This is a genomic window from Paenibacillus sp. NRS-1760 (genome assembly GCF_050467785.1).
In the GTDB taxonomy this organism is placed as follows: domain Bacteria; phylum Bacillota; class Bacilli; order Paenibacillales; family Paenibacillaceae; genus Pristimantibacillus.
In genome coordinates, this window is the sequence record NZ_JBITPK010000020.1 from 113,100 (window position 1) to 170,770 (window position 57,671).

Below are 57,671 nucleotides of genomic sequence, written 5' to 3' on the forward strand. Positions count from 1 at the left end.
TTTTAAGTTGCCGTATGCGCTGGCCCGCAAAATCGCCCGAAGTTGTGTCTTGAACATATCCGGTCGATCCAAGCAGATACGAATGGCACGGTAACCAAGGAAAGGGTTGTCTTCTTTAGGCAGGTTGAGGTATGCAATTTCCTTGTCTCCGCCAATATCTATCGTTCGAATGACGATAGGCGCATCGTTTCCAAACGCTTCTGCTGCTTTGCGATAAGCTTCAAACTGTGTATCCTCGGAGGGCAGCCCAGCTGCGCCCATATATAGAAACTCGGTACGAAATAGTCCGATGCCTTCAGCTCCTGCCGCAGCGGCAAGCTCGGCATCCTTAACTAAGCCGATATTTGCTACAAGTTCAACCTGTACGCCATCGCTGCTTACGGAAGGCTGATTTATAAAGGTTTGATAAAATTGCTTGCTCTCAAGCTGCTGCTTCTGCAATTGTGAATATCGAGTTAACGTTTCATTATCGGGGTCCACGTAAATATGCCCATCTGTCCCGTCAATGATGACGGTTTGGCCGTTTTTCACTGCCTGCTCCATGGAGCTGCCGATTCCGACAATGGCAGGAATACCGATAGACCTTGCAATAATGGCAGAGTGGGAAGTACGCCCGCCTGCTTGCGTTGCGAAGCCAATTACTTTGCTTGGATCGAGCTGAGCCGTATCCGAAGGTGTTAAATCTTCTGCAAACAGAATGATAGAACCTGACTCATCATTCAAGGATGTTGATGAAATGCCTTGCAGCTTGTTTAATACACGCCGACTTACGTCACGAATATCGGCTGCTCTTTCCTTCAAGTAGGGATCATCCAGCCCGCCAATCATTTCTGCAATCTCCTCAGAGGTGTTGAAAAAGGCGAATTCAACATTGATCCGTTCGGATCTCACGATCTCTTTCGAGCGGTCGATGAGCTCTTCATCCTCGAGTAGCATCAGATGCGCTTCAAATATTTCTGCCTCATGCTCTTTGTTCTGAGCAATCAGCTTGGCGTGGATGGCTTCAAGCTCTTCATGAGTTGAAGCAATTGCAGCTTCAAAACGTTTAATTTCATCGTCCAATCGATTGTCTTCCAAGTGAACCTTCTCGATCTGGATAGGTTTTGTAGACAATACTTTAGCTATGCCGATCGCATATCCAGGAGATGCGGCAATTCCTTGAAGCATCATCTCTTATTGCCCCTTTTCTGCATGCGCCTCAATAGAGACAAGAATCTCTCCAATAGCAGCTACAACAGCCTCAGCGTGCTCACCCTCAGCAGAAACGGAAATGCTGTCTCCAAGTTTTGCCCCAACGGAAATGACATGAACTAGACTTTTGGCATTGAAGCTTTTGCCATCCTTCTCTAGTGTAACTGTTCCTGTGAATGCCTTTGCTGCTTCAACGATCTTGCGTGCTGGTCTTGCATGTATGCCAAATGGATTTTGTATAACAAAGCTGTTTTTCATCATTTTTCACTCCTAATAGGTTTGTTGTTACATTATTTTTTTAATTTCGTCTTTCAACTGCTCGGACTGCGTGCCGAATATAACTTGCACTGCGCCTTTGCCTAAACGGATAATGCCTGCTGCGCCCATGCCCTTGAGCTGTGTATCATTGACAATCGATTCATCCTTCACGACTAAGCGAAGACGTGTAATACAAGCATCTAGACCGACGATATTTGAAGATCCGCCGAGCGCATGCAGCACATTTTCTGCTTTACTGCCAGGTGCGGCTGCAGTCTTTTCTTTGTTATCGGCTTTGTCCTCGGCCGTCTCATCTTCACGACCTGGCGTCTTAATATTGAATTTGACGATGATAAAGCGAAATAAGAAATAATACACGACGGCAAAGGCAAGACCCACCGGAATAATGAGCAGCGGATTCGTCGCGAGCTGATAATTGATCGCATAATCGATAAAGCCTGCTGAGAAGCCAAACCCATGCCTAACCTCCAGCTGATAGAGGATGAAGCCGGATAACCCCGTTAAGATGGCATGAATGACAAATAGAAACGGTGCTGCGAACATAAAAGCAAATTCAAGCGGTTCTGTGATCCCTGTCAGGAATGAAGCGAATGCCGTACCAATAAATATGGAAGCAACGAGTTTGCGCTTCTCTTTGCGAGCTGTGTGGATAATTGCAAGCGCGCCTGCTGGCAGTGCAAACATCATAATCGGGAAGAAGCCAGTCATAAACATGCCCGCTGTTTTGTCTCCAGCGAAAAAGCGATACAAGTCACCGTGTACTACTTTGCCTGTTGCATCTGTATAGTCACCGATTTGGAACCAAGCAATGGAATTAATAACATGATGCAAGCCGGTAGGAATAAGCAGTCGGTTTGCTGTAAGAAAAACGAAGGAGCCGATTCCGCCAAAACCAACGACCCAGCGGCCAAAAGTATCCAGCGCCATTTGAACAGGACCCCAAACAAGACCGAGTAAGAGAGCAACGATAACCATAACGAGCGAGGTTATGATAGGGACAAATCGTTTGCCGCTGAAGAAGCCAAGCCAGTCGGGCAGCTTGATCGTATGGAATCTTTTATATAAGTACGCTGATATCAAACCAGCAATAATACCGCCAAGGACGCCCATGTTGAGTTCAACATCTTTTCCAACAATGTTGGTAAAGACGAGCGGCACTTTAATTTGAACGGTTACAAGCACTTGGTACGCGATAACGGCAGCCAGTGCGGCAACTGCATCACCAGCAAGTCCGATGGCAACACCGACGGCAAATATGAGCGGTAAGTTATCGAAAATTGCGGCGCCGCCAGCAGCAAGAAACGGTGCGATGTATTGATTAATAAACTCTCCTGCGCTGCCCATGTGAAAGTCTTTCACATAGTCAATATTACCGAAACGAAGCAGGATGGAAGCCGCTGGAAGAGCGGCGACTGGAAGCATTAATGCTTTACCTATTTTTTGTAGGAAGGCTAGCATAGTTATTCGTCCTCTTTTCTTATCCAAGTGTAGGGGTGCTTCTTTAGCCGTTCATAGTTGCCTTAAGCAGAAGCTCCTTGCCAGCTGTAACAGAACCGCTGGTAAGCAAGTGTTCCAATTGCTTCACATCATCCTCGTTTGCGACAACGATAGGTGTGATGGATGGATAACCTGCGGCTTCGATTTTGGCGCGATCAAATGTTATAAGTGCATCACCGGCTTGAAAGGTGTCACCGGAAGCTACATGAGCCTCAAAACCATCGCCATTTAGTGCTACAGTATTGATACCGATGTGAATGAGAAGCTGCAGGCCTGATGCATGCTCAATAATAATGGCATGATTGGTATGAATAAGATGAGATACAGTACCATCGAAAGGTGCGACGATAGTCCCTTCAGACGGCTCAATCGCAAGTCCGTCACCCATATGTTTGCCTGCGAAAGCTTCATCAGGAACAGCGGTTAACGGTACGACCTTTCCTGACAAGGGGGCTGATATTTCAATTGTTTTTTGTTTTGACTTTCCAAAAAGTTTAGATAGCATAATAATATCCTCCTAGTGTTGGTCTGCTTGTTTAATAAGTTGCCCTACCGGTACATTGTGAATTCCAGAATAAACATGAAACGACAAAAAACCTATCTCTTCTTCCGGGATGCCAACGTGGAATTGCTCACTAATCCACTCAGCCAATTTGGCGGCAATTTCGAACTCTAAAGGAAAGCTCTGTTTCGTCTCGTTCAGAAAGGGATTTACAATATCCATGCCATTGTGAAGCCGATAAACAGCAAATTGGATGTGGCTCGGCAGTGTGAAATATAGTTTCGGGTTTACTTCGACACCCGTTTTCTGTTTGATGTAATCGGCAATTCGCTCTGTCATATCAATGATGGTTGGGTCGATTTCTTCAAGATACGTGTGATATTTCTTCATTTGTTCGGAATCATCCAAACGAAATCGTTTTTCTATGCGGTTATCAGTTCGATCAATGATTTGTCCGGCTTTAAGACTGAACCCTAATCCTTTGCCAAAAATGACGTATTCTTTCTCTGTTTGCACATCAATTGTTAATAACACATTGTTGCCGATTGCGCGTTCAACCCGAAAGGCGCGAGCCATACTTGAAATCCCTCCTTTGTCATTAAGGTGCCCATCTGGCAAAAAAAAGAGCCAAGAAAAGAAAACCGTTCTAAAAGGAAATTAGAAGGTAATCTGTTCTTGGCTCATGCCTCTTTTAGTGAGTAACACGCCAATTTCATATGATTGATCGTTTTAATCGATAAAATGATGTTGAACACCATTCATTTGAATATTAACATCATAAGAATGTAAAACGCTTTCGTCAAGAGGGTATTCACTTGAAAAATATCACTTTCATCATTTTCAATAACCGTCAGTGGAGTGACCGAGCTCCTCAGAAAGCTCCATTCCTTCGTTTGCAGGCGTGGTTCCAACGTGTTTTGTGCTCTTGCCGAGCTTATCGTTTGTCTGTAGCCCTTCCTTCACACGTTTGCCATATTCGGGATCTGCTTCTGTGAAATGTTGAATCATTTGATCACGAATAACTGTGCTGCATGTGCTGAGTGCATCTACCAAATTTTCGATGAGCTCATCCTTCTCCCAGTCCTCGAATTTACGATAGGTCTCCCCAGCTTGTTTGAAATTGTTTTGGCGATCGATAGGCTGTTTTACAAGTTTTGCGGAATAGGAGGGCTCATGAGGCTCACCCGGCTTTGGAGCTTCCGTTAATCCGCCCATTGTAGAAGGCTCATAATTGACATGCGGATTTTGGCCGGGTGCAATGTCGATATAGAAAGCCATTTGCCCGTCACGCTGATTGGTGGCGACACGTTTCTTCGGTGCGTTGATCGGCAATTGAAGGTAGTTGGAGCCGACGCGGTGGCGCTGAGTATCGGAATAGGAAAACGTCCGGCCCTGCAGCATCTTATCGTCAGAGAAATCTAGACCATCAACGAGTACGCCTGTGCCAAAGGCCGCTTGCTCGACTTCTGCAAAGTAGTTTTCCGGGTTTTTGTTTAAGACCATCTTCCCAACAGGCAGCATCGGGAATAATTCAGGGTCCCAAAGCTTTGTGTCGTCCAGCGGGTCAAAGTCAAGCTCTTCATGCTCGTCATCGCTCATCCACTGCACTTGTAATTCCCAAGCTGGATATTCACCACGTTCGATGGCTTCATATAAATCTTGGGTTCCGTGATTGAAATTTTTCCCTTGAATTTGCTCTGCTTCGCTTTGTTTTAGGTTGCGAATGCCTTGAAGCGGCTCCCAATGGTATTTGACGAGTACGCCTTCGCCTGCGGCATTAATCCATTTGTATGTATTGACGCCGGAGCCCTGCATTTGCCTATAGTTTGCGGGTATTCCCCAAGGCGAGAACAAAAAGGTAATCATATGGGTAGCTTCCGGCGATTGAGATACAAAATCAAAAAAACGTTCCATACTTTGTACATTGGTGACTGGGTCGGGCTTGAATGCATGAACCATGTCAGGAAATTTCATCGCATCCCGTATGAAAAATATTTTCAGATTGTTGCCGACAAGATCCCAGTTGCCATCTTCAGTATAAAACTTGGTAGCGAACCCGCGCGGATCGCGCAGCGTTTCTGGTGAATGGCCTCCGTGAATAACGCTGGAAAAACGAACGAATACGGGCGTACGCTTGCCCGGCTCTTGAAATAGCTTGGCTCTCGTATATTTTGCAATGGGCTCTTCGCCAAGCTTGCCGTAAGCCTCGAAATAACCGTGCGCACCTGCGCCGCGGCCGTGCACAACACGTTCTGGAATACGTTCTCTGTCAAAATGAGATATTTTCTCTATGAAATGATAGTTCTCCAGTGTCGACGGACCACGATTGCCAACGGTACGAATATTTTGATTGTCTGAGATAGGGTGACCTTGCCGATCAGTTAATGTCGAATCTGGTGTCTCATTCGTCGCCATGATGTTCTCATCCTCCAATTTAATGCAATTGATATTTCTAGCGTGTAGTTTAAGTCATACAAGTTTTTATTATTCATACATTAGATATAGTAATGAAATGCTATTTTTGCTCGAAAAATGTGAAGATTATGGTATGATAGAACCATATTTGTACAATAAATGATGGATTTGCTTACGAATTGAATGTTTAATTACAAAGCGTGCAGGAGGACCATATGTTAAAATTTAGTCTTTTAATATTTTTATTTTGGTTGTTTGGCAATCCGTTTATAGCCATTCTTGTCATGCTTCTCCTGCTGTATGTGCTTGATCGTCGGTTTGTCGGGTTAATGCCAAGCATATTTAAACCACTAAAAAGAATATCAAGAATAAAAAAATTGAAACAGCAAATTGATCGGTCGCCAAATGATGTGTCCTCCAAGCATGAGTTGGCTCGTCTTTTAATTGAGAGAAAGAAGTATAAAGAGGCTTTGACATGGCTTGTCCCGCTGCAGCCAATGCTTGATGAATCAGCTGAATTTTGGGATGACTTAGGGACTAGTTATTTATATACCGGTGATGAGGAAAATGGGGTAGCAAGCATACTTCGGGGGCTAGAGCTTAATCCACGCGTCAAATACGGTGCACCATACTTGAATCTAGCGGCTCATTTCTCGAATGGCCAAACAGAGCAAGCGCTTAAGCATATCCAATCCTTTCAATCGATAAATTCCTCATCTTGCGAGGCATATGATCAACTTACTACGATATATAAGAAATTAGGCAATACGGCTGAAGCTAAAAATGCCATTGAAGAAGGACTTCGTATTTATCGTATGCTTCCTCGTTACAAAAAGCGGCAGGAGCGCAAGTGGGCCGTTCGATTGTTTTTCAAAAAATGGACGGTTTAACCTAGAACGAAATACTAGCGCTTTGGTTGATATTCATGTATTTGTAATCATTTGTTAGTGATTGTCATATTGTCGTTTAGTTTAGGATGATCCATAATGGAAGCTATAATAAATAGAAGGGCAAGATGCTTGAGATGCAACGCAACATTTGGCTTGTGGCGATTAGTATTATCGTCGTTTTAGTTTTATTAAATAATACGGCTTATTATTTTCTCACAAAAAAAACGCTGGAAGATTCCTTTAATGAAGAGCTTCTAACACATGCCAAGCGGCTGGAGATTTCGCTCGAGCAATCCCGCGAAGGCTCGGAACAGTTTCAAAACCAGATTGGCCGTGAACTTCGTGCCGCCTCGATTGCAATTCAATATGCGCTTGATCCCGATATTGAGAAAGTAACGACGGAGCAGCTCATGGAGCTGCGCGATAAGCTGGACCTAAGCCACATTACCCTTCTCAAAAAATTGCCTGATGACATTGTTTTATACAAATCATCCAATGCTAAGCAAACCAATATTAGTACAAAAGAATGGAAGCCATGGTACGAGGTGTTCAACCAGCTATTCGAAAACAAAAATGCATCGGTAAACTGGCTTGGACAATCCCTTCCGAACTTCTGGAGCGGACCTTATGAGGTATCTGCAACAAATGTTGATAAGCTTAACAAATGGGGTTACTACTACGACGGAGCTACAAACTATATTATTGATCCTTATGTAGATTATGAGCGACAACAAAAGTATGAGAATGCGACAGGTGTTCACCGCATGATTGAAAATTCAATTCAAAGCAGCGATTCATTGCTTGAAATTGCTTTTATTAATCCGGAGACATTTCCTGATGGGAAAAATACGATTAATCCGCAAGGCGAGGTTCAAGGCCATAAAGTGCAGGAACCGATCTTTTACGGCACGTATAATATTAAATCAAAGCAGGATACGAATTTAGTCCGCAAAGCTTACTTTTCTAAGAAGACGGTCACCTTAAGAGAGAATATCGGCGGCAAAGAGATTTTCAAAATGTATATTCCGGTATTTGTTAATGAGCATGGTATTAATATTACGGATCGTGACGGTCAGCCTATGAATAGCTATGTGCTAATGATGACCTCTGATTATCACGTCATTCAGGATAAGCTGGACTCTCAGTTTCTGAATTTAGGCATTATCATTTTAATTGTTACCTTTTTCAGTTTGTTGATAGCTGTATTTGCGATGAGATATTATAGGCATTCTCGCGATAAGGTTGTTCGCGTCACGCAGGAAACCTATGTGGAAGAGATTAATCAAATGTTCCAGTCTATTCGAGCGCAGAGGCATGATTTCTTGAATCATGTCCAGACCATTCACTCTCTCGCAGAGCTTAACAAATCGCATGAGCTCGTTGCTTATACGAAGGAGCTGACCGGTGATATTCGATTAATGAACGATATTATCAATATTGGCAATCCGGCCATAGCAGCTTTGGTTCGTTCCAAAATTTCACAAGCGGAAAGCAACAAAATTCAATTCAGCTGCTCCTTTACCGGATTGAATATGCAGGAAATGGGCGTTAGAACGCTTGATGTCAATCGTATGCTTGGCAATTTGATCGATAATGCTTTTGATGAGGTATTGAAATACTCGGAGGATCGACGCCATGTTACACTTATCGGCAAACAAACGGCGGTTATGCTGGAGTTTACGGTAACAAATAATTGTGACGATGCGGAGTTTGCCATTTCGAATCCTATATTTGAAGCGGGTTATTCCACTAAGCAGCAGGATCATCAAGGCTTAGGCTTATCGATTGTAAAAACGATTGCGAAGCAATATAAAGGTGATGTTTATGTGGCTGCAGAGCCGGCTGGGAAATTAACGTTTACTGTGAAGATGCCATTATAATATTGTTTTGTGCCTTGCCGAGCGGAGATCTTCGCCGGCAAGGCTTTTTTTATGCTGTAGCTTATTTCATTTGCAATTGTAATCCAGCTTTTAACGTCAAATGATGGCACCAGCCTTATTGGCTTGGTATAATAGTAAGAATGCAAGTGAACGGAAAGGAAGCGGGTGAATGTCTATGATGCACCTCAATGAAAAGCTGCACGCGCTAATTGAGCAACAACTGAACGTCCATGTTGAGACAACGATTATGAAGCGGGGCTGGCATTATTACATGGAAGGTAAAGTGAACAGCGCGAATGAGGGGAGCCATGATCATCTTTATGGGGTCGTGCAAGGATCGGATCTTTATGCGGTCATCCTTGATGCTGGTCAGCTGCGTTATAGCTCATGTACTTGTCCCTATACAGGATTTTGCAAGCATATGGCTGCTGTTTACTTTCAATATTGCAGTCAGCAGGAAGGGGGACATACACTGGCGGAGCGATCTTATTTTCGCTTGCTGGGGTTGTCTTCCGCGAGTGCGCTGCTCAAAAATACACAGGCTGCAGCACCGCCGCCCGAAGCAGCGCCTGCTTTGCCTCGCGAGCCCGGTGAACAAGCTTCAGCTGAGGAATGGCTGGAATGGATGGAAGCGACACATGGCGACGTTTGGCGGAAATGCCGGCACTCTCTCCATGCCCTTCAACCATTATTGTCCTCATTAAAGGGGCTTGCTAAGGATTGGGAAAAAAGGATGCAGCGTTTGCATTGGTCAACAGCCATCATCTTTGTGCTGGAGCAAGCAGAGCGAGCGATTAATACGGTGGACTCGTTCAGCAGATATTATCATGAAATGTCGTTCATCCGGATGGCAGAGCCTTGGGTGGAGCATTTATATACATTGGTATCCGAGCTAACTCCCGAAGCAATGGAGCTGCGGGAAGAAGCTTGGGCGGATGCATTAATCGCTCGAGTGAAAGTATGGGCATCGAGTACCGAAAAGCAGCTTTTTGACTGGGAGTATATCTATTTAGTTTTATGCGAGAAGCTTTCAGAGAGCCGCAGCTGGTTTGAACGTGAGTTAGCGTCAATGGTTGAGCTGTCGATGAATGAAGATGTCGAAGACGTCAATAAGGCATTTTTGCATACTGCGATTGGCATCATGTATTTTTTTGACAAACAGGATGAGAAGGCAATTGCTCATTTTGCATTAACAAGCTTTGAGCGTTCTCAGAAAGTGATGTATCCTTGCGCCGCACAGCGGATGGAAGAAGGGAAATGGGAGCTTGTAGAGCAGTGGATGAGCTTCTTGTTCGAGCGAATCAATAAATCGAAAAATGGCCGTTCGGTGGGACCGTTCGTTACATTATGCCGAAGAGCAGATCTTGACCGGCCTGAAATGCCGATATGGACCGATTATATGAAGCAATTGCTGCCCCATTCTTATTCAGAATTATCTGACCATTGGCTCGACCAGAAGCGTTATGATGAATGGGCTGATTTGCAAATGCTGATTGGATCAAGCCCTGAGGATGTCGGCGCTCATGCGCTTCGAGAAATTGCTAAGCTTGCGCCTCGCGCGCTAATGCCCATGTATCATCAATTGGTTGAATCGTCCATCCAATCACGGAACCGTCAAGGCTACCGTATTGCGGTTAAGCAGCTTAAGAAGCTGGAGCGGTTATATAAAGCGGATAAAGATGAAGTGAGATGGAATCAATATATTTCTGGACTTGTAAGTAAGCATCAGCGATTGCGAGCATTTCAGGAAGAGCTGTGGAAAGGGAAAATAGTTACATGAGAACTTACATTGGCGCGCGCAAGTTGACGATAGACGGATTTTGGAACGAAGAAGAGGGTACGTCCATTTGGTTAAGCGCTGTCGATCGCAAGGATTCCGCGGATGGCAAGCTGCGATCCTTATTGTTCGCATGGCACAAGGCATCTTGGTATGGAGCGGATGTAGAGGAAGTCAGTGTTGGTGAGCGTAAGATGCTGAAGGTTCCGCCGCTCCTTGCCATTGATTATTTATCCTCGCCTCAGCATGTTCGCCTGCTTCAAGTAGAGTGGACGGAGCGTTTGACGGTCTTGATGCAAATGGCAGAGTTAATAAGAATTGCGCTTCTTAATGGTTGGTATATGCCTGATTGGGAGCGTTGGACGGAAGAGAAGCGAAGCTGGAGAATGGCTATTCCTGAGCAGGATACCGAGCGCAACCAGCAATGGAGTGCTATTGTAGCAGCTGCTAATCAGAACGGCGATAAAGGAATTGAACAGTGGATTAGCGGAGCAATTGAGCAAATGATTGAAGAAAACGAACAGGCTGCACAGGCTTGGAGGGAAATAGGCAATGCTTCTGGAGAAGCGGTGCTGAGGAGAAAAGCAGTTGATGAGGAAGATTGGCTCATTGCCATTGGGCTTATGAAAGATGTCCTCCCATTCCGAATTGCGCTTCAGCTAGTGGAGCCGCAGGAGTCTTCCATTTGGAGGCTTCGACCCGCTCTGCAAAATCGTGATGGTGGACCGTGGCTGCCTATTCGCCAGAATATCAGTGAGGATGGCTGGGAAGCGGATACGGATGATGGACAAATCATTCCGCAAGAATGGCTTCCGCTTCTAGATGGCAAGCTGGCTAAGGAGCAGCAGAAATGGATGAATGCTCTTCCTGATCTAACAGAAGTGGAAAACGACGGCAAGCTAAGATACACCTTATCGGATAATGAAGCATGGAAGTTTCTTGAGCATGCAAGCGTTCAACTGCTGGAGGCAGGTTGTCCGGTCTTATTGCCTAGCTGGTGGGAAGCGGTTCGCAATCGCAAGCTTCGTTTGAAGGCGAAGATGAAATCTTCAGTTGGCTCAGCGGCTCAGCCCATGTTTGGACTTGATCAAATCGTACAATTTGATTGGAAGCTGGCTCTTGGTGATGTGAATTTGACCGAAGCCGAATTTCTACAGTTGGCAGAGCAAAACCGTCGTCTCTTCAATGTCGGCGGCGAATGGGTTCATTTGGACCCACAGGATGTGACGCAAATTAAACAGTGGCTGAAGCGGATGGGTAAGCGCAAAGGACTATCTTTCCGTGATGTGCTGGAAATGCATTTAAGAGGTGGCATCCCGCTCGATGACAGCGGTGAGCTTGATTCGTCTATGGACACGGAAGTTGAGCTGAATGACCATTTAACGGCATGGCTCACGCAGCTGCAGCAAATTAAGGAAATACCGCAGGCGGAAATTCCAGCGACGTTTTTGGGAGAGCTTCGACCATACCAGCATGAAGGCGTATCGTGGCTGCTTTTTCTTAGGAAATTCGGGCTTGGCGGTGTGCTTGCAGATGATATGGGACTCGGAAAAACGATTCAATTTATGGCTTACCTTGTCTATATTAAGGAGAAGAAACTTCAAATGGGAGGGCCTTCGCTGCTTATTTGCCCAACTTCAGTAATAGGCAACTGGGAGAAGGAGCTCGAGCGTTTTGCGCCTTCGCTTAATGTCATGCTGCATTACGGCAACAAACGGGAGAAAGGCGAATCATTCCGCGATTCCGTTTCAGGGGCAGATTTGGTCATAACTTCTTACTCCTTGGCACAGCTGGATGAAGATGATTTGTGTTTAGTGGATTGGGATGCTCTTTGCCTCGACGAAGCGCAAAATATTAAAAACGTATATACAAAACAATCTACAGCAATAAGGAGGATCCCTTCGAATCATCGCCTGGCACTGACAGGAACGCCGATGGAAAATCGATTGACAGAGCTCTGGTCGATCTATGATTTTATAAATCCAGGTTATCTTGGCAATATGACCGAGTTCCGCAAGGAGATCGTTACACCGATAGAGAAAACACGAGATGAGAAGCTTATTGCTGGCCTTCAAAGCTGGGTTAAACCATTCATGCTGCGAAGAATTAAGAAGGACCCTTCGATTCAGCTGTCTTTGCCGGATAAAAATGAAACGAAGCTGTATATGACGTTGACAGCTGAACAAGGCGCGATGTATGAAAATTTAGTCGCAGACCTCCTTGAGAATTTGGATAAACTAGGTCCAATGCAGCGCAGAGGCCTCATTCTTGCAGCTTTAACCAAGCTGAAACAATTATGTGATCATCCTTCCCTGCTTAATCATGAGGATACCGCTGCTTTATGGGAAATAGAACGTTCGAATAAAGTAGCAAGGCTGCTTGAAATGTGCGAGGAAATAGCTGCCGAAGGTGAACGCTGCCTTATCTTTACCCAATATATCGATATGGGGCACCAACTGAAGCAGCTGCTTGAGGAACGAATAGGTTTGCCGGTTCCTTATTTGCATGGCGGCGTGCCTAAGGTGAAGCGGGATCAAATGATTGAGCAGTTTCAAAATGCGGAGGAGCCGTGCTCTGCATTTGTCCTTTCACTAAAAGCAGGGGGAACGGGTCTTAATCTGACCGCTGCAAACCATGTTTTCCATTTTGACCGGTGGTGGAATCCTGCCGTTGAGAACCAAGCGACCGACCGGGCATTCCGAATCGGCCAGACGAAGAAGGTTCAAGTGCATAAGTTTATTACACTCGGAACGCTTGAAGAGAAGATCGACGAGATGATTGAACGAAAGCAGTCGCTTAACGATCAAGTGGTCGGTCAATCGGAGCAGTGGATTACGGAAATGTCTACTGAGGATCTTAGGGAGCTTTTTGCATTGCGAAAAGGCTGGCTAAAGGGATGAGGGATATAATTGTCGGATGGCAGTTTACGTGCAAAGCAAGAAAAATTGCAGCTTGAAGGTCAAAAAATGAATAGTGAAGATAAAATATCACATAATGAAAACAATATTATAGTGGAAAATAACCATATACAAGGTTCTATTCCAGAGTGGCAGCGATTTTATGAGGTTGTTAGAGGGATAACGAAGGATATGCGTTACTAAAACGTAAGATTAATTTACATAGCCCGTCGGGAAAAGTAACCCGACGGGCTATAAGATTTTATCCCTCTTTTGAAAAATGAGAGAATTGTCTCCCTAACTCGTCGTTTTTTTGACCTCCTTTGAATTGGTTCTGCAGGACTATAATAAATGTGCGAGGCAAACAAGCAACACCATAAACGAGGAGGTCTTCCCAATGAAAAAGAGATCTACACTAATTGCCACTACGCTGCTTTCCCTTATGATTGTCGCATCGGCGTGCGGCGGTAACAATGCTGGTAAAGGAAATGAAGGCGCTGCAACAAATGCACCAACGAATGCAGCAACGGATGCTCCAGCAACCGATGCACCAGCAAAGGACGTAACATTGTCCCTTCGCCACACTCAAATTAAAGAAACAAGCAAAACTCGTTTGAAAATTCTTGAAGATGTTGTTGCAAAAACACAAGACGAAAATAAAGGTCTTACTTTCAAGCTTGAAGGTATTGACGAGATCGTTAACCGCGATCAAAAGCTGAAAGCTGAAATGGCTGCTGGCAACCCTCCTGATATTTTTGAAGTATTCGGTGGAGCAGACCTTAACCTTTATGTAAAAGCTAACCGCATGCTTGACTTGACACCAATCATTGCAGAACTTGGTCTGACAGACAAATTTGCAAGCTTGGACGAGTTCACTGTAGATGGCAAAGTATATGGCCTTCCTTTCGGCGGCTATAGCGAAGCGATTTTCTACAACAAGAAAATTTTCTCTGAGCTAGGCTTGGAAATTCCTACAACTTGGACGCAATTGGTTGAAATCTCCGAAAAAATCAAAACAGCTGGCTACACACCACTTGGTTTGGCTGCTAAAGACGGCTGGGTAAACGGTATGCTTTGGAACACAGTTATGGAGCGTAACGTTGGTATCCAAGCATTCAGCGATGTTGTTGCTGGTACTGCAAAATGGACTGATCCTAACTTCGTTAAAGGTCTAGCTTCTTATGCTGAGCTTGTTAACAAAGATTTCTTCACTAAAGGTGCTCTAGGTCTTGCATACGCAGATCAAGGCGCGCAATTGCTTTCCGGTAAAGCAGCAATGGTATTCACAGGAACTTGGGATGCTAACCGCTTCTCAGGCGACGAAGCAGGCGACCTTAAAGGTCAAATCGGTTACTTCGCATTCCCTTCAATCGAAGGCGGCGCTGGCGACCAAACATCAATCAATGCATCATACTCAAACGGCTTTGGTTTCTCTGCTACGCTAACTGAAGATCAAATTGCAGCAGTTAAGAAATTTATCGCTAACTTCTATTCTGAAGAGGTTCAAAAACGTACTTTGGTAGAAGACAAATTGCTTCCTTCTTTGAAACTAAGCGATCTATCTGGTGTTGATCCGCTTACAACTGAAATCTTGACGGTTATGGCTAACGCTTCCAGCTCATGGAAAGCTTATGATGCAATCGTTCAACCAGCAGTAGGCGCTGACATTAACGTTGGTATTCAAGAGCTTATTGGTAAAGTAAGCACACCAGAAAAAGTAGCTGCTAAAATTCAAGCATCGCAAGATAAAGCGAACGCAGCTAAGTAATCGCAACACATTACATTCGATCCTGCTATGCAAGAGGGTGTGCTTCCTTCCTGGAGGGCACCCTCTTTTAACGCTAGGACAAAAGGAGGACATTATGAACAGAGCGCTCAAAAATCCGATTACTTACGTGGCGTTCATTATTCCGACGCTTGCTTTATATGCTTTGTTTTTTGTTTATCCCGTTATCGTATCTTTTTTTTACGGTTTCTTTCGTTGGGATGGCATTACTGAGAAGGTGTTTATCGGATTTGATAACTTTACGAGATTGTGGCAGGATGAAATTTTTAGAAAAGCACTTTTAAACAACTTTTATTTCATGGCGTTTTCCCTAATCGTGAACATTCCGCTCGTCTTCTTGATTTCGATCATTATTAGTAAAGTTAGACGGATGCGTGACTTTTACAAATCGGCCGTGTTTGTGCCGGTTGTTATATCGACGGCTACTGTAGCCATTTTGTTCGGCGTTTTGTACAACTATGATTCAGGAATGATCAATCAATTAATTCGTCTTGTTGCACCAGAAAGCTGGGCGCGCGAATGGTTATCGGATCCCAAGCTTGCAATGCTCTCGATTCTTATCGCGAATGCATGGCAAAATATCGGCTTCTTCATAGTACTTTGTTTGGCAGCAATTCTAAACATTCCGAAAGAAATTATCGAAGCTTCTAAGCTGGATGGCGTAACCGGCTGGCAAGAAACATGGATGATCACATTGCCGCTTGTAAGACCAATCCTATTTGTAATGCTGCTTCTTTCTGTTTCGGGAACGATGAAGGTGCTTGATATCGTACAAATCATGACGTACGGCGGTCCTTTCCAATCCACAGAAGTTATGGCGACTTATATGCTTAAAGTTGGCTTCCGCTCTCTTGAACTTGGATATGGCAGCGCGATCGGTGTTGCGATGTTCATTATTATTTTGATTCTTACGGGTATTTTACAGCGCATCACAAAAAGCGAGGAGGTGCAGTACTAATGGAACGTTCCCGAGGCACACAATGGTGGATGCATACATTTTTAATGGGGTATGTTGCAGTAGTGCTCTTCCCTCTGTTATGGTTATTCATGTCATCATTCAAAACAAACCGTGAAATAACAGTAAATACATGGTCTTTGCCAACTAGCTTTAACTTTGATAACTATATCGCTGCTTGGGAAACGGCTAATATTGGTAAATATGCGCTGAATAGTACAATTGTAACCGTTGCAGCTTGTGTATTGACGCTCCTTTTTGCAGCGATGACCTCATTTGCGATTGCGCGGATGAAATACACGAAGATGAATAAAGCTGTTTATAATTTCATTTTACTTGGCTTAATCGTCCCAGCGGGTGCATTGTTTATCCCGTTGTACCGTTTAATTCAAAAGATCCATTTGTTTGGACAGCCATTATATGATACGCATTGGTCATTAATTTTGGTATACACCACATATGCTTTGCCGATAACCGTGTTTATTATTTATGCATTTATGCTTTCGATTCCAAATGAGCTTGAGGAAGCTGGCATTATGGACGGGCTAGGCGCAAGCGGCCTGTTCTTCAGAATTATTATTCCGATTTCGATGCCGGCACTAGTTACAGTATTTATTTTAAATTTCATAGGCAATTGGAACGAATATATTTTGTCCCAACTATTTATAACATCTGAATCACTCAAAACACTGCCAACGGGTATGGCAACCTTTAATGATGGCTACCGCACAAACTTTGCATCGCTGTCTGCTGCGGTAATCATAAGCATTATTCCGGTCCTGGTTGTGTATGTGTTCTTGCAGCGTCAAATCATTGAAGGTATGACTGCAGGCAGTGTGAAGGGATAAGAAAGAAGGAGCCTCCTAGATGAACTTGAGACCGAAATTGATGCTTGCATTCATATTTCTAATCGTCATTCCGATGATTGGCCTCGGCATATTCTCATTTATTAATTCTGAGACGCTGCTGGAGAAAAAGTATAGCGAGCAAACCGAAATTTCGCTCAGGGCTGTAGGAGGCAATATTCATTATTTCTTTCGAGAGCTTGATCAGCTATCCGATGGTAATTTAACGAGCACAGAGGTGCAGGAAACACTGAAATACAGCTCGTATAATTCCAATGATGCCGGCACGCTCATTCAAATTAACCAAGCAGAGAAAGAAATGAAACGGATTTTGTTCCAACACCCTGCTGTCAGCTTTGTTGTGCTGTATGCGAAGGATGGGACGATGTTCCGCTCTTACCGCAACGATCCGACGACGTTCAAGCCTATTTCCTTTGATATGCTCAAGCAGCATTCCGTCTATAAGGATGTTATGAATCTTGGCGGACGTCCGCTTTGGATTGGACCTTATGAACAGCGTGAGCTGACAGGTGTTGAACCGCCTCTATTTACACAAATTCGTGTTGTTAAGGATATTGAGTCATTTAATGATTTGGGCGTAATGATTACGCAGTACAAAACGGAAGAAATATCGAGCATGCTCAAAACCTTTCAAAACCCGCAATCCAATGCAGCCGAAACAAGATACCTCATTGTCAATAAAGCAGGCCTTATTATGCTAGACAGCAAAAAAAAGATGGATGGTCATAATATAAATGAACAGACCGATTCATTGCCGCAGCACACGAATAACTACAACAGCTCGCGAGAAAAGTTTGAAGGTATAGACAGTCTTGTTTCTTCCTATCAATTGGATCGCAATGGTTGGATCCTTGTGTCCATAAAGCCTTGGGATTCACTTACTAACGAAAATGTTCGGTTTGTCCAGTGGATTGGGATGATTACGGTCCTTGGTTTGCTATCGGCGGTATTGTTCAACGTCTTTTTTGTTAACCGAGTAGCGAAAACGATCATTAAAGTTGTTCGTAAAATGAGATTGGTTGAGCAGGGGTTGCTTGATATTCGAGTAACAGCTCAAGGTAAGGATGAAACCGTTCTACTGGCCAACAGCTTCAATAGTATGGTTGAGCGAATCGGCAATTTGCTTAGTGAAGTGCGCAGAGAGCAGGCACGTAAGCAGCATGCGGAAATGATGCTTATGCAGGCACAGATTAAACCGCATTTCCTATTTAATACGCTCGAATCGATTAATGCTCTTGCAGCACAAAATGAAGGCGCGAAAATTATGTTGATGGTGCGCAGATTAAGCAATTTGCTTCGCACAAGCATGCATCAATCCGAAGAAATAAGGATCAGCCAAGAAATTGAGCATGTCCGCAGTTATTTGGAAATACAGAAATACCGCTTCGAGGAGCTTTTCTCATACGAATTGAATGTCCCGGCAGAAGCACTTGATTTCTCCATACTAAAGCTTTCGCTTCAACCGCTCGTAGAAAATAGCATTCAGCATGGGTTTGATGGTTATGAAGACGGACAAGGCAGGATATCAATTGATGTAACTGCTGAGCCTCATCAGATCGTCATTATGGTTCGTGACAACGGATTAGGCATGAGCTCCAGAGTGCTGACTAAGCTGTCAGCAGAGTCAGACTCTGAAAGCAAGCAGACCGATGCTGCGCAAATGGGTGAGAGAAGAGGACTTGGATTACGAAATGTTGCAGATCGCTTGCGCATACATTATGGTCCTGCGTTCGGTTTGTGGATTTGTAGTCAAGAAGGCAGCGGGACCGTTATTCGCTGTGTAATTCCGAAGAGCAGAGGTGATCAGCTATGACGGGTAAAGTACTCCTAGTTGACGATGAGGCACATATTACGAGAAATTTAGAAAAAGTTATTCCCTGGGAAATGCTAGGGCTTACTGTTGGCGGTACAGCTAAAAATGGTGTTGAAGCGTTAGAGCTTATGGAGCAGCAACACTTTGACTTATTGCTGTGCGATATTCGCATGCCGGTTATGGATGGTTTGGAGCTTGTTCGGCATATCCGTGATAAAGCAATGGCTTGCGATATTATTATGCTGTCGGGATATCAGGATTTCGCTTATACGCGAACAGCAATTCAATTTGGCGTCAATGATTATGTGTTAAAGCCGATACCTTATGATGAATTGACTGGTGTTATTGCTAGAGTAATGTCTACTCAGCGCAGTAAGCAGAAGCTGCAGCAGGAAGAGAAGCAGAAGCTCGGCCGGATGATCGATCTCGCTAGCGAGAAAATTTTGTACGATATTATTATGGATTATACCGATGTTACTGCAGATAATTGGCTCTTGACCGGAGATGAACAGCAGCTCAAGCGGCAGCAGTTCGTCTTAATTGTGCTTGATCTTGATGTAAGCTCGGAGAAGACGAAGGATTGGCGTGACTGGTCCGATAAGGAAAGAAAGCTGTGGAATTTTGCTGTATGTAATGTACTGCGTGAGAAGCTGCAGCAAAATGGGCTGCATCATGCGGTCATTCAAATTCGAGATGGTGAGTGGTGTGTGCTCATTGAAACGGAGAAAACAGCTGAATTTGATATTGCCTTCATTAAAAACTGGGCAGACATGTTATTGTCTGCGATTAAGAGCCATGTAAAGCTGAATTTATTTGCAGGTATTTATCATAAGTTTGCAGCGGTTGCTGACTTATCCCAAGCCTATAAGCTTGTACAGCAAGGGATGCAGCTTACGCCTGTCCATGACATTATCGCTATTTATCCATCCGCTCAGCAAAAATCATCACAAGCAGATCAAGCGTTTTGGGATACCGCGGAGAAATTAATTGGAGCGGTTAAACGCGGGGATACGATAAGCGTAGACAGCGAGCTTCAAAGTATTACGCTGCTCTTGCAGCGAATGAATGAGCCTTCATTAAATCGTGTGAAGCCGCTGCTTCATTTCTTTGTCCTGCATCTTATGCGTGAGATGAAAGAAATGGGCGTATTTACTCGCGAGCAAGAGGATATGCTTTGGCGCAGATTGGATCGCCGCTTTGGCATTAAGGATTTATTATCAGTTATTCGTCAAGTTACGAATACGGTTTCGGAGAAATCTATGGATAAGAAAAAGCAATCGGAACGTTCAATGGCTGAAGCGAAAGCCTTTTTGGACCGCAATCTTTATCGCGATCTAAGTGTTGAAGAAACGGCAACTCATGTCGGTTTAAGCACCTCTTATTTTAGTTTATTGTTCAAGCAGACTTTTGGCGAAACGTTTATCGAATATGTAACGCGGCAACGGATGGAGCGCGCGAAGGCAATGCTTGGGGAATCACTCAAGAGCGTTGCACAAATCGCGAAGGAAGTCGGTTATGCGGAGCGGCGATATTTTACAAAAGTATTTATGAAATATACAGGTGAGAATCCTACCGATTATCGTACGAGACGGCAAGAGGGTGGACAACATAACGAGGCTTTGAATGAGCCGTCGTAATAGGGTTGATAAGTGAAGGGATGGGGAAGCATTGACGACAACGCGTGAGTGGGATAACTGGAGCTTGAAGAAGAAGGTTGGACAATTATTTGTATTTGGCTTTCATGGCTTTGAGCCAACGGCGCAAATTAAGCAGTTAATTGAAACGAGCGGCATTGGCGGAACGATCTATTTTTCCCGCAATGTGAAGGATGCTAAGCAGGTGCACAAGCTTAGCGGCGAGCTTCAAAGCATCGCAAGAAAAGCTGGCAATCCGCCTCTATTCGTAGCGATTGATCAAGAAGGCGGCATGGTTGCAAGACTAGTTGACGGTGTAACACTTATGCCGGGCAACATGGCACTTGGTGCAACCGGCGATAAGGAGAGCGCTAGAGAGACAGCATTTGTATGTGGTGAAGAGCTTCGTCAATTGGGTGTTACGATGAATTATGCGCCTTGTATTGATGTTAACAATAATCCGGATAATCCTGTTATTAATGTACGTTCGTATAGCGACCGCTCTGATGTCGTTGCGGAACTCGGAGCAGCCGCAGTAGCAGGCTATCAAGCTGCACGAGTTGCTGCGACTGTTAAACATTTTCCAGGGCATGGCGATACGGCGGTGGATTCCCATCATGCGCTGCCGATATTGCTGCATGGGCGTGATCGGTTAGACGCGATTGAGTTGAAGCCGTTCCTGGCAGCAATTGAAGCAGGCACGGATTGCATTATGACAGCACATGTTTGCTTGCCGGCGCTTGATCCATCAGGCGTGCCATCGACTTTGTCTGAGCCTGTCATCACGGGTTTACTGCGCAAAGAGCTTGGTTATGACGGGATTGTTGTGACAGATTGTTTAGAGATGGATGCGATTGATAAAACCTATGGTCCAGAGCAGGGCGCTATTAAAGCGCTGCAAGCGGGAGCCGATATGGTGCTGATCAGCCATACATTTGATAAACAATGGGCTGCCCTTGAAGCCGTTGTGCGTGCTGTTGAGAACGGTGAGCTTGCAGAAGCTCGTATTAACGAGGCGCTTAATCGGATCATGACACTTAAGGAGAAGCTTGTGCTTGAGGAGCCATTGCTGCCGTGGTCACAAGTGGAGTGGGAAATTGGTACGGAAGTAAATCGAGCTGTTGCAATTAAATGGAGCGAGGCTTCAGTTACATTAGTAAAAGACGATGGGCCATTGCTGCCATTAAGCCGCGAGAAAAGCACGCTCGTATTGTGGCCCAAAATTGTCCCTGTTTCGGTGGCTGACGAAATGCTTTCAGGTGACGGCTCATTAGGTCACTTTCTTGGAGAGTATGGAGCTAATATCGTCGAGCGTCAAATGGATGATGATCATCCACTCGCTGATTTGGAAACATTCTCACAAATCGTCGTTGTCACTTACGACGCTTCCAAGCATCCCGTAGAGCGCGATATTGCACGCGAGGTCGTAAAATTGGCACCGGAGCGTACGATAGCTGTGTCGGTTCGGAACCCGCTTGATCTATTGCTATACCCGGAAGTAAAAACGTACATGGCAGTGTATGAGTGTCGTCCACTCGCGCTAGCTGCTGCTGCGAGAGTATTGTTAGGTGATCTTAAGCCGCAAGGCAAGCTGCCGTTAGAAATTTCGGCTGCGTACCCATTCGGCTGGAGTGCTGCTATTCATAGCTAATATAAACCAAAGCTGGGCCGCGAGATATATCTCGCGGCCATTTTGTATGGAACATTTATTGTCCAATTAAATTGGAATAGGTTAAATCATGCAAAATATAAGCCAGGAAAAAAACAACACAGTCATTCTCATAGCGATGCTGAACCTTCACCAGCTGGTTATAATAAGTATCAGCGTAATGAGGGTTATTTCGCATCTCAAGGCTTGCTTTGATTAAGGCGTCCAGCTTGTCGGAAATATCAACGAGCTCGCCATTTGCATCTGCTGACTTGCTGTGTACTATGAATTCGGTCATATCTTCATGAAAAAACGATGGAAGCTTATTAATCATGAACTGAGCGGTTTCTTTCTCGTATTGCTCGAAAGCGTGTTTGATGTCTGGATTATTGTGCTTGAAATTTGATACGACATCGCCTGATAAAGCTTCAGGCAAATCATGAAGGGCAGCTTTGGCGAGCAGCTTAAAGAGATCGATATTTTTATTGCCGAAGCGCTCGATTTCAAGCAGCCCATTAAACAAAGCAAGTGAAGCGACTCGGAAGGAATGTGTCGCATCATTGTCAGGAACGAGATTATAGCTGCCGTTCCATCTTTTTACGGTATCGAGATTCATAATGTATTGGATAAATTCATAAAAGCCATCATGTTTATCGTATTCATCGAGCAGCCAGTGTATGGATGGAAGCTCTGTGCTTCGCAGCACTTGTTCGAGCTCCTTATATTTGGCATGAAAGAAAGGATTCGTGTCATACCGGGATTCTCTGTGGCAATACAAATAGGCATCCAGCGTATCGATGGCATCAACTAATCGTCCAATAGGTGAATCATCTTGCGCATGGACGATAAAATCGAAAGCTTGAGCCTGTAGAGACTTGGATAGGTACGAGACAATCTCCTTGCTAAGTTCCATTTCGAAGTCTCGGATATGATTCATAACGAGCGATTCTTTTTTGGTGACATGTTTAATGGAGCCGGTGCCCGTGTTTTTGAGATCACCCCATAAGCATCTTCCTACAAGCTTCAGCTTATCTAACGGCTGCTTGAATATTTTTTCTTCAATGATACCAATCAAAATAGACAATGCAGCGCATCTAAAGCTATGAGCGGAGGCGTTATCCTCAAATCGTGGAGCATATTCGCTCCATCTAGGTACATATTGCATCCGAATGATCGTATTGGTGAATTTACCGTTTTTCATAAATCGGGCTCCTTTTTAGTCGAAGTTCAAGAGTTTCCGTTCATGTGCGGAGTGTCTATGTTATTATATAGCTTATGTACAAAATCGACTAGAAGAGGTAAATGAGGGAAAGATCATGCGTGAATGGGGTTTAGCTTTTAACCAGCAATTTGAGAGATGGATGTTCATCATTATTCCAGGATCGTTGATACTTGGCTTTCTATTTGCAACACAGCTTCAGCCTTTTATTGAAATGGTTCCTTACTTATTTGCCTATGTCACGCTAACGATGGCCATTGGCTGCGGATTAGGACAATTGCGAGAGGTGCTGAAGCGGCCGGGCATTATGGGGCTTACCTTTTTGATTGCTCATGTCGTATCTCCGCTGGTAGCCTATGGACTTGGGGCACTCGCATTTGGTGCAGATTCGCCCTATGTGGTGGGCCTCGTTTTGTTTACGCTTATACCAATCGGAGTGTCTACCGTGCTATGGGTTGGCATGTCAGGAGGCAGCGTTCCGCTTATGCTAGCCATGGTTGTGCTCGATTCAGCGCTTAGTCCACTGGTAGTGCCGGCGGGTATCCATCTGTTTTTTGACTCCGCTGTTGAAGTGAAGGCAGGACCTATTATTGTTGATTTACTCGTTATTATTGTACTTCCTACGATCATTGGCGTGGCCCTTAATCAAATGAGCCGAGGACGTATTCAAAGTATCGTGCAGCCCTTTACAGCACCGCTTTCCAAGCTTTGTTTCGTCGGTGTTGTCGCGTTAAATGCATCGGCTATTGCGCCTCATTTAGGAGAGCTGAAGCAGGATATGCTGCTGCTCGTTCCGATTGTTGTGCTGCTGGTTAGTGCTTGTTACGCCTTCGGCTACATTGGAACGGCGCCGCTTCGCAAACACGAGCAGCAGGTGACCGTTTCCTATGCAACAGGAATGCGCAACATTTCTCTTGGCATTGTGCTGGCGCTCGGTTATTTCAGTCCAATAGCTGCTGTGCCTGTTGTGTTGTCGATTCTTATTCAGCAGCCTTTAGCAACGGTGTACCATTATGTTTTACAAAAACTTAATAATCACAAGGGTAGCGAAAGTACTGCGACGCATGTACCATAAACGATGTGTGCATGATTAAACATAAGGAGTGAATGTTAATGAACAGCTTCCGCACTAGGCTGACGCTCATCATGATTGCGATGATCGCATTATCGGTCAGTGCAGCAGGATTATTTATGGTCAAAACGTTCAAAGAAAACCATATCAAAGCGCTTGAAGACAATATGGTTCGTGAGATGCAGATCATCTCGGCAAAAATGAATTGGAAATCAGGTGAAATTTCCTCCTTATATGACTATTATACAAATGAGGCAAAGGAGCTCCAGCGTTATGCGGGTGCTCGAGTAACCTTTATTCGCAATGACGGTGTCGTGTTAGGTGATTCAAATGGAGATCCTCGGGATATGGACAATCATCTAAACCGTACCGAAATTAAGGAAGCATTGGCTACAGGAACAGGAAGATCGATTCGGGCTAGTGAAACTGTTAGACAAAATATGATGTATGTTGCTATTCCTGTAACGGTGGTGCCGGGTCAAGCGCCTGATGTGATTCGCCTTGCGATGAGTTTGAAGGAAGTTGATGAAAGCATACGTCAATTGACGATGATGCTGTTCTTAGGCTTGCTTGTACTTTTCCTTATTGCAGCTTTTATTAGCTACCGCCTGGCACTTGGTCTGACAAAACCGCTGGAGCAAATTACGAAGGTTGCTAAACGCATCAAAAATATGGATTATTTGGCAAGAGTAAAAGTGATGAAGCAAGATGAAATTGGTGAGCTTGGAAATGCTATTAATGCTATGGCAGACAGCTTGCAAGTTCAAATGACGCGTATCCAACAAAATGAGAATCAGCTTGAGAGTGTTCTTGATAATATGATTAATGGAATCGTCATGATCGACCTAAATGGAAAAATCGTATTGATGAACAGACGTGCAGAGGAAGTGCTCGGCTTCTCCGCTCGTGAGCTCGTTGGCCGTCATTATGCAGAAGCGAAGCAGCAATACGAGCTGTCGCAAATGATTCAAGAGGGTCTTAAAAGCAAACAGCATCTGCGTGAGGAAATTACGTTTTATTTTCCAGAGGAGAGGCTGCTGGAGCTTAATCTGGTGCCGATTCATCCGGAGGGGAATGATTTCTCTGGAGTGCTGCTCGTATTGCAGGACGTTTCCGCTATTCGCAGATTGGAGAGGATGCGCAGTGAATTTGTCGCAAACGTCTCCCATGAGCTGAAAACGCCGATTACTGCAGTAAAAGGTTTTGCTGAGACGCTGCTTGGAGGCGCGGTTAACGATGAGGAAACAGCACGTTCTTTCTTGCAAATTATATTTGATGAGTCAGATCGGCTTAACCGATTGATCGGAGATATATTGGAGCTGTCCAAAATCGAGTCACGGCGAGTGCCGCTTGTCTTCTCGCCTGTAGAAGTGGATACGTTCGTTCACAAATCGATTAAGCTGATGGAATCAGAAGCGGTTCGCAAAAGAATTGAGCTCAGCATGAACATCGAGCCGGGTCTTTATGTTGAAGCCGATGAGGATCGTTTGCGTCAAATCATTATGAATTTGTTATCGAACGGGATTAACTATACGCCTGAAGGGGGCAGAGTATCCTTAAAGGTTGAAGGTTTGGGCGATGATCATATTCGCATCCAAATTAGCGATTCCGGCATCGGTATTCCGAAAAAGGATCTGCCGCGTATATTTGAACGGTTTTATCGCGTAGACAAAGCGCGTTCGCGCAGCTCAGGCGGTACGGGGCTTGGATTATCGATCGTTAAGCATCTCGTTGAGCTTCATAAAGGTACAATTACAGTAACAAGTGACGTTGGTGTAGGATCTACATTCACGATCGAGCTGCCTGTACTGCAATAGAAAAAAAGATTTACCTATTCTTCATGAATCCGTGATAAACTAAAGCTAAACGTTCTAAATATGCGGATGCGGCGTCTTTGGCGCCGCCATTCGCCAGGTTGGAGGTAACATGTCGCATAAAGTGCTCGTCATTGAAGATGAACCGACATTAGCAAGGCTTTTGTCGTACAATTTGACCCAAGAGGGCTATGAAACGACCGTTATCGATCATGGCGGGGAAGGCTTGCAGACGGCTTTGCAGCGCAATTTCGATTTGGTCATCTTAGATATCATGCTTCCTGGCATGAACGGCTTTGAAATATTAAACCGTCTTCGCCAAAATGGCGTAAGAACACCGGTCATTATTTTAACAGCTCGCAATGCGGAAGAAGAGGTTGTGCAAGGACTGAAGCATGGTGCTGATGATTATATTACGAAGCCGTTTGGCGTGGCTGAGCTTCTAGCACGCGTATCCGCGGTGCTTCGTCGGACACAGCTTGATGATAGCAAGCCGATCGAGTCTTCAGAGAAAGTCATCACAGCTGGTGATTTGTCCATCTACCCCGAGAAGTATGAGGTCATCTTAAACGGCGATACGATTCCGCTTAGACCGAAGGAGTTCGAGGTTCTGCTTTATTTAGTACAGCGTCCAGGCATGGTAATTACGCGGGATGATCTTATGAATGTCGTGTGGGGCTTCGATTATATCGGCGGCCAGCGTACGGTTGATGTTCATGTGAGCTCATTGCGGAAGAAGCTGGAGCTTGGTCAGCAATCTGTACAAATCGAATCGATCCGTGGTGTAGGTTATAAACTCGTTATGCCAAAAAAGCTCGTTACCCCGAAATTATAGGGTGGACGAGCTTTTTCTAATGGAAGTATTCATTTTCTCCTACTTATCTTATATTTCTCCCTCAAAGCTGCTTCAGCATCCAAAGGACGCTAAAGGCATTTTTGCTTGATAAGCAGACTATTGCCGGTTAAGCACAAGCATCTTACGCTGGAATTGCTTAGGCGAGCAGTCGTTGTATTTTTTAAACATTTTATAAAAATGTGCCATATTCGGCATCCCGATTCGCTCACCAACCTCCGAAATGCTCAAATCCTTCGTCAGCAATATTCGTTCAGCCCATTTCACCTTGCGATAATTCACATATTCCGTAAAGGAAAGCCCGATCGTTTTTTTGAAATATTTTACGAAGTAATAATAGCTCATATTGGCGATCTTGCAAACCTCTTCAACTTGGATACGATCCGTCAGATGATTTTCGATATAATCGAGCACCGGTTTCAGGCGAATGCGCTCAAAGTTATCTTGCTCAATCAACACTTTGCGGCTGTCGTTGCGAAGTAAAAGCAGCAATATTTGCTTGACTAAAACGCTGACTGCCAGCTCGTAGCCAGTTTCCTTATGAGTCGTCTCGTGCAATAGCTGATGAATGTAAGAGACAGCTTGCTGCTTTGCCGTGTTGTTTTCTTGGAAAATATAATTCGCTTTACTGAGCGGTGTTTGGGTTTCTGAGAAGTACCGCATATAGGGAATCGTGCTTTGATCAAAAAACGGTTCCAGATCGAATTGAAGCACAATATAATCGAGCAAGTTATGGCTGCGATCGGAGTGCAGCTCCGAAGCTCCGATAAGCACGATGTCGCCAGACGTCAGGTGAAAGCTTTCTTCATCGACGTAAACGTCCAGCTCACCCTCAAGAATGAGCAGCAGCTCAACCTGTTTATGATAATGCCAGTTTGTATAACCGTCCAGACTGCGAATGGGGCGAAAAACGCGCAGCGACAGCAATGGGTTTTCGTATGCGACTTTTTCATTTATTGCTTCCAAATCTAATGTTACCCCCTTGGCGCTGCATGACAATATCCTTATTGTAGTGAATGCTTTCACCATTAGCAATAAGGGAGCGGTATAAATGATGCGCGATTGCTCATTTATCGTTAAAATAGATATAACTTAGCAAGTATACGGAGTAAGGGATTAGCAGAGAGGGTTGGACGACATATGGAACGGGATTCAATAAGGGATTATGGTTTGGAAAATGTGCTGCTGCTCGACCGCATGAATGAGCTGGATGAATTAGATGTGTTATATCCATTTGCGCTGGATGAGCTGCTTTGCAGAAAAACAGGGCAGGGAGGTCCAGCCATTTGCCATATTTGGCGACACCCAAGAGCATTTGTTATGGGACTGCGCGACAGCCGATTGCCAGGCGCTGCCAACGCTGAAATGGCTCTTCAATCGGAAGGCTGGTCTACTGCTGTGCGCAATTCGGGAGGAGCTGCGGTACCGCTTGATTTGGGGGTCATTAATATATCGCTGATCATGCCGAAAAAAGCGTTGGACTCCTTTCATTTTCATGATGATTTTGAAAAAATGTATGGGCTGATTCGTCATGCATTACAGGAGACGGGCTGCCAAGTAGATAAAGGGGAAATCAAAGGCGCTTATTGTCCTGGCGAATTTGATTTGAGCATTGGCGGGTATAAGTTTTGCGGAATCGCACAGCGTCGGCAGACGCATGCCTTTATTGTACAAGCCTTTATTGTAGCGGATGGATCTGGCCAGGAGCGGGCCAGCTTCGTTCGATCCTTCTATGATAAAGCTGCGCAGGGGGAAAACGAAAACGATTATCCGCTTGTGGCTGCTGAAAGCACGGCTAGTTTGGAGCAATTGACACCGCTTGGCGCAGGAGCCGGAGATGCTTTTGTCAAAGCGGTCAAACGAGTCATAGCTTCGCAGCAGACGGAAGCGGGTATGAGAGAAGCAGAGTCGAAGCTTGTAATGCCGACAAAAGAACAAATCATAGAAATGGCTAATATATTGCGTTCCAGGTATTCGATTCCATCTCAATAAATTATGCTAACGTTCCGTTTTACGGATGAGCTGATTGACGACCTCTGAGAAAATAAGACCAATTGCAATGGCTCCTGAGAGCATGAATGCTTTTACGGCTAGCTGCACGGCAATGTCATAATTGTCTTCCACGACGTTTCTCATAGCATCGTAGGCGAGTCCGCCGGGAACTAATGGAATAATGCCGGATACGCTGAAGACGATGATGGGCGTTTTGTATAGCTTTGAGAATAGCTGGCTCACTACGGTTACGATAAAAGCAGCAATTAACGTCGCAGGAATGGTATCCAGCGACAGCTCTGTGCAGGAAATATAAATGAACCAGCCTATCATGCCAACAACGCCGCAGTGCACAAGCGTTCGCTTCGGTACGTTGAAGATGAGGCCGAAGGCTGCTGAAGCTATAAAGCTAGTGACTAGCTGTTCTAATATCGACAACGAAATACACCTCCGAATTTTGCGAAATATAAGAAAGTATATCATTTTCTATTACTTATCTTATATTTCACCGTCAAAGCTACTTCAGCGTCTAAAGTACGCCGAAGGCGTTTTTGCTTGATTAATAAAACGAGAGCACCGCGGCGATTCCCGCACCCACAGCGAATGCCGTAAGAAAAGCTTCTGCTCCCTTCGAAAGCCCTGATACAAGGTGGCCAGCCATCAGGTCTCTGACTGCTGCTGTAATATGCAAGCCGGGCACAAGAGGCATAACTGAGCCAATAATAATTTTATCGAGGTCAAATCCATATCCTTTATGTACAAACAGCACGGACAAGGTGCCGATCAGCAAAGCCGTAATGAACTCGGAGAAAAACTTGATCGGCACGATTCGATGTAGCTTAACTGAAAAAGCGAAACTAATGCCGCTGATGAGCACAACAGGGATGAAGTCGCGCCAGCTGCCTTGGAACATGATAAGAAAACAGCCGCTCGCTATCGCAGCAGCAATGATTTTCATCCAAACCGGATAAACGAAGGCGTTAGAGTCTATTTCCTGTAAAAGTCGGTGTGCATCGCCAGCAGCCAGCGTACCGGTGCTAATTTTTCTGGAAATATCGTTGACTAAGGATACCTTAAGCAAATTCGTCGAACGCTCGGAAATACGAATGAGCTTCGTCATTTGGGATGAACCGTCAATGGCAAATATAATACCGGTCGGCGTGACGAAGCTATGGGAGTTCTCTATGCCGTAAGCAGCTGCAATTCGGGACATCGTATCTTCGACACGATAGGTTTCGCCGCCGTTTTGCAAAATGATTTTGCCGGCCAATAAACAAATTTGTGTAATCTCGTGGCTATTGATGATGCTTTTATCCATTGCGGCCTGCCTCCCCATTCCGAGCGAAGTTGTTCTTTATCCTGTTCTTACTTGCTGCTTTTGGTTTGATGCTCGAATTCAGCGCGAATTCGTGCGAGCAGCGCAGGATAGGCAAATACGTCGTATGCGGTTGCAGCTAGCATTTTGGCACCAAATAACATGCCGTCCAGCGCATATTCGGTCATTGCCGCATCACGAAACGCCTCCGTATGAAGCAGCAAACGATCTTGTACCACCTTGACGTAAGGATGAATAGCTGGACAGCGAACGGAGACGTTGCCTAAATCAAGCGAGCCATGATCCTTGCCGATTTCCATATCCTCAGGGCGAATGCCTGCCTCGATCAGATTCGTATTGAACTGCTCGGACAATGCTTCATTAGTAAGCAGCTCATCATAAGAGTATTCGAAATGATTTGTTGTAACGGTGCAGCCCGTCTGCAATGCGGCCCCTTCTGCACAGCGCAGCACTTTCGCAGTGAGCTCGTTTGTATAAGTACGTGAAGCCGAGCGGACATAAAATTTGGCCGATGCATAATCAGGAATGATGTTCGGCGCCTTGCCGCCGTTGTCAATAATACCATGAATGCGCGCATCGCTGCGTGTTTGTTGGCGCAGCGCATTAACACTATTGAATAGCTGAAGAACAGCATCCAGCGCATTAATTCCTTCATATGGACTTGCAGCTGCATGCGCGGCTAGACCATGAAATTCAAACTGCACGGCGTCCAGCGCTAGTGATTCGCCTGAACGTTCAAACGTATAGTATGGATGCGCCATTAAAGCGAAGTCGCAGTCATCGAATAAACCTGCCTCTGCCATTGGTACTTTCGCTCCGCGTGTTTCCTCAGCTGGCGTACCATAGATGCGAATTTTTCCGCCAATGCCGCTGTTTATCAAAGCCGCTTTAAGTCCTACAGCTGCTGCCATGCTCATAGCGCAGATGAGATGATGTCCACAAGCATGTCCGATTTCTGGCAGAGCATCATACTCGCATAAGAAGCCAACTGTCGGGCCAGGGCTTCCTGTATCATAAACACCGATAAAAGATGTCTCAATGCCTAAAATACCACGTTCAACCTCAAACCCGTATTTTGCAAGCTCCGTACAAAGCAGCTCAGAAGCAAAAAACTCCTCATGTCCAAGCTCTGGCCGACTGCCCACCGATCGTGATACCGTGCGAAAAGCTTCCGCATATTTATCAATTTCATTAAATATAAGATTTTTATCGGTCATTATATTTTTTTGCCTCCTGAAATGAAGTGAAATCTATGAATTCGGCTGTATGTTCGTAGTAGGTCGGCTGCTAACAGCGGAAAGTCTGCTTTTAGCACGTATGTGTTCTTACAACCTCCGAAGTAACCTAGCTAAGCGTCTGTAAGAACCTATAGGTTCTTACAGAGTCCGTCAGGCGTGCTGCCAGCAGCGGAAAGTCTGCTGTTAGCACGTATGTGTTCTTACAGCATCGAAAGTAACCTAGCTATGTGCCTGTAAGAACCTATAGGTTCTTATGGAGCCCATCAGGCGTGCTGCCAGCAGCGGAAAGTCTGCTGTTAGCACGTATGTGTTCTTACAGCCTCCAAAGTAACCTAGCTATGTGCCTGTAAGAACCTATAGGTTCTTATGGAGCTCGTCAAGCGTGCTGCCAACAGCGGAAAGTCTGCTTTTAGCACGTATGTATCTTACAGTCTTCAAAGTAACCTAGCTGAGCGTCTGTAAAAACCTATAGGTTCTTATGGAGCCTGTCAGGCGTGCTGCCAACAGCGGAAAGTCTGCTGTTAGCACATATGTGTTCTTACAGCCTCCAAAGTAACCTAGCTATGAGCCTGTAAGAACCTATAGTTTCTTATGGAGCCCGTCAGGCGTGCTGCCAGCAACGGAAAGTCTGCTGTTAGCATCTATGTGTTCTTACGGAGCCAACTCCGATCCACACAACTGCCCCCACATCAACGCATGCCGTGAATTTTTTTAAACTGCTCCGGGCTTAACCCTTCAAGCCGCCTAAAGACGGAGCTGAAGTAGCTGGGGGAGTCGAAGCCGACGCGCTGGGAGATTTCGTGCATCTTGATCTCGCTTTCGCGGAACATAAGCTCCTTGCTCCGATTGACGCGCTCCCGGTTTACGTATTCCATTGGTCGCATTTTCAATGCTTTCTTAAAAAGCAAGCATAGGTACTGCGGCGTTACATCGATACAGCCTGCTAAATCCTTTATCGTAATCAGCTTGCTGTAATTAGCTTCAATATAATGAAGAACAGGCTGCAGCTTCAAGTAGTTTTGTTCTACCGAGTGTGAGCTTACAAGAATAACCTTCATTAAATCAAGTAAAAACATGTAAACCAGCTTTGAGCATTCGAGCCCCAGAAAGGATCGGCCGGATTGCGTCATCGCGTAAATGTTTTTCATGTGGGTAACAATCATATCATGATCAGCAGTTGAATAGACACCGGATTGTGTAATTCCAGCCTGCCTAAACAGCTTGTCCGACAAATCGCCTCTAAAGCTCATCCAAATGATTTCCCAAGGCGCTTGTATTGAAAAATATTGATGCTGCTCATTCGGAAACAGGCAGAACCCTTGCCCAGCTCGAACGGTCATTTGTTGATCGCCAACATGGAGCTCGCCCGAGCCGCTAATGACTTGCAGCCATTGAAAATGAGGATAGCCGTTTGGACGGTCAATCGGCTCTTGATCGCTCCAATGCCCGATACTCGTGAGATAAACCGGGAGTGTCTTGTCTGTCTCTGTCAAAATCGGAAAAACCATCGTGTCGATAGCGGTGGCCTCCTGTTTCATATTTTTATAATGATGCGAAAATACTGTTATATAGTTGGTTCGATGAACAAGCTATAATATGAATATCATTATAGTATAACCAATAATAGCTGCAAGCAAGACGAAAATGGAGGCAGATGAGATGAGTATGAAATTTCCCCCGATAAGCGCAAAAATTCCGCAAATGCTGCATGGTGCAGATTATAATCCAGATCAATGGCAGAAGTATCCTGAGGTGCTGGAGGAAGACATCCGCCTCATGAAGCTTGCACATTGCAATGTGATGTCTGTAGGCATTTTTGCATGGATGGCGATAGAGCCTGAGGAAGGCGTATTTACATTTGAATGGCTGGACACGTTGCTTGATAAATTTGCTGCTAACGGCATCTATGCCTTGCTTGCTACACCAAGCGGTGCACGCCCGGTATGGATGTCTCAAAAATATCCGGAAGTGCTGCGCGTAGCACCTAACGGAATTCGTAATTTGCATGGTGCGCGTCACAACCACTGCTTCAGCTCACCTGTATATCGCGAGAAGGTAACGATCATGAACTCGAAGCTGGCTGAACGTTATTCGGATCATCCTGCGGTCATCGGCTGGCATATATCAAATGAATATGGCGGCGAATGTCACTGCTCGTATTGTGAAGACGCTTTCCGCGACTGGCTGAAAAATAAATACGGTACACTAGAAGCGCTTAACGATGCTTGGTGGACGACGTTCTGGAGCCATACGTATACCGATTGGAGCCAAGTCGAGTCGCCAACCGAACGTGGCGAGAAAGCGGTTCACGGCCAGAATGTTGACTGGAGAAGATTCGTTACGGATCAAACGGTTGATTTCTGCCGCAACGAAATTGCTCCGCTGCGCGCTGCTAACAGTGAGCTTCCGATTACGACGAACTTTATGCTTGATTTTGAGCCACTTAACTATTGGAAGTTTACAGAGCTGCTCGATATGATTTCGTGGGATGCATATCCAACTTGGCACGACAATAGCGGAGACGACAGCGAGCAAGCGGCGTGGATCGGCTTCAACCATGATGTGTTTCGTTCGCTTGGCGGCGGAAAGCCGTTCATGCTGATGGAAAGCACGCCGAGCATGACGAACTGGCAGCCGATCAGCAAAGTGAAGCGTCCAGGCATGCACATGCTGTCATCGCTTCAAGCGGTTGCACATGGCTCAGATACTGTTCAGTATTTCCAGTGGCGCAAGAGCAGAGGCTCAAGCGAGAAGCTGCATGGTGCAGTTGTGGACCATGTTGGCCATGAGCATACTCGCGTTTTCCGCGATGTGGCTGAGCTTGGCGAAGCTTTGGAGAAGTTGACCGAAGTAGTAGGTACAACTGTGAAGCCAGAGGTAGCACTCATCTATGATTGGGAAAATCGCTGGGCAGTAAAGGATTCGCAAGGCCCGCGCAATAGCGGTCTTCATTATGAAGAAACGGCTAAACGCCATTATCGTCCGTTCTGGGATCTGGGTGTGCCAGTGGATATTATTGATTCGGAATGCAGCTTTGATTCGTACAAGCTCCTTATTGCTCCTATGTTATATATGGTGCGTCCAGGTGTAGGCGAGCGCATTGAACGTTTTGTTGAAAATGGCGGTACTTTCATCGCTACTTATTGGACAGGTATCGTTGATGAGAATGACCTATGCTTCCTAACAGGCTTCCCAGGACCACTGCGCAAGACGCTTGGGATCTGGTCCGAGGAGATCGATTCGCTGCATGATCATGATTCCAATCAGGTCGTGCTGAAGGACGGAAATAAGCTTGGACTGAGCGGCCAATATACAGCACGCGAGCTGTGTGATCTTATCCATCTTGAAGGTGCGGAGGCACTTGCTGTATATGGAGAGGATTTCTATGTGGGTCGCCCTGCCTTAACGGTAAATCATTTGGGTGCAGGCAAAGCCTACTATGTTGCATCGCGCAACGAAGCAGCTTTTACAAACGATTTTCTGACTCGAATTATAGAGCAAGAGGGGATCAAGCGAGTTCTTGATTCCGAGCTGCCGCATGGCGTAACTGCACAATTAAGAACGGATGGTGTGAACGACTACGTATTTGTATCCAATTTTAGTGCAAATGAGGCTTCGGTTGCTTTAGATGCTCAGCAGTATACAGATTTGTTGACGGGTGCGGCTCTAAACAACAGTGTTGAATTGAAGGCTTACGGCTGCCGGATCTTGAAACGAGCTTCGAAATAATACTAGTCTTATAGAAAAGCTGTGTGAAGCGTACAGGAAACTGTACGTGGATCACAGCTTTTTTGTTGTTTAGTCATAAAGACTCTCTTATTGGAAAATTCAATAGGTATGTTTTTACGGAAATTAAAAAATATATTGTCGAATTTAACATTCCGATAACATTTCTACCTAATTCAATTGATGCTTACGACCTATAGTGAGTGCATAAGGAAAAAGAAGGAAGGGTGAGGGTGAAGTGACAGCGACTGTTCTAGATAAAGAAAAACAATCAGCTATCGAGAAAAATGAGCGTACTGCTCCAAACACACCACTTAACGGAAACGTACAACAACCGATTGAGGTAAAAGGAACCGATGAAAGGACTGTTAAGCAATCGGAGCAGCGTGCTGATGAAATAACAATGCATCCGGTAAAAGCAGAAGCAACGCGACTGCATCATTTTTTACGTCAGGCTCCAACAATAGACGCAGAGCATACATGCCGGCAGACGATTGCTGTGTTTAAGAAGCATCCGGAAAGTGAGTGCATTATCGTAACTGGGGAGCAAGGGGCTCCTATCGGTCTGATGATGCGCAATCGATTCTTCCTGAAGCTGGGCCATCGCTTTAGCGCAGATTTGTATGATGACAAACCAATTACAAAGCTTATGGATGCGAGTCCGCTCGTAGTCGATTATGATTATGCACCGCAGCAGCTCATTGACAGCGCATTAAGCCGCCACGAGAGTGTGCTTTATGATTGTGTCATCGTTACGTTAAAAAATAAGCTTGCAGGTATATTGACTGTGTCGGACATGCTCAAGATTTCCCGGCTGCTGCAGCAGGAAGCCGTTGATGCGCAAATGAGTACGATTCGCTCAGCAGAGCAGCGGGTGAGAGAGATCGAACAAGCCGTCAGCAGCGTTCGCAAGTCAACTGAACATGGCGAGTCAATGTCTGTAGATATGGTCGATTTGACCCTAACCGGCAAAAACGAGCTGGATAAAGTAACAAAAGCTTTTAACGCCATGACGCTGAATTCTGAGCTTCAGGAGAAACGGATGAATGAGCTTCAATCTGAGGCGGGGTCAATCAGCAAAGTTTCTTTATTAATAAAAGAACTGGCAGAGATGAGTAATCTACTCGCGCTGAATGCTTCTATAGAAGCAGCCCGTGCAGGGGAGCATGGGCGCGGGTTTGCGGTAGTAGCTGGTGAAGTGATGAAGCTGGCAGGCCAAACGAAGCAATTTGCGAACGAAATTACGACGTTAACGAAAACGATCGTTGATGCCATTACGCAAACGACAAGTCTTGCTCATTCGGGACGAATGGAGACGATCGCAAGCGAAGCGAATATCAATGAAGCCGTGGAGGTGTTTAATCATCTTTTCCGAGCGGCAGCTGATAATCGCAATAGCGCGAAGCAAATTGGCGTTTTATCGGAGCAGGCACATCAGCAAGCCGTTCATATCGCAGTCGAAATGAAAAAATTACAGCAATCTTATTTTTAACATGGAGTTTACAAAAACAGAATACGAGGTTTACAAACGGCTAGTAGTATAAGAGGCACGGGGATGAACCCTTACAGACATAATAAGAGGAGTGGTAGAGTTGTTAAAGAAAAAAGGGTTTAAAGGAATTCTAATGTTGTCGATGGTGACGCTGCTCGTATTCGCAGCTGCATGTGGTAATAATAGCGGAAATAAAGGTTCTGAAAATACAGGATCTAAGAATAACACTGCAACTAACGCACCAGCTGGTGAAGATGTGAAATTGTCAGGCGAGATTAAAATTGATGGTTCAAGCACAGTGTTCCCACTTACAGAAGCAGCAGCTGAAGAATTCAACAAAGAGCACAAAGATGTACGAGTACCGGTTGGCGTATCTGGCACAGGCGGCGGCTTTAAACAATTTTGCGCAGGCGAAATTGCCATTGCAGATGCTTCCCGTCACATCAAGGATGAAGAAGCAGCAGCTTGTAAAGCAGCTGGCATCGAATATACAGAGCTTTCTGTAGCATTTGACGGTTTGTCTGTTGTTGTAAGCAAAGACAATGACTTCATCGACCACTTGACAGTTGAAGAGCTGAACAAAATCTTTACAACTGGCAGCACAGTAACAACTTGGAAAGACGTTCGCGACACTTTCCCTGCTGAGCCGATCGTAATGTTCTCACCAGGCGCTGATTCCGGAACTTATGACTACTTTAATGAAGCTATTCTTGAAAAAGCAGGCATTCGCAATGATAAAGCAATCAGCTTCTCTGAAGACGACAACGCACTTGTTCAAGGCGTAGCAGGCAGCAAATACGGCATTGGCTACTTCGGTTTTGCTTACTTTGAAGAAAACCAAGATAAATTGAAAGTTGTTCCTGTAGACGGCGGCAAAGGCGCTATTACACCAACTTATGACACAATTAAAGACGGCACTTATGCTCCATTGTCCCGTCCGCTCTTCATCTATGCAAACAATAAAGAGCTTGAGCGTCCAGAAGTGAACGCATTCGTTAAATACTATATCAACAACATCGGTACTTTTGCTGGCGAAGTTGGTTATGTATCACTTCCAGATGAGCAATACGCAACAGAAGCAGCAAAAATTAAATAAGTAACAAACGACCTGATGAAAATGTGTGGTGTCTCGAGGGACATCACCTTTTTATCGGCACAAATGTAAACGAATTGTAAAGGCAAGAAGGAGGACGCTGCAATGCCAAGCCAAGGGCTGCAAACGGTCAGTAAGGCTCAAACAAACAGCAAGGAAGTCTATGATTTCAAAAATAAACGCGTAAGCATCATGAACAAATTGATGCCAATCCTATTGTTCCTGTGTGCATCCGTATCTGTTCTAACTACAATAGGTATTGTCGTCACACTCATCTCAGAGACCTATCAGTTTTTTCAAAAAATACCGATTTTTGATTTCTTGTTTGGGACCAAATGGTCACCGTTAATTCCGCCCAAAAGCTTCGGCGTTTTGCCGCTCCTGTCAGGCACGCTCATGATTACGTTTATCGCTTGTTTAGTCGCTATCCCTCTAGGGCTTGCAAGTGCCATTTACTTATCAGAATATGCACCGAAGCGGGTTCGTAAAGTAATTAAACCGATATTGGAGGTACTCGCAGGAGTTCCAACCATCGTATATGGTTACTTTGCTCTTAGCTTGGTTACACCGCTTATTCAAAGTATTTTTCATAGCGCCGGCGTGTTCAATGCATTAAGTGCCGGTATTGTTGTCGGTATTATGATTATTCCTATGGTTTGCTCGCTAAGTGAGGATGCGATGTCCTCTGTACCGCGCAGCTTGCGTGACGGCGCGTATGCGCTTGGCGCAACACGGTTCGAGGTTGCTTTGAAAATCGTTGTGCCAGCAGCCTTCTCGGGTATCGTGGCTTCTGCCGTACTTGCTTTCTCAAGGGCGATCGGCGAGACGATGATCGTTACGGTAGCGGCAGGCTCTACACCTAATATGACGGCTAATCCGCTTGAGAGTATCCAGACGATGACCGCTTATATCGTTCAGGTCAGCCTTGGGGATACGCCGCATGGAACGGTTGAGTATGGATCGATCTTCGCGGTCGGCATGACGTTGTTCGTCATTACATTCCTACTCAATATTCTTGCCCAGTACATTGCAAGAAGATTCAGAGAGGAGTACTAAGATGAACATATTTCTAGATGCAAACCGCAAGCAAATTGCTAATCGGCGGAAAAAGGATTGGATGCTTCATATCCTGTTCGTCGCCGCCACTTCCATCGGCGTTCTCGCGCTTTGCGCGTTAATCGTAGATATTTTGATCGACGGTATTGCAAGGCTCCAGCCTGATCTATTCACGAACTTCCCATCTCGCAAAGCGGACGGTTCCGGAATGAAGTCGGCACTGGTTGGTACGATTTACATGCTGCTTATTATGGCGCCTATTTCCTTTATTTTTGGAGTAGGAGCTGCGATTTTCTTGGAGGAATATGCGAAAAAGGGCCGGATTACCCGGATGATTCAGCTTAATATCAGTACACTAGCGGGCGTTCCGTCCATCGTATACGGTATTTTGGGCTTAACCTTGTTCGTACGACTGCTCGCTCTTGATCGCAGCCTCATTGCAGGGGCGCTCACGATGACGCTGCTTGTGCTTCCTATTATTATCGTATCTGCACAAGAAGCGATTCGTGCCGTTCCGAAATCACGCCGTGATGCTTCGTTCGCTCTAGGCGCGACCAAGTGGCAGACTGTTTCTCGCTCTGTTATGCCCTCAGCTCTTCCTGGCGTACTAACTGGCGTCATTCTTGCTATGTCTCGTGCAATTGGAGAAACGGCACCGCTAGTTATGATCGGAGCATTAACGTATGTTGCCTTTTTGCCAGAAGGTCTTAAGGATTCGTTTACGGTTATTCCTATTCAAGTGTACAACTGGTTGTCCAAGCCACAGCTTGAATTTAAGGAGCTTGCGGCCAGCGGTATTATCGTTTTACTAGCGCTGCTGTTGCTAATGAACTTTTCGGCTATTTTGCTTCGCAACAAGTATCAGAAGAATATTTAGGAGGAAAACGATATGGAAGCACTTATTAATATTAACAAGCTGAATTTGTTTTACGGCGCTTTCCACGCTTTGAAGGATGTAACACTAACGATACCTGAGAAAGCAATCACTGCATTCATCGGTCCATCCGGCTGCGGAAAGTCAACTTTGCTTCGTACACTAAACCGTATGAACGATATGATTCCGGGCACTCGGATCGAGGGAGGTATCGCCATTGGCGGTACTGAAATTTACTCGAATGAAGTGGATGTTGAAACACTGCGCAAAAAGGTCGGCATGGTATTCCAACAGCCGAACCCATTCCCGAAATCAATCTATGATAACGTGGCATACGGTCCTCGCCTGCATGGTATTACTAGCAAGCGCGAGCTCGATGAAATTGTAGAAACAAGCTTGAAATCCGCGGTATTGTGGGATGAAGTAAAGGATCATTTGAAACGTTCTGCATTCGGTTTATCTGGTGGACAGCAGCAGCGACTTTGTATTGCCCGCGCACTTGCAGTAAACCCAAATATTTTGCTTATGGATGAGGCGACATCAGCGCTTGACCCGATTTCCACGCTGAAAATTGAAGAGCTTGCTCAAGAATTGAAAGATAAATACACAATCGTGATGGTTACTCACAACATGCATCAGGCAGCCCGCGTATCCAATCAAACGGTGTTTTTCTTGAATGGCGAGGTCGTTGAATACTCGGATACGGAGAAGCTGTTCTCCAATCCAACCGATCAGCGCACAGAAGATTATATAAGCGGACGTTTCGGCTGAGCCAAACGGATCGTGGGAGAGAACTTTTATTCAAGAGGTTGAATCATATGATTTTGTCCTTGCGAATGATGTTGTTTTACAAACCTTGTAGGGGGAATGCCGTTCATGATGACCACGCGTAAAGAGTTTGACCAAGGACTAGAGCATCTTCATAATTTGCTGATTGATATGGGTACTTTTGTTGAAAAAGCGCTCGTAGAATCGATGGAAGCATTAAAAACCGTTGATGTTGACCGTGCGAAGCAGGTCATAAAGCTGGACCCGTCGCTTAACCAAATGGAAGAAAAGATTACGGAAATCGGTTCGAAGCTGATCGCTACGCAGCAGCCTGTTGCCAAGGATTTGAGAAGAATTCTGTCCTCGTTTAAAATCGCAAGCGATTTGGAGCGTATGGGCGATCTCTCCGTTGATATTGCTAAGGTTGTATTGCGTTTAGAGGGTCAGGAGCTAATAAAACCGTTAATCGATTTGCCGCGTATGGCAGAAATTGTTCAGCTTATGACATACGAATCCATTCAATCGTTTATTCAAGAAAACGTGGACCTGGCTTACAAAATGGCGAAGGACGACGATCAGGTTGATGCCCTGTATGGACAAATTACGCGCGAGCTTTATTCCCTTATGATGGAAAATCCTCGCAACATTACACAGTCATCGCTTCTCACGCTCGTCGGACGTTACCTCGAAAGATTCGGTGATCACGCGACGAACATCGGTGAGAGCGTCGTTTATCTCGTAACGGGCAATCGTCCGGATTTAAACGTATAACCTACTTAAAACATACTTAAGACCGCCCACACTTAGCTGCTGGACGGTTTTTTTGTTTAGGAGAAAAGAACTAAGAAAAATGTCGAATTTTACCGCAAGTTAATCCTTTTATGCATCTCCATTCACAATTGGCTGGTAAAGTAATACATAAAGGAACTGAAATAGACGATAGTCGATTGAGGGGATTGGCATGAATGGAGTCGGGGTTGGTTTATTCAATCGAGATATGCTCCGCAGCATAAAAGAGCGCTGGCATGAAGGCGGAATTGGTGTCATTTACGTCCGTTTTCGCCTCGGGAACACAGCAGCAGAATCAGCATTGCAGCTATGGGAGGGCACGGAGGCAAGGCTTTTCTGGCGTCAGCGCCTTGAATGGGATTACTTTTATTTATTTGATAGGCAGCAGAAGGATGAACCGATCATTCGAGTGGTCGAGAAAGCGATGGAGCGGCTTATTGATAGGCTAAGGAAGTCTGATGCAAAAAAAGAAGACGGGGCTGTCTCAGACACCGATCTGGAGGTAAGCATAGGTCTTTCAACTGCATACCCTCCAGCAACCGGCCGTTCCTCGGAGTCGGTTGTTTATCGGATGATTCTTGATGCGATGGAGCAAAGCGCATATAACGTTACTCTCGGAAGGAACCGCCAAGAATCTCTATCCGAAGGCAAACAAAAAATAGAAAACTACGGTCAGATCATAGGAGCAGGCGAGCCAGTGCAGCAGCTGCATTTGCCGGGGAACCATAGCCGAACCGTTCGAATTGGCGGGCTTGCTGCACCTTTTCCGATATTTCCTGCCCGGGCCAGGGTGTCCGAAGTTGCTTATTTTTTCGATACGAATGCGAAGGCGCAAGGCGCGGTCATTGTCGATAAAGGCAGACCAATTGGCATCTTAATGAAAGAGAAGTTGCATCAAATGTTAGCCGGCCAATTCGGGCTGCCTCTTTATTGGAACAGACCGATTGAGCGGATTATGAACAATCAACCGCTTATTGTGGATGAGCAGTTTACTGTAGAGCATGTATCTCAGCTGGCAATGGCAAGGGATTTCTCACAGCTATACGATGTCGTTCTCATTACGAAGGATGGACAGATGGCAGGAGCAGCTACAATCAGGTCTATCTTGGAATGCATGACGGCGCTTCGCACGGAGGCAGCACGAACAGCTAATCCGCTTACGGGGCTGCCGGGGAACGAGGAAATTCAGCTTGAACTGAGCCAGCGGATCGGACAAGGTGAGCCGTTTGCTGTCGTTTATGCGGACTTGGACTATTTTAAATGGTATAACGATTCCTTTGGTTTTGGGCTCGGTGATAATTTGATTCGCTATTTGGGAGATATTCTGCGCATGGAGCTTGATCAGCTCGGAGCAGGCGACGATTTTGTCGGACATATAGGCGGAGATGATTTCATCGTGGTAATGAGAGCAAATTCGGCGGAGCAACTATGTCAGGCTATGATAAAGCGTTTCGATAGCGGGATTAAAGCATTTTACGGCGGCGTTGAAGTAACGACGGTTGAGGATCGAGAGGGCAATCTCATTGATCAGGAGGGTGTAACGCTTTCTTTGTCACTCATGTTATGGGATGGCAGAGTAGCGCTTGCGGCAGATGATATTCCGAGGATTGCGGCAAAGCTGAAGAAACAAGCGAAAGCTCTTAAAGGCAGCGTCTATGTCATGGATCAAATTATAGGAATGCATCATGGAGAGGAACGGAACGGAAATTGAGACAACTACGGGACATATGGCGGCTAAACGATACGGAAAACGTGAGCTCGGGTCATCTTGGTATTATTTATTTATCATGGCAGTTTCCTACGGATGTTCGGAAAAATCACTTATCCGCGCAGCATGAGAAATGGCGTGTTTTTGCAGAGAATGAGGTGAAGGCTGCATTTGGAAGCTCTTTACTATATGAAGGGCTGCAATGGATGAAGGAGGATTTATTTATCCATATGCGTTTACCGGCCGGGCATCAAATGCTGCAGGAGGACTGGCTGCTTGAGCTGGCTTATAAGCATACCGCTGATTGGGAGAAACAATTTGCAGAGGAGATCTGTTATGAGGGGCTAGCTGGTGTGCTTGGGAAGCTCCATATTGGTGTATCTGTCGTACCCAATGACAATGACCCTGTGGATGGACTTGTCTGGTATGATGCGATGAAAAAAGCGATTTTGCACGGGCAATCCGCCGGATCGATGGAACGAAGCTTGAAGCGCCGAGCGCTGGAACGAGTCATTAGCGAGCGGCTTATTCAGCCAGTATATCAGCCTATCGTATCGCTGCTGCGCGAAGGAGAGGTATTTGGCTTCGAAGCGCTATCGCGTACGCTGGATCAAACTTGGTTTTCCGGACCAATGGAACTCTTTCAGTGTGCTGAGCAGGAGAATTTGACTTATAGCTTGGATAGACTGGCTAGAGAAAAGGCGATAGATGGCTGTCTGCGGCTCATGCCAGGGCAAAAGCTATTCATTAATGTGATGGCGCAAATTATGGAGGATCCAAGCTTCTCGCCTGGCCAAACGCTCAGTCTGCTGGAGCAGCATAAGCTATCGCCTCATCATGTCGTATTTGAAATTACTGAACGAAGCTCAATCGCAGATTTTGGCTCTGTGAAAAAGGCGCTGGAGCATTACCGAAGCCAAGGTTATCAAATTGCAATTGATGATGTTGGAGCGGGTTATTCGTCCTTGCAATCAATCGCTGAGCTGCGTCCTGATTATTTGAAGGTGGATCGGTCAATTATTCAGAATATCCACTTGGATGAGATGAAAGAGCATATTTTGTACACACTGGTTCAGATTGCAGCAAAAATGAATATTTCCATAATTGCCGAAGGCATAGAACTTGAAGCGGAGCTTGCGAAGGTGCGTGAGATGGGGATTGTATATGCTCAAGGTTATTTATTAGGCAGGCCTGCTCCATTTCATTCCATGATGATGTAACCGATACAAAAAAGGGCTATCCTATAGCAGCGATGCTTGGGAATAGCCCTTTTTGTGGTATACTTAAAGGTATGAATGTTACATAAAGAAGGTGTTGATTCCTTATGGAAAAATGGATGCTAATTGACGGAAACAGTATAATCTACCGTGCGTTTTTTGCTTTGCCGCCGCTTACGAATTCGGCGGGCAATCACACGAATGCGATTTTTGGGTTTACAACGATGCTGCTTAAGCTGCTTGAACAAGAAAAGCCGACTCATGTGCTGGTTGCATTTGATGCCGGCAAGGTCACTTTTCGCCATGAAGGTTATGCGGAATATAAAGGCGGAAGACAAAAGACACCGCCAGAGCTGTCAGAGCAATTTCCAGTGCTTAAGGAGCTGCTTCAAGCCTTTAGCATTTCGCAGTTTGAGCTGTCCGGTTATGAGGCCGATGATATTATCGGCACACTAACGAAGGCAGCTGACGAGAAAGGTGTAGAAGCTTTTGTCGTTACTGGAGATAAAGATATGCTGCAGCTTGCTTCAGACAAAGTAACCATTGCGGTAACACGCAAAGGCGTTAGTGATGTTGAACTTTACACACCAGAGACAATTCAAGAGAAATACGGCCTTGTGCCGATGCAAATTATCGATCTTAAGGGTCTCATGGGTGATACCTCAGACAATATCCCTGGAGTTCCGGGCGTAGGCGAGAAAACGGCGCTTAAGCTGCTGCATGAGCATGGATCGGTTGAAAGCGTGCTTGATAACTTGGACAAGCTGAAGGGCAAGCTGAAGGAAAACATTGAGAGCCATAAAGATGATGCTACGATGAGCAAGCGCTTGGCGACGATCTTCCGTGAAGTGCCTATAGAAAAGTCTATCGATGACATTCGTTATGCCGGGTATGATGGTTCGAAGCTGGCTGAGGCGTTCCGCAAGCTGGAATTCAAATCATTAATTGATCGCCTGGAGCTAGGTGCTGAAGCGGGTGATATGGATAAGGAAGCCGAAGCTGCTGCAGCTGATTTGAATATTAATGTGATCGAATCAGAAAAAGACGCAGAGATGCTGGATAAGCTTATTCAGCTGCTCCAGAAGTCGGACAAAAATGGCTTGTATATCGAAGCCATTGGAGAGAATCCGCATCATGCCGAGCTGATTGGCCTTGCTATCGCCAGCGATGAAGCAGTGTTTGTAATGCCATATTCAGTGCTTAAGCAGCCTTTCGCAGCGAAGCTTCGCGACTGGCTCGAACAAGCGGACAAGCCGAAATACGGCTTTGATCTCCATAAGGTGGAGCTCGCACTCAAATGGAGCGGAATCAGCTTCGAGGGTTCTGCTTTTGATGTGCAGCTGGCAGCCTATTTGCTTGATCCTACAGAAGCGAGCCAGACGCTAAGCGGAATTAATGAGAAGCAGGGGCTGTCGACATTGCCACCGGATGAAGCTGTTTATGGCAAAGGCGCGAAATTCAGAGTGCCTGATGCCGATACGCTTTACCGCCATTTATCGTTGAAAGCGGAAGCGGTTCGGAAGCTAGTGCCTCTGTTAACCGAAGAGCTAAGCAATACGGGCATGAGCAAGCTTTATTTTGACATGGAGCATCCATTGTCCCGCATTCTTGCAGGGATGGAGTTTCAGGGCATTAAAGTAAAGTCCGAGGAGCTGGAGGCGCTTGGCCGTAATTTGGAGAGTAAGCTGACAACAATCATTAGCAGCGTGTACAAGCTTGCTGGTACGGAATTTAATATCGGATCGCCAAAGCAGCTGGGTGAGATTTTATTCGAGAAGCTTGGCCTGCCTGCTAAGAAAAAGACGAAAACAGGTTATTCGACGGATGCTGAAGTGCTGGAGGAGCTTGCGCCTTATCACGAGATTATTCCGCTTATCCTGCATTATCGTCAGCTATCAAAGCTGCAATCTACTTATGTAGAGGGCTTGCTTAAAGAGGTGCGCAAGGAAACAGGCAAAATACACACGTATTACCGCCAGACCATTGCAGCTACCGGTCGTCTAAGCAGTCAGTTTCCTAACCTGCAGAACATTCCGATTCGTCTTGAGGAAGGACGCCAAATTAGGAAAGCCTTTGTGCCGTCCGAGCCGGGATGGTCCATCGTAGCGGCGGACTATTCACAAATTGAGCTTCGTGTGCTCGCACATATTGCTGATGATGAGAATATGAAGGAAGCGTTCATTAAGGACATGGATATTCACACCAAAACAGCGATGGATGTATTCGGCGTAACTGCCGAGGAGGTTGATTCCAACATGCGTCGTTCGGCAAAAGCGGTCAACTTCGGCATTGTGTATGGCATCAGCGATTTTGGCTTATCGCAAAACCTTGGCATTTCCCGTAATGAAGCTGGAAAGTTTATTGCGGATTACAAGGAGGTTTTCAAAGGCGTTCGCCAATATATGCACGAAATCGTTCAGCAAGCGAAGCGCGACGGGTATGTGGCCACACTGCTTGAGCGCAGGCGTTATTTGAATGATATCAATGCTTCTAATTTCAACTTGCGATCCTTTGCTGAACGTACGGCGATGAATACACCGATTCAAGGTACTGCGGCAGATATTATTAAGCTGGCCATGGTCCATATGGACGCTGCGCTGCGCGAACGCAAGCTGAAGAGCCGCATGCTGCTGCAGGTGCACGATGAGCTCGTGTTCGAAGTGCCGCAAGAGGAGCTGGAGCTGATGAAGACGCTTGTGCCTGAAGTGATGGCTGGGGCGCTCAAACTTGATGTTCCTTTGAAGGCCGATATGAGTTTCGGTGACAATTGGTATGAAGCAAAGTAACCCACTGGCGGGCAGTTTCGGGTATAATGGTTGTTGAGGTGAGGAGAAATGCCTGAATTGCCAGAGGTAGAAACAGTTAGAAGAACATTAATTGAACTTGTAGCGGGAAAACGAATCCAATCAGTAACCGTTAGACTCCCGCGTATTATACAGCGTCCAGCAGAACCTGAACAGTTCGCGGATGCGCTTGTCGGACATACGATCCAGACGGTTGAGCGACGCGGCAAGTTTTTGCGGATCATCTTGGACGGGCTCGTACTTGTATCGCATTTGCGAATGGAAGGCCGATATGGGGTTTTCCCATCGGAAGAGCCGATTGAGCTGCATACCCATGTCATCTTTCATTTCGAAGATGGCACGGATTTGCGTTATAAGGATGTTCGCCAGTTCGGTACGATGCATTTATTCCAAGAAGGGCAGGAGCTTGAGCTTCCGCCGCTTAACAAGCTTGGTATAGAGCCGCTTGAGCCAGCCTTTACGCTTGAAGCGCTTCGCGGAAAACTCGAGAAACGCGCGACTAAGATTAAGCCGCTATTGCTTAATCAAGAGCATATTGTCGGTTTGGGCAACATCTATGTAGACGAAGCTTTATTTCAAGCACGCATACATCCGGAGCGAACACCTAACACATTGAAGCCGGCCGAATGGAAGCGACTTTATGAAGCGATACGCACGACACTGGGAAATGCGGTTGAAGCAGGCGGTTCGTCCATTAAATCGTACGTTAATGGACAAGGCGAGATGGGAATGTTTCAGCATCAGCTGCTTGTATACGGCAAGAAGGATGAGCCTTGTCCAACCTGTTCAAGACCGATCCATAAATTTGTCGTTGGCGGCCGAGGTACGCATATTTGCAATAAATGCCAGACACTGCAAGCAACAGCAAAATAATACGAATCGCAGCAAATGTTAACCAGCATGCACAGTCAAATACTCCCCGCATATGATAAGTGTGTTACGAACAATAGGCGGATGTCTACTTACAGCTTCTTGTAAGCCGGATCGCCGCTGTGCGGGGAGGGACTAAAACATTGTTCGCGCATGTAGTTTCACTATTAGTTCTTGCTATTGCTGTTAGCGTAGACGGTTTTGGTGTTGGCGTTACTTACGGTTTGCGAAGAATCCGCATACCGATCGTGTCAATACTGATTATTGCTTGCTGCTCTGGTATTATTATTTATTTGTCCATGCAGGTTGGCGGATTGATAACCACGTTCCTGTCTGAATTCGTTGCGCGTCTCATTGGCGCATGTGTCCTCATGCTGATTGGTGTCTGGGCGCTATTGCAGCTTAGACGAAACAAACAGCAGCAGGATGATGTGAGGCATGAGCACGTAGAAACCGCAGTACAAGAAAGTGCTGCTTCGGCAGAAGCTGGTGCAAAAACACATGCCGGAGAGATCGCGAGTGCTGCGCTTGTCGTTATGGTAGAGCTGAAGCGTCTAGGGCTCGTTATTCAGATTTTGCGCACGCCACAGTCGGCTGACGTCGATAAATCAGGCACCATCTCTGCATCGGAGGCCGTCATGCTTGGCTTTGCATTATCACTTGATGCATTTGGAGCAGGACTTGGGGCTGCGTTGATCGGATTGCCTTCCTTACTTACGGCTTTAACCATAGCGGCGGCGAGTGCGCTTTTTCTTGTAGGCGGCATCCGTTTTGGCTTTCGTTTCTCCGCTTGGAAAGGCATGCAGACATTAGCTATGCTGCCAGGCATATTATTAATCATAATCGGAATCATGAAGCTGTTATAATTTGAGGTGAAAAGGATGATAATCGGATTAACCGGCGGTATTGCCAGCGGCAAAAGCACAATCGCAAACATGCTCGTCGAACGCGGTGCGCTGCTGGTCGATGCCGATCAAGTCGCAAGGGAGGTTGTACTTCCCGGGGAACCAGCATTAGAGGCAATCGCCTCTACGTTTGGACAAGCTGTCCTTGAAACGGACGGTTCTCTTAACCGCAAAGCTCTCGGCGAAATTGTGTTTCGCGATAAACAATCACTAGCAAAGCTTGAATCCATAACCCATCCAGCTATACGGGCGCGGATGCAGCAAACCATACATACTTACGCAGAGCAGTATCCAGAACGATTAGTAGTAGCTGACGTGCCGCTGCTATACGAGACGAAGCAGGAGAATCTGTACGAAGGTATTTTGGTCGTATATGTACCCGCTGAGCTTCAGAAAAAACGCTTAATGGAACGAAACCAATTGCCTGAAGAAGAAGCAAGCCGGCGCATCGCATTGCAAATGGATATTGAGCAAAAGAGACTGAAAGCGGATTGGGTCATCGATAACAGCGGATCGCTGGAGGAGACGCAGCGTCAGCTGGATGAATTTTGGAAAAGTAAGTGTTTGCCATGAGGGTATTCCAAAAGAAAAGGGTGCTGCTTGTCCTACTGCTTGGTTTATTGACGATTTTATTTCTCAAATCAGATTGGCTTGCGGAGTGGATGTATCCGGTTCATTACAAAGAAGACATTCGTGCAAGTGCTTCTAACTATGGCGTTGAGTCGCATTTAGTGGCTGCTATTATTCGCAGTGAAAGCAATTTTCAGACAGGCAAGGAATCGAAGAAAGGTGCACTGGGCTTAATGCAAATTATGCCTGATACGGCTGCATGGGTCGTTCAAAAGGCAGGATTTCAAGCCGTAACGGATGACATGCTTATGAATCGTGCGGACGTTAGCATTGAGGTTGGCGCGTGGTATTTAAGATCTCTTAGTCAACAATTTGATCAAAATAAGATAGCTGCAATTGCTGCATACAACGCAGGTCCAGGAAATGTTCGCAAGTGGCTTGACTCGGGGACTTGGGATGGAACGATCGAATCGGTTAAAGAAATTCCGTTTGGAGAAACTAGACACTATGTGCAGCGAGTCATTTACTATTATAATAAGTATAAGGACTTATATCCGAGTCTTTAATGGATGATCCTTAACGATAACGAAAATAAATGAAGCCTTGGAGGCTCGTCTCTTCATGGACGAGCCCTGCCAAAGCTTCGGTTATTCATACAACTTTTAATGAATCATTATTTGTATTGACCAGCAAGGGATTGCTCGGCAATTTGCACTAGGCGACGGGTAATGTATCCCCCGATGGAGCCTGCGTCTTTTGTAGCCATGTTGCCGTAGTATCCGTCTTGCGGAATTGCGATGCCTAGCTCTTGAGCAACTTCATATTTCATTTGGTCAAGGGCAGCTGTCGCTTGTGGCACTACCAATTGGTTACTGCTGCGGGATGCGCTCATGTATGTTCACCTCCTTGCGGTTGGTAAAAGTATTATGTGCAAAAATCTGAACTTCATTACAGGAATTACATGGAAATTAAAATTTTTTTTCGAAGAGTCCATTTTTGAGGCTCAAGCGACTAAGAAAGGAGGCAATACGCATCATGAAATGCCCATACTGCGACTATGCCGGAACGAAAGTATTAGATTCAAGGCCCGCCAACGAAAACAAATCCATTCGTCGCCGCCGTGAATGCGAAAAGTGCAGCCGCCGCTTCACGACATTCGAAATGATTGAAGAGACGCCTCTGATCGTCATCAAAAAAGATGGCAGCCGTGAAGAGTTCAGCCGTGACAAAATATTGCGGGGTCTTATCCGCGCCTGCGAGAAGCGTCCGGTTCCTGTGGAGCGCCTAGAGGTAATCGTATCCGAGGTTGAGAAGGAGCTGCGCACAACGGCACATGCCGAGGTTGATAGCAGCGATATTGGTGGAATCGTTATGAACGAGCTTTATCCTGTAGATGAGGTAGCTTATGTCAGGTTCGCATCTGTTTATCGCCAATTCAAGGACATCGATATGTTCATGAAGGAGCTCAATAATTTGCTGTCCAAACACCCGCTCAATGGTATGATAGATAAAGATTGACAGTTTTGACGACCCTATGCTAAGATCAATCTTGTCGTCATTTGGGGCCTTAGCTCAGCTGGGAGTCCACTTATGGTTGGTTACACTACCATAAAGAACTGCATAAGAATGATCACGGGGAATTAGCTCAGTCTGGGAGAGCGCTTCGCTGGCAGCGAAGAGGTCAGGGGTTCGAGCCCCCTATTCTCCACCAACACTTTAAACTTAAACGGCAGAGATGCCGTTTTTTTTTTTTTGTATTGATTTGATTTTGTTGCAACACACCAGACATGTGGAATGATTGATGGTACGAAAATGAAAGAATGAAAAGTGACAGATTCAGTACTGTTATTGCCTCGACACATGTGAAGAATTCAGCATAGTGGAGGCGATGAGAGTTCAAATCCCCTCGCCTCCACCAATACCATCAGAGAAGACACTGTGTTAGGTGTCTTTTTTGCGTTGTGTAGAGACGAGACACGGGATCGCTTTTGTCAGGGGTTCAGTCCGTGCCTTATTTACTGAATCTGCTTGACAACATCATAGAATAATATGTTATTCTTTAAAAGAAAGATTTATAGACAGGCAGTCGGTCGGTTTGTTGAGGAGATGTAAAGATGAGAGTTGTAAAAGAAGCTCAGGAACGCAGGAACGAAATCATTGACGCAGCTGATGAGCTTTTCGGCCAGAAGGGCTTTGACGGCACAAGTACAAACGATATTCTCGAAAAGGTCGGCATTGCGCGAGGAACATTATATCATCACTTTAAGTCGAAGGTGGATATTATGGACGCGCTGATTGAGCGGTATAGTGTCCGTCTTTTAGGCACGGCGCAGGAAATTGCAACAGACAATAGCATACCTGTAGTCGAGCGCATTATTCGCGTTGTTATGGCACTGAACTTAAGCGGCGGAAGCAGCAAGGAAATTATGGAGCATATTCACAAGTCGCAGAACGCGCTTATGCATCAGAAAATAGAAAAGGTCATTATCAATGGCGTTACGCCGATACTGACGGGAATCATCCACGAGGGCATCCAGCAGGGACTGTTCCACACGCCATACCCGTATGAATGCATGGAAATGGTCGTGATTTATGCGAATACCGTTTTTGATGATGATATGGTTCAAATGACGAACGAGGAGCGTGCTTCACGCATACAAGCCTTTGTTTTTAATGTAGAAAGGCTGCTTGGTGTCAAAAGCGGAGGCCTTATAGATGTAATGCAGATGTTTGACGGTGGATAGAGGAAGCGACGAATAAATCTGGAAAATCCCTAGGGAAATAATACAGAGGTGACTTATGTTTAGCAGAATAATCCGCAATGACATTTTTAAGAGCAAAGCGATAACGGTGACAACAATGGTATTTGTCGCTGCCTCAGCTATGCTTGTTTCACTCGCGGCGATACTCGTTGTCAATCTCTCTGGCGCGCTGGATACGCTAATGACACAAGCTAAAACTCCACATTTTATGCAGATGCATTCGGGTGAGATTGATACTGCGAGGCTTACGGCTTTTGCGGAACAAAACAGCAGCGTCGATGAATTTCAAGTGGCGGAATTTCTGAACATTGACGGAGCGGAGATTATATTGGGCGATAATTCGCTTGCGAACAGCGTTCAGGACAACGGTTTAAGCGTACAGAGCGGAAAATTCGATTATCTTCTAGATCTGGACGGGAACGTCATCAACGTATCTGACGGTGAGATTTATGTTCCGGTAAGCTATTTGAAGGATAACACTGCAAAGATTAGTGACAAGGCCGTAATAAGTGGAAAAGAATTTACCGTTAAGGGATTTCTCCGCGATTCGACAATGAATTCTTCGCTTTCCGCATCAAAGCGATTTCTTGTAAGCAGCAATGACTATGCGGAAATAAAAAGCCTTGGAAACATAGAGTATCTGATTGAATTCAGATTAAAGGATATGTCGGCGTTAGGCGCATTTGAAACGGCATATGCCTCCGCAGGACTTGAAATGAACGGGCCAACGGTTACATATTCGCTTTTTAAAATGATGAATGCCATTTCCGACGGGATGATGATTGGGGTTATCCTTCTGGTAAGCCTGCTTGTCGTGGTCGTCGCATTCATGTGCATACGCTTTACGCTCCTTGCAAAAATCGAAGACGATTATCGCGAGATTGGTGTTATGAAAGCTATAGGGCTGCGTGTCTCGGACATCAAGAAGATTTATCTAGCGAAATACATGGCAATTGCGGCGGCAGGCTCTATTCTCGGTTTTGTTCTTTCATTTGTTTTCAAAGGCATGCTTCTTGAAAATATACGGCTTTATATGGGGGAAAGTAAAAATTCTTCTTTTGCCGTGGTTTTAGGAATTATCGGTATATTGTTAGTATTCCTTGCCATTATGGCCTATGTTAACGGAGTGCTGAAACGCTTTCGGAAAATTTCAGCCGCGGAAGCCATACGCTTTGGCACTTCCCAGGACAAAAACAGGGGTGCTAAGCGTTTTACCCTGAGCGGAAGCAGACTGTTTAACACGACGAATATTTTTCTCGGTATCAAAGATGTTCTCTCAAGGAAAAGACTATACGCCACAATGCTAGCTGTGCTGGTGATTTCGGCATTTATCATGATTGTTCCGCAGAACCTGTACAACACGATTTCCTCAAAAAGCTTCATCAGTTATATGGGGATTGGAAACTACGATCTGCGCATACAGACCAACAATATCGATAATATCTCTGGAAAAGTCACTGAAATCGTTGAGACGATGAAAAGCGATCAAGCCATATCAAAGGTTGGCGTTCTTACAACAAAAACATTCAAGGCAAAAACGGAAAACGAATCAGAGGAAAATATTAAAATTGAGCTTGGCGACCATTCGATATTTCCTATCGTATATTCCAAGGGCAAAGCACCCGCAGCAAATGATGAAATTGCATTTTCGACTATATATGCCGATGAGATGAGCAAAAAGGTTGGCGATGTCATTACGCTGGTGATTGAGGGACTGGAGAAAGATCTCACGGTTAGCGGAATCTATTCCGACATTACCAACGGTGGCAAAACCGCCAAGGCTGTATTTGCCGACAATTCAGCGGGCATTATGTGGAGCATTGTCAGCGCTGAACTTTCGGATAAATCCCTTGTTGACGTGAAGGTTGCGGAATATGCGGACAAGTTTGATTTTGCAAAGACTTCAGACATTGATGAATTTGTTACACAGACCCTTGGCTCTACAATAAGCTCCGTCGAAATGGCCTCCTACGCCGCCGTCGCCGTTGCGTTAGTTATAACGGTACTAGTTACATTGTTATTTATGAAAATGCTTGTGGCAAAGGACCGATATTCGATTGCCGTACTGAAAGCATTCGGTTTTACAAACTCGGATATTAAGGCGCAGTATGTTTCGCGTACGGTATTCGTTCTGATTGTCGGAATTGTTCTCGGCACGCTTCTGGCAAACACTCTCGGAGAGATGCTTGCGGGTTTAATTATTTCGTCGTTAGGAGCGTCCACGTTTAATTTTGCAGTAAATCCTCTTTCGGCGTATCTGTTTAGTCCGCTAATGATGATTTGCGCGGTACTTATCGCAACAATGATCGGCACATCGGGCGCGGGACAAATAAAAATATCCGAAAATATAAAGGAGTAGACATATGACTAAGATTATTATCGGTGATCATATAGTAAAGTCTTTCGGCGAGGGCGATGAACAGCGTAATGTTCTTGATGAAGTGTCCGTTGAAATAAACGAGGGCGAGTTCGTTTCGGTTATGGGACCTTCTGGCTCGGGAAAATCGACGTTATTGTTTGCATTGAGCGGAATGGACAAAGTTGACAGTGGAAAGGTCGTTTTTGACAGCAGGGAATTATCGGCGGCCTCTGAGAATGAGCTTTCAGATATACGTAGAACAAAAATGGGATTTGTTTTTCAACAGCCGACTATGCTAAAAAATCTAAATATCCTTGACAACATCATTCTTCCATCAATGCGCGACAACAGAAAAAACGCCGAAAAAATATCAGAGAAGGCAAGAGTGCTTATGAAAAGGGTGGGCATTGCGGAGCTTGAAAAGCGAGATGTTACACAGGTTTCGGGCGGTCAGCTTCAACGTGCGGGAATATGCCGCTCACTTATGAACAGCCCGAAAATCATTTTCGGAGATGAGCCGACGGGTGCGCTCAACTCAAAATCTGCGGAGCAGATTATGGATATATTTTCTGAAATTAACGCAGACGGCACTGCGGTTATGCTTGTAACTCACGATGCAAAGGTTGCGGCGAGGACAGAGCGCATTATGTTTATGCGAGACGGAAAAATCGTAAGCGAACTAAACTTTCCAAAGTTTGACGGGACAGATATGGATGGCAGGGTCGATAAAGTATTGGTGAAAATGTGGGAAATAGGAATATGATTTGATTAAAAATAAATGATCTAACCGGAATCAAATATACAAACGACTCAAGGAGGTCCGTTATGTTAGCGGAATTTATCCTAAGAGGTAGATGAGGAGCATCGTATGGAAGATAAATTAACATTGATTAAGGTTATTGCTGACACAAATTCACAAGGAACTGTTTTAGAAGAGCTTCCTGCAGAATACCTAAGCGATCAAAAATTCAAATTATGTGCATCACCAGGGCTAGCTCTAGGCCTTGCGAAAGGAGATACAATAAAACTCCATCCGAGCGGAGATTTTGAATTAATAAAACATGGTGGAAATTTCTGCATTCAAATTTACAACGAACAGCCTATCAAAGAAAAGATAAAAGCAGCTGAATCTATAGTCAAGCGAGAGCTTTCGGGTTCTTTAGATGGATTTCATAATGGTTCACTTGCCTTCACCGCTCCCATCAGCAATGGATTTCATGCCACCAATAATGTTTTCAATAAAATTAGAAATTTATTGGATTCTGAATACTATTACTCTAATATTTACAAAAATCCATATAATTTTGACGATGAAGAGTTAGTTAGTTGGGCTAGAGATCTGGATTAATTGGTTCGACAGATTGCAGATATCACCAATGCATTACATTTTGATATTCATTCTGACGGATGGATCAAAAAAAATGATGCGTGACCATAATATACCCAAAAGCTCAAGAAGTACAGGAGGCAGTATGATAGATGAAAGGCATCTTGTTTATTTCAAAGAACTCTTAGAAGGAAATTCTGAAATCTCTTTTAGGGCATATCTTTCAAATAATGAAGATTCTTTACGCAAGCAATTTTCTCCAGCAAGATTTGCAAGACTAAAGTTTAAGTCAATTGATGAAATAATAAAGATTCTTGACGAAGAAAAAATATCCTACATCATCAATGATCAGGCTATAAGAAACGAAAATTATTTGGCGACATTTCATCCGGATGCATGGAATGAAAAAGGCAGGCTCAAGGAAGGATTCAAAGACACCATATTCAATGGAATTGTTCACGATTTTAAAACTAAGGGCGAAGATGCAGTCTTAACCCTCCATAAATACATCGAATATCCTAAAAACATCAATAACAAAAAAAGTATAGAAAAACTCGAAGACATCGAATTATTCGCCGAAACGGAATTATGCCTAGGAGATAAAAATCTTGGCCTTTTTTTATTGAAGGCACTAGCATCTATTGAGCGTCAGTTTTCCGATGTGGATGATATTGTCCTTAGAGCAAAAGAAGCTGTCATTAAGCAACAATCATCGAAAGGAAACTAAGTAACTTCGTATATAAGCACTCAAGGGTAGAATCCAGATTCTGCTAACGACTTGCATACTGCGACATCAACTCTATTACTTTACTCTTCCTTTTAACAGTTAATCACATTGAATAAACGTACTACACGGCATCAGCGGCCATAGCTATGACGCGCTGGGCCGGCGCATAGACAAGCAGGACGCCTTCAGGCGTACGAGCTTCCTCTATGACGGCGGCCTGCTTGCTGGAGTGATTCACGGCTTTCATCTTTCCGAGTATCTCTACGAGCCCGACGGCTTCGTCCTCTGGCCAAGCTGGAATCAGAATGGAAGGCCGCTACCGAAGAGCAGCGCAGGAAATACCCAAGACCTTTGCTAGGCAGAGACATATTCTTATGAGGTGAAAAATGCTAGAAAATATCGATCTTGTGAAATTAATTAGAGACTCAGCTCAAAACTCCTTTTCCGAATTACGAAAATCTAACCCAACCGATGAGTTTTGCGCCTTCGGACTCTATTCAGATGAAGGAGCAATGACTGTTTGCCCTTCTGCAAACACAAAAGAATATCTAAAGGAGAAATGCGAAAAAGACCCGGACGAACCCTTGTACTACAAATGGAGTCCCGCCGAGTGGAAGTATGAATTCTCTGGTCATGAGTGGTTTAATGACGTACAGCAAGTCATCGATCAGTTTCATAAATCACCCCATACAGATGAACAGTTTACCAATTTTCAGGGATACCTATATGATTCATGCATACTCGCTCTGGAACAGTTGAGATCAGATGGATTTTTTCAAAAATGTATAGTTGTTTTTTCCGTAACAGATTATTTAGATGATGAAAAAGAGATTTCTTGGATCTATCGTCTAAATGATCCCAAAGAGGCATCCGAATTCGAAAATTGGGTTAAAGATCAAGAAGATTGATTATTTCACCATACCTTTAGAAAAGGTGGTTTAGGCAACACTGCAAAGTTTCATTGATATCCGCCGTCATTACAGATCCACGCTGATGGCCAGTACAAGCAGGGCACCCTCGCAAGCTAGTACGGCTGGTGTCAGTTGACAGAAACTTTGTTCCATAACAAG

The 57,671-nt window shown here is 45.2% G+C and carries 48 protein-coding genes, 1 tRNA gene and 1 pseudogene (1 of these 50 only partly in view); 37 read left to right on the plus strand and 13 right to left on the minus strand.

Features of this window, described 5'->3' with window-relative positions; translation table 11 throughout:
• From ptsP to ACIFSR_RS27455, 6 genes and pseudogenes are all read right to left on the minus strand, one after another.
• Nucleotides 1-1,170: the 5' portion of a phosphoenolpyruvate--protein phosphotransferase gene (ptsP, locus tag ACIFSR_RS27430; RefSeq protein WP_430061445.1), read on the minus strand. It extends 561 nt beyond the left edge of the window; only the first 1,170 of its 1,731 coding nucleotides appear in the window; the start codon lies at nt 1,168-1,170; its stop codon lies off the left edge, out of view.
• A gap of 3 nt (nt 1,171-1,173) precedes the next feature.
• A complete protein-coding gene (locus ACIFSR_RS27435; protein WP_339204027.1) occupies nt 1,174-1,452 on the minus strand; it encodes an HPr family phosphocarrier protein in 279 nt (92 codons plus the stop codon).
• Nucleotides 1,453-1,476: 24 nt separating this feature from the next.
• Complete coding sequence (nagE, locus tag ACIFSR_RS27440; protein ID WP_430061447.1) at nt 1,477-2,928, minus strand: N-acetylglucosamine-specific PTS transporter subunit IIBC; 1,452 nt, start codon at nt 2,926-2,928, stop codon at nt 1,477-1,479.
• 43 nt (nt 2,929-2,971) lie between these two features.
• Nucleotides 2,972-3,472: a PTS sugar transporter subunit IIA gene (locus ACIFSR_RS27445; RefSeq protein WP_430061449.1), complete on the minus strand. Its 501-nt coding sequence runs from the start codon at nt 3,470-3,472 to the stop codon at nt 2,972-2,974.
• A 12-nt stretch (nt 3,473-3,484) separates the two neighbouring features.
• Nucleotides 3,485-4,045 carry a PRD domain-containing protein gene (locus tag ACIFSR_RS27450; RefSeq protein ID WP_076270213.1) on the minus strand — a complete coding sequence of 187 codons (561 nt, stop codon included), beginning with the start codon at nt 4,043-4,045 and terminating at the stop codon, nt 3,485-3,487.
• Between the two features lie 264 nt (nt 4,046-4,309).
• Nucleotides 4,310-5,875 (minus strand): annotated as a pseudogene (locus ACIFSR_RS27455) (catalase); the annotation flags it as partial.
• Between the two features lie 224 nt (nt 5,876-6,099).
• On the opposite strand from ACIFSR_RS27455, the gene ACIFSR_RS27460 reads away from it, so the two are divergent.
• The 11 genes from ACIFSR_RS27460 (at nt 6,100) to ACIFSR_RS27510 (ending at nt 22,033) form a co-directional block, all read left to right on the plus strand.
• Nucleotides 6,100-6,774 (plus strand): tetratricopeptide repeat protein, encoded by a 675-nt coding sequence (locus tag ACIFSR_RS27460; protein ID WP_339204024.1) that lies wholly within the window; start codon nt 6,100-6,102, stop codon nt 6,772-6,774.
• A 125-nt stretch (nt 6,775-6,899) separates the two neighbouring features.
• The gene (locus ACIFSR_RS27465; RefSeq protein WP_339204023.1) at nt 6,900-8,654 is read left to right on the plus strand and encodes a sensor histidine kinase; all 1,755 of its coding nucleotides are present in this window, start codon (nt 6,900-6,902) and stop codon (nt 8,652-8,654) included.
• A 169-nt stretch (nt 8,655-8,823) separates the two neighbouring features.
• Entirely contained in the window at nt 8,824-10,434 is a 1,611-nt protein-coding gene (locus ACIFSR_RS27470; protein ID WP_339204022.1) for an SWIM zinc finger family protein, read from the plus strand.
• Complete coding sequence (locus ACIFSR_RS27475) at nt 10,431-13,331, plus strand: DEAD/DEAH box helicase (protein ID WP_430061452.1); 2,901 nt, start codon at nt 10,431-10,433, stop codon at nt 13,329-13,331. Before ACIFSR_RS27470 ends, ACIFSR_RS27475 begins: the two co-directional genes overlap by 4 nt.
• A 9-nt stretch (nt 13,332-13,340) precedes the next feature.
• Nucleotides 13,341-13,532, plus strand: a complete 192-nt coding sequence (locus tag ACIFSR_RS27480; protein ID WP_430061454.1) for a hypothetical protein — start codon at nt 13,341-13,343, stop codon at nt 13,530-13,532.
• 193 nt (nt 13,533-13,725) lie between these two features.
• Nucleotides 13,726-15,096 (plus strand): extracellular solute-binding protein, encoded by a 1,371-nt coding sequence (locus ACIFSR_RS27485; protein ID WP_339204019.1) that lies wholly within the window; start codon nt 13,726-13,728, stop codon nt 15,094-15,096.
• 94 nt (nt 15,097-15,190) lie between these two features.
• Nucleotides 15,191-16,072 carry a carbohydrate ABC transporter permease gene (locus ACIFSR_RS27490; RefSeq protein WP_430061456.1) on the plus strand — a complete coding sequence of 294 codons (882 nt, stop codon included), beginning with the start codon at nt 15,191-15,193 and terminating at the stop codon, nt 16,070-16,072.
• A complete protein-coding gene (locus ACIFSR_RS27495; protein WP_076270205.1) occupies nt 16,072-16,917 on the plus strand; it encodes a carbohydrate ABC transporter permease in 846 nt (281 codons plus the stop codon). Before ACIFSR_RS27490 ends, ACIFSR_RS27495 begins: the two co-directional genes overlap by 1 nt.
• Before the next feature lie 19 nt (nt 16,918-16,936).
• Nucleotides 16,937-18,748 carry a cache domain-containing sensor histidine kinase gene (locus ACIFSR_RS27500; protein WP_339204018.1) on the plus strand — a complete coding sequence of 604 codons (1,812 nt, stop codon included), beginning with the start codon at nt 16,937-16,939 and terminating at the stop codon, nt 18,746-18,748.
• Entirely contained in the window at nt 18,745-20,385 is a 1,641-nt protein-coding gene (locus tag ACIFSR_RS27505) for a response regulator transcription factor (RefSeq protein ID WP_076270203.1), read from the plus strand. Before ACIFSR_RS27500 ends, ACIFSR_RS27505 begins: the two co-directional genes overlap by 4 nt.
• Before the next feature lie 31 nt (nt 20,386-20,416).
• Nucleotides 20,417-22,033 (plus strand): glycoside hydrolase family 3 protein, encoded by a 1,617-nt coding sequence (locus tag ACIFSR_RS27510; RefSeq protein ID WP_339204017.1) that lies wholly within the window; start codon nt 20,417-20,419, stop codon nt 22,031-22,033.
• Between the two features lie 55 nt (nt 22,034-22,088).
• Here the strand turns inward: ACIFSR_RS27510 and ACIFSR_RS27515 are convergent, their stop codons facing one another.
• A complete protein-coding gene (locus ACIFSR_RS27515) occupies nt 22,089-23,231 on the minus strand; it encodes a YfbR-like 5'-deoxynucleotidase (RefSeq protein ID WP_430061459.1) in 1,143 nt (380 codons plus the stop codon).
• Between the two features lie 115 nt (nt 23,232-23,346).
• On the opposite strand from ACIFSR_RS27515, the gene ACIFSR_RS27520 reads away from it, so the two are divergent.
• The 3 genes from ACIFSR_RS27520 (at nt 23,347) to ACIFSR_RS27530 (ending at nt 26,970) form a co-directional block, all read left to right on the plus strand.
• Nucleotides 23,347-24,324 carry a bile acid:sodium symporter family protein gene (locus tag ACIFSR_RS27520; RefSeq protein WP_430061461.1) on the plus strand — a complete coding sequence of 326 codons (978 nt, stop codon included), beginning with the start codon at nt 23,347-23,349 and terminating at the stop codon, nt 24,322-24,324.
• A 38-nt stretch (nt 24,325-24,362) separates the two neighbouring features.
• Nucleotides 24,363-26,138, plus strand: a complete 1,776-nt coding sequence (gene pnpS / locus ACIFSR_RS27525; RefSeq protein ID WP_339204014.1) for a two-component system histidine kinase PnpS — start codon at nt 24,363-24,365, stop codon at nt 26,136-26,138.
• Between the two features lie 109 nt (nt 26,139-26,247).
• Nucleotides 26,248-26,970, plus strand: coding sequence for a response regulator transcription factor (locus tag ACIFSR_RS27530; RefSeq protein ID WP_076270199.1), 723 nt, complete (start codon nt 26,248-26,250; stop codon nt 26,968-26,970).
• A 117-nt stretch (nt 26,971-27,087) separates the two neighbouring features.
• Here the strand turns inward: ACIFSR_RS27530 and ACIFSR_RS27535 are convergent, their stop codons facing one another.
• Complete coding sequence (locus tag ACIFSR_RS27535) at nt 27,088-27,954, minus strand: AraC family transcriptional regulator (protein ID WP_339204013.1); 867 nt, start codon at nt 27,952-27,954, stop codon at nt 27,088-27,090.
• Between the two features lie 174 nt (nt 27,955-28,128).
• Here ACIFSR_RS27535 and ACIFSR_RS27540 point away from each other — a divergent pair, with 174 nt between their 5' ends.
• The gene (locus tag ACIFSR_RS27540) at nt 28,129-28,980 is read left to right on the plus strand and encodes a lipoate--protein ligase family protein (protein ID WP_430061464.1); all 852 of its coding nucleotides are present in this window, start codon (nt 28,129-28,131) and stop codon (nt 28,978-28,980) included.
• 6 nt (nt 28,981-28,986) lie between these two features.
• Here the strand turns inward: ACIFSR_RS27540 and ACIFSR_RS27545 are convergent, their stop codons facing one another.
• The 4 genes from ACIFSR_RS27545 to ACIFSR_RS27560 form a co-directional block, all read right to left on the minus strand.
• Entirely contained in the window at nt 28,987-29,463 is a 477-nt protein-coding gene (locus ACIFSR_RS27545; RefSeq protein WP_430061466.1) for a threonine/serine exporter family protein, read from the minus strand.
• A 76-nt stretch (nt 29,464-29,539) separates the two neighbouring features.
• The gene (locus ACIFSR_RS27550; RefSeq protein WP_339204010.1) at nt 29,540-30,298 is read right to left on the minus strand and encodes a threonine/serine exporter family protein; all 759 of its coding nucleotides are present in this window, start codon (nt 30,296-30,298) and stop codon (nt 29,540-29,542) included.
• Between the two features lie 47 nt (nt 30,299-30,345).
• A complete protein-coding gene (locus ACIFSR_RS27555; protein ID WP_430061468.1) occupies nt 30,346-31,533 on the minus strand; it encodes a M20 family metallopeptidase in 1,188 nt (395 codons plus the stop codon).
• 710 nt (nt 31,534-32,243) lie between these two features.
• Nucleotides 32,244-33,092, minus strand: coding sequence for an AraC family transcriptional regulator (locus tag ACIFSR_RS27560; RefSeq protein ID WP_430061470.1), 849 nt, complete (start codon nt 33,090-33,092; stop codon nt 32,244-32,246).
• A gap of 121 nt (nt 33,093-33,213) precedes the next feature.
• Between ACIFSR_RS27560 and ACIFSR_RS27565 the strand changes: the two genes are divergently transcribed.
• The 14 genes from ACIFSR_RS27565 (at nt 33,214) to ACIFSR_RS27630 (ending at nt 49,992) form a co-directional block, all read left to right on the plus strand.
• Nucleotides 33,214-35,283: a beta-galactosidase gene (locus tag ACIFSR_RS27565; protein WP_430061472.1), complete on the plus strand. Its 2,070-nt coding sequence runs from the start codon at nt 33,214-33,216 to the stop codon at nt 35,281-35,283.
• 235 nt (nt 35,284-35,518) lie between these two features.
• Nucleotides 35,519-36,772, plus strand: coding sequence for a methyl-accepting chemotaxis protein (locus ACIFSR_RS27570; RefSeq protein ID WP_339204005.1), 1,254 nt, complete (start codon nt 35,519-35,521; stop codon nt 36,770-36,772).
• Nucleotides 36,773-36,872: 100 nt separating this feature from the next.
• Nucleotides 36,873-37,868, plus strand: a complete 996-nt coding sequence (locus ACIFSR_RS27575; RefSeq protein WP_339204004.1) for a PstS family phosphate ABC transporter substrate-binding protein — start codon at nt 36,873-36,875, stop codon at nt 37,866-37,868.
• Between the two features lie 189 nt (nt 37,869-38,057).
• Nucleotides 38,058-38,921, plus strand: coding sequence for a phosphate ABC transporter permease subunit PstC (gene pstC / locus ACIFSR_RS27580; protein WP_256711019.1), 864 nt, complete (start codon nt 38,058-38,060; stop codon nt 38,919-38,921).
• A gap of 1 nt (nt 38,922) precedes the next feature.
• A complete protein-coding gene (gene pstA, locus ACIFSR_RS27585) occupies nt 38,923-39,798 on the plus strand; it encodes a phosphate ABC transporter permease PstA (protein ID WP_076270190.1) in 876 nt (291 codons plus the stop codon).
• A gap of 12 nt (nt 39,799-39,810) precedes the next feature.
• Nucleotides 39,811-40,566: a phosphate ABC transporter ATP-binding protein PstB gene (gene pstB, locus ACIFSR_RS27590; RefSeq protein ID WP_308999341.1), complete on the plus strand. Its 756-nt coding sequence runs from the start codon at nt 39,811-39,813 to the stop codon at nt 40,564-40,566.
• Nucleotides 40,567-40,674: 108 nt separating this feature from the next.
• A complete protein-coding gene (gene phoU / locus ACIFSR_RS27595; protein WP_076270305.1) occupies nt 40,675-41,334 on the plus strand; it encodes a phosphate signaling complex protein PhoU in 660 nt (219 codons plus the stop codon).
• Between the two features lie 190 nt (nt 41,335-41,524).
• Nucleotides 41,525-43,063, plus strand: coding sequence for a GGDEF domain-containing protein (locus ACIFSR_RS27600; RefSeq protein WP_430061475.1), 1,539 nt, complete (start codon nt 41,525-41,527; stop codon nt 43,061-43,063).
• Nucleotides 43,060-44,280: an EAL domain-containing protein gene (locus ACIFSR_RS27605; protein ID WP_430061477.1), complete on the plus strand. Its 1,221-nt coding sequence runs from the start codon at nt 43,060-43,062 to the stop codon at nt 44,278-44,280. Before ACIFSR_RS27600 ends, ACIFSR_RS27605 begins: the two co-directional genes overlap by 4 nt.
• Before the next feature lie 104 nt (nt 44,281-44,384).
• Nucleotides 44,385-47,063 carry a DNA polymerase I gene (polA, locus tag ACIFSR_RS27610; protein WP_430061479.1) on the plus strand — a complete coding sequence of 893 codons (2,679 nt, stop codon included), beginning with the start codon at nt 44,385-44,387 and terminating at the stop codon, nt 47,061-47,063.
• Nucleotides 47,064-47,111: 48 nt separating this feature from the next.
• Nucleotides 47,112-47,954, plus strand: a complete 843-nt coding sequence (gene mutM / locus ACIFSR_RS27615; protein ID WP_430061481.1) for a DNA-formamidopyrimidine glycosylase — start codon at nt 47,112-47,114, stop codon at nt 47,952-47,954.
• A gap of 140 nt (nt 47,955-48,094) precedes the next feature.
• Nucleotides 48,095-48,817: an MntP/YtaF family protein gene (locus ACIFSR_RS27620; RefSeq protein ID WP_430061483.1), complete on the plus strand. Its 723-nt coding sequence runs from the start codon at nt 48,095-48,097 to the stop codon at nt 48,815-48,817.
• A gap of 15 nt (nt 48,818-48,832) precedes the next feature.
• On the plus strand, nt 48,833-49,429 hold the full coding sequence (coaE, locus tag ACIFSR_RS27625; protein WP_430061485.1) for a dephospho-CoA kinase: 597 nt from the start codon (nt 48,833-48,835) through the stop codon (nt 49,427-49,429).
• The gene (locus ACIFSR_RS27630) at nt 49,426-49,992 is read left to right on the plus strand and encodes a lytic transglycosylase domain-containing protein (RefSeq protein WP_076270304.1); all 567 of its coding nucleotides are present in this window, start codon (nt 49,426-49,428) and stop codon (nt 49,990-49,992) included. The genes coaE and ACIFSR_RS27630 overlap by 4 nt, the downstream gene beginning before the upstream one ends.
• A 107-nt stretch (nt 49,993-50,099) precedes the next feature.
• Here the strand turns inward: ACIFSR_RS27630 and ACIFSR_RS27635 are convergent, their stop codons facing one another.
• Complete coding sequence (locus tag ACIFSR_RS27635; RefSeq protein WP_053377233.1) at nt 50,100-50,318, minus strand: alpha/beta-type small acid-soluble spore protein; 219 nt, start codon at nt 50,316-50,318, stop codon at nt 50,100-50,102.
• A 143-nt stretch (nt 50,319-50,461) separates the two neighbouring features.
• Here ACIFSR_RS27635 and nrdR point away from each other — a divergent pair, with 143 nt between their 5' ends.
• The 8 genes from nrdR (at nt 50,462) to ACIFSR_RS27675 (ending at nt 57,509) form a co-directional block, all read left to right on the plus strand.
• Nucleotides 50,462-50,944, plus strand: a complete 483-nt coding sequence (gene nrdR, locus ACIFSR_RS27640; protein ID WP_053377232.1) for a transcriptional regulator NrdR — start codon at nt 50,462-50,464, stop codon at nt 50,942-50,944.
• 116 nt (nt 50,945-51,060) lie between these two features.
• Nucleotides 51,061-51,137, plus strand: a tRNA-Ala gene (locus ACIFSR_RS27645).
• A 403-nt stretch (nt 51,138-51,540) separates the two neighbouring features.
• Complete coding sequence (locus ACIFSR_RS27650; protein WP_430061488.1) at nt 51,541-52,170, plus strand: TetR/AcrR family transcriptional regulator; 630 nt, start codon at nt 51,541-51,543, stop codon at nt 52,168-52,170.
• A gap of 55 nt (nt 52,171-52,225) precedes the next feature.
• Complete coding sequence (locus tag ACIFSR_RS27655) at nt 52,226-54,547, plus strand: FtsX-like permease family protein (protein ID WP_430061490.1); 2,322 nt, start codon at nt 52,226-52,228, stop codon at nt 54,545-54,547.
• Between the two features lie 4 nt (nt 54,548-54,551).
• Nucleotides 54,552-55,310: an ABC transporter ATP-binding protein gene (locus ACIFSR_RS27660; protein ID WP_339203995.1), complete on the plus strand. Its 759-nt coding sequence runs from the start codon at nt 54,552-54,554 to the stop codon at nt 55,308-55,310.
• A gap of 105 nt (nt 55,311-55,415) precedes the next feature.
• Nucleotides 55,416-55,895, plus strand: a complete 480-nt coding sequence (locus ACIFSR_RS27665) for a DUF4265 domain-containing protein (RefSeq protein WP_430061492.1) — start codon at nt 55,416-55,418, stop codon at nt 55,893-55,895.
• A gap of 124 nt (nt 55,896-56,019) precedes the next feature.
• A complete protein-coding gene (locus tag ACIFSR_RS27670) occupies nt 56,020-56,601 on the plus strand; it encodes a hypothetical protein (protein WP_430061494.1) in 582 nt (193 codons plus the stop codon).
• Nucleotides 56,602-56,987: 386 nt separating this feature from the next.
• Nucleotides 56,988-57,509, plus strand: coding sequence for a DUF4303 domain-containing protein (locus tag ACIFSR_RS27675; protein WP_430061496.1), 522 nt, complete (start codon nt 56,988-56,990; stop codon nt 57,507-57,509).
• Nucleotides 57,510-57,671 lie beyond the last annotated feature (162 nt).

What these genes read in the sequence shown, in the direction of transcription:
- ACIFSR_RS27435 (WP_339204027.1), bottom strand. Translation starts at nt 1,452, where the DNA reads ATGATGAAAAACAGCTTTGTTATACAAAATCCATTTGGCATACATGCA.
- nagE (WP_430061447.1), bottom strand. Translation starts at nt 2,928, where the DNA reads ATGCTAGCCTTCCTACAAAAAATAGGTAAAGCATTAATGCTTCCAGTC.
- ACIFSR_RS27445 (WP_430061449.1), bottom strand. Translation starts at nt 3,472, where the DNA reads ATGCTATCTAAACTTTTTGGAAAGTCAAAACAAAAAACAATTGAAATA.
- ACIFSR_RS27450 (WP_076270213.1), bottom strand. Translation starts at nt 4,045, where the DNA reads ATGGCTCGCGCCTTTCGGGTTGAACGCGCAATCGGCAACAATGTGTTA.
- ACIFSR_RS27460 (WP_339204024.1), top strand. Translation starts at nt 6,100, where the DNA reads ATGTTAAAATTTAGTCTTTTAATATTTTTATTTTGGTTGTTTGGCAAT.
- ACIFSR_RS27465 (WP_339204023.1), top strand. Translation starts at nt 6,900, where the DNA reads ATGCTTGAGATGCAACGCAACATTTGGCTTGTGGCGATTAGTATTATC.
- ACIFSR_RS27470 (WP_339204022.1), top strand. Translation starts at nt 8,824, where the DNA reads ATGTCTATGATGCACCTCAATGAAAAGCTGCACGCGCTAATTGAGCAA.
- ACIFSR_RS27475 (WP_430061452.1), top strand. Translation starts at nt 10,431, where the DNA reads ATGAGAACTTACATTGGCGCGCGCAAGTTGACGATAGACGGATTTTGG.
- ACIFSR_RS27485 (WP_339204019.1), top strand. Translation starts at nt 13,726, where the DNA reads ATGAAAAAGAGATCTACACTAATTGCCACTACGCTGCTTTCCCTTATG.
- ACIFSR_RS27490 (WP_430061456.1), top strand. Translation starts at nt 15,191, where the DNA reads ATGAACAGAGCGCTCAAAAATCCGATTACTTACGTGGCGTTCATTATT.
- ACIFSR_RS27495 (WP_076270205.1), top strand. Translation starts at nt 16,072, where the DNA reads ATGGAACGTTCCCGAGGCACACAATGGTGGATGCATACATTTTTAATG.
- ACIFSR_RS27500 (WP_339204018.1), top strand. Translation starts at nt 16,937, where the DNA reads ATGAACTTGAGACCGAAATTGATGCTTGCATTCATATTTCTAATCGTC.
- ACIFSR_RS27505 (WP_076270203.1), top strand. Translation starts at nt 18,745, where the DNA reads ATGACGGGTAAAGTACTCCTAGTTGACGATGAGGCACATATTACGAGA.
- ACIFSR_RS27515 (WP_430061459.1), bottom strand. Translation starts at nt 23,231, where the DNA reads ATGAAAAACGGTAAATTCACCAATACGATCATTCGGATGCAATATGTA.
- ACIFSR_RS27520 (WP_430061461.1), top strand. Translation starts at nt 23,347, where the DNA reads ATGCGTGAATGGGGTTTAGCTTTTAACCAGCAATTTGAGAGATGGATG.
- pnpS (WP_339204014.1), top strand. Translation starts at nt 24,363, where the DNA reads ATGAACAGCTTCCGCACTAGGCTGACGCTCATCATGATTGCGATGATC.
- ACIFSR_RS27530 (WP_076270199.1), top strand. Translation starts at nt 26,248, where the DNA reads ATGTCGCATAAAGTGCTCGTCATTGAAGATGAACCGACATTAGCAAGG.
- ACIFSR_RS27540 (WP_430061464.1), top strand. Translation starts at nt 28,129, where the DNA reads ATGGAACGGGATTCAATAAGGGATTATGGTTTGGAAAATGTGCTGCTG.
- ACIFSR_RS27545 (WP_430061466.1), bottom strand. Translation starts at nt 29,463, where the DNA reads ATGATATACTTTCTTATATTTCGCAAAATTCGGAGGTGTATTTCGTTG.
- ACIFSR_RS27550 (WP_339204010.1), bottom strand. Translation starts at nt 30,298, where the DNA reads ATGGATAAAAGCATCATCAATAGCCACGAGATTACACAAATTTGTTTA.
- ACIFSR_RS27555 (WP_430061468.1), bottom strand. Translation starts at nt 31,533, where the DNA reads ATGACCGATAAAAATCTTATATTTAATGAAATTGATAAATATGCGGAA.
- ACIFSR_RS27560 (WP_430061470.1), bottom strand. Translation starts at nt 33,092, where the DNA reads ATGAAACAGGAGGCCACCGCTATCGACACGATGGTTTTTCCGATTTTG.
- ACIFSR_RS27565 (WP_430061472.1), top strand. Translation starts at nt 33,214, where the DNA reads ATGAGTATGAAATTTCCCCCGATAAGCGCAAAAATTCCGCAAATGCTG.
- pstC (WP_256711019.1), top strand. Translation starts at nt 38,058, where the DNA reads ATGAACAAATTGATGCCAATCCTATTGTTCCTGTGTGCATCCGTATCT.
- pstA (WP_076270190.1), top strand. Translation starts at nt 38,923, where the DNA reads ATGAACATATTTCTAGATGCAAACCGCAAGCAAATTGCTAATCGGCGG.
- pstB (WP_308999341.1), top strand. Translation starts at nt 39,811, where the DNA reads ATGGAAGCACTTATTAATATTAACAAGCTGAATTTGTTTTACGGCGCT.
- phoU (WP_076270305.1), top strand. Translation starts at nt 40,675, where the DNA reads ATGACCACGCGTAAAGAGTTTGACCAAGGACTAGAGCATCTTCATAAT.
- ACIFSR_RS27600 (WP_430061475.1), top strand. Translation starts at nt 41,525, where the DNA reads ATGAATGGAGTCGGGGTTGGTTTATTCAATCGAGATATGCTCCGCAGC.
- polA (WP_430061479.1), top strand. Translation starts at nt 44,385, where the DNA reads ATGGAAAAATGGATGCTAATTGACGGAAACAGTATAATCTACCGTGCG.
- mutM (WP_430061481.1), top strand. Translation starts at nt 47,112, where the DNA reads ATGCCTGAATTGCCAGAGGTAGAAACAGTTAGAAGAACATTAATTGAA.
- coaE (WP_430061485.1), top strand. Translation starts at nt 48,833, where the DNA reads ATGATAATCGGATTAACCGGCGGTATTGCCAGCGGCAAAAGCACAATC.
- ACIFSR_RS27630 (WP_076270304.1), top strand. Translation starts at nt 49,426, where the DNA reads ATGAGGGTATTCCAAAAGAAAAGGGTGCTGCTTGTCCTACTGCTTGGT.
- ACIFSR_RS27635 (WP_053377233.1), bottom strand. Translation starts at nt 50,318, where the DNA reads ATGAGCGCATCCCGCAGCAGTAACCAATTGGTAGTGCCACAAGCGACA.
- nrdR (WP_053377232.1), top strand. Translation starts at nt 50,462, where the DNA reads ATGAAATGCCCATACTGCGACTATGCCGGAACGAAAGTATTAGATTCA.
- ACIFSR_RS27650 (WP_430061488.1), top strand. Translation starts at nt 51,541, where the DNA reads ATGAGAGTTGTAAAAGAAGCTCAGGAACGCAGGAACGAAATCATTGAC.
- ACIFSR_RS27655 (WP_430061490.1), top strand. Translation starts at nt 52,226, where the DNA reads ATGTTTAGCAGAATAATCCGCAATGACATTTTTAAGAGCAAAGCGATA.
- ACIFSR_RS27660 (WP_339203995.1), top strand. Translation starts at nt 54,552, where the DNA reads ATGACTAAGATTATTATCGGTGATCATATAGTAAAGTCTTTCGGCGAG.
- ACIFSR_RS27665 (WP_430061492.1), top strand. Translation starts at nt 55,416, where the DNA reads ATGGAAGATAAATTAACATTGATTAAGGTTATTGCTGACACAAATTCA.
- ACIFSR_RS27670 (WP_430061494.1), top strand. Translation starts at nt 56,020, where the DNA reads ATGATAGATGAAAGGCATCTTGTTTATTTCAAAGAACTCTTAGAAGGA.
- ACIFSR_RS27675 (WP_430061496.1), top strand. Translation starts at nt 56,988, where the DNA reads ATGCTAGAAAATATCGATCTTGTGAAATTAATTAGAGACTCAGCTCAA.